We start from the raw sequence: 52730 nt of genomic DNA on the forward strand, positions 1-52730 counted from the left end.
GCATCACCACCATCATCGGCCGGATCGTGGACGAGATCCGGCTGGCCAACAGGCTCCAGCCGTGGACGTCCGCACCGACCGCGGCTCCGAACTGACCAGCTGACCAGCTGACCACTGGGAAGGAACCCTCGATTCTTATGACTGCGCCCAACCGTCTGCGTCCGCGCCGCTCCTGCCTCGCGGTGCCCGGCAGCAACCCGCGCTTCCTGGAGAAGGCCCAGGGCCTGCCGGCCGACCAGGTCTTCCTCGACCTGGAGGACGCCTGCGCCCCGCTGGTCAAGGAGAGCGCCCGCCACAACATCGTCGACGCGCTGAACAACGGCGACTGGGGCGCCAAGACCCGCGTCGTCCGGGTCAACGACTGGACGACGCACTGGACCTACCGCGACGTGATCACCGTGGTCGAGGGCGCCGGCCCCAACCTCGACTGCATCATGCTGCCCAAGGTCCAGGACGCCGAGCAGGTCAAGGCGCTCGACCTGCTGCTCACCCAGATCGAGAAGACCATGGGCTTCGAGGTCGGCAGGATCGGCATCGAGGCGCAGATCGAGAACGCCAAGGGCCTGATCAACGTCGACGCCATCGCCGAGGCCTCGCCCCGGCTGGAGACCATCATCTTCGGCCCCGCCGACTTCATGGCCTCCATCAACATGAAGTCGCTGGTCGTCGGCGAGCAGCCGCCCGGCTACGGCGCCGACGCCTACCACTACATCCTGATGCGCATCCTGATGGCCGCCCGCGCCAACGACCTCCAGGCGATCGACGGCCCCTACCTCCAGATCCGCAACCAGGAGGGCTACCGCGAGGTCGCCCGCCGCTCGGCCGCCCTCGGCTTCGACGGCAAGTGGGTGCTCCACCCGGACCAGGTCGCCGCCGCGAACGAGATCTACTCGCCCTCGCAGGAGGACTACGACCACGCCGAGCTGATCCTCGACGCGTACGACTACTGCACCTCCGAGGCGGGCGGCGCCAAGGGCTCCGCGATGCTCGGCGACGAGATGATCGACGAGGCCAGCCGCAAGATGGCGCTGGTCGTGGCCGGCAAGGGCCGGGCCGCGGGCCTCCAGCGCACCACCAAGTTCGAGATCCCGGAGAGCTGAGCCATGCAGTTCGGACGCACCTACGAGGAGTTCGAGGTCGGCGCGGTCTACAAGCACTGGCCCGGCAAGACCGTCACCGAGTACGACGACCATCTCTTCTGCCTGCTCACCATGAACCACCACCCGCTCCACATGGACAGCAACTACGCGGAGCGGACGACCGACTTCGGCCGGAACGTCGTGGTGGGCAACTACGTCTACTCGCTGCTGCTCGGCATGTCCGTCCCGGACGTGTCCGGCAAGGCGATCGCCAACCTGGAGATCGAGTCGCTGCGCCACGTCGCGCCCACCTTCCACGGCGACACGGTCTACGGCGAGACCACCGTCCTCGACAAGTGGCCGTCCAAGTCCAAGGACGACCGCGGCATCGTGTACGTCGAGACCAAGGGCTACAAGCAGGACGGCACGGTCGTCTGCCTCTTCCGCCGCAAGGTCATGGTGCCGACCGCGACGTACACCGAGGCCCGCGGCGGCGAGCAGCCCGGCCGCCCGACCCCGCTCGCCTGAGCCCGCTCTCCCCTATATAGACCCCGGACGGGGAGGCCGCCGTCATCGGCCGACCCCCACCCGGTTCGGGGGCCCTGCTGCCGCAGCCACGCCGGCGGGGCCCCCGGAAATCCCCCCCCGCCCTCTTCAGACATTCCGGAGCCGCACGATGGGACGCCTCGCACAGACCGACGGCCTCACCGAGATCCAGCGGGACATCCTCGCCACCGTGCGGGATTTCGTCGACAAGGAGATCATTCCGGTCGCGACCGGGCTGGAGCACCGGGACGAGTACCCGACCGCCATCGTCGAGGGGATGAAGCAGCTCGGCCTGTTCGGCCTCACCATCCCCGAGGAGTACGGCGGCCTCGGCGAGTCGCTGCTCACCTACGCCCTGGTGGTCGAGGAGATCGCCCGCGGCTGGATGTCGGTCTCCGGCATCGTGAACACCCACTTCATCGTGGCGCACATGATCAACGCCCACGGCACGCAGGAGCAGAAGGAGTACTTCCTGCCGAGGATGGCGGCCGGCGAGATCCGCGGCGCCTTCTCGATGTCCGAGCCGGGCCTGGGCTCCGACGTCTCGGCCATCTCCACCAAGGGCGTCCGGGACGGGGGCTCCTACGTCCTCAACGGCCAGAAGATGTGGCTCACCAACGGCGGCACCTCCACCCTGGTGGCGGTCCTGTGCCGGACGGACGAGGGCGGTAGCAGCCCGTACCGGAACATGACCACCTTCCTGATCGAGAAGGAGGCCGGTTTCGGGCCGAACCCCGCGGTCCCCGGCCTGACGGTGCCCGGCAAGATCGAGAAGATGGGCTACAAGGGCGTCGACACCACCGAGCTGGTGCTGCAGGACGTCCGGATCCCGGCCGACCGCGTCCTCGGCGGCGTTCCGGGCAGGGGCTTCTACCAGATGATGGACGGCGTCGAGGTCGGCCGCGTCAACGTCGCCGCCCGCGGCTGCGGCGTCGCCCGCCGCGCCTTCGAGCTCGGCATCTCCTACGCCCAGCAGCGCTCCACCTTCGGCAAGAAGATCGCCGAGCACCAGGCGATCCAGTTCAAGCTCGCCGAGATGGCCACCAAGGTCGAGGCCGCCCACCAGATGATGGTGATGGCCGCCCGCAAGAAGGACGGCGGCGAGCGCAACGACCTCGAAGCCGGCATGGCCAAGTACCTCGCCTCCGAGTACTGCAAGGAGGTCGTCGAGGACGCCTTCCGCATCCACGGCGGCTACGGCTTCTCCAAGGAGTACGAGATCGAGCGCCTCTACCGGGAGGCCCCGATGCTGCTCATCGGTGAAGGTACTGCGGAGATCCAGAAGATGATCGTCGGGCGCCGGCTCCTGGAGGAGTACCGGATCGCCGACTGACCCCGGGCCGCTGCCCGGCGGAGCACCCCGCCGGGCAGCACCCTCGAACCGCCGGTCGACGGGCGTGCGGGCCCGTCCCGGCGCGGGGCCGTGCCCCGTCACGGGCCCGGGCCTGGTCCGCCCGGGTCCGGCACGGCCCTCCGGAAGCGGCCGCAGGGCGTACAGCTGCGACGACGCGCCCTGCGGCCGCTTCCGCACACCCGCTTGCGGCCGCTACGGCCGTTTCGTCCGGCGGGTTCTGTCGGCGCACCCGTTGAGACAAGAGTCACCAGCGCTGTCCGGTCCCTTGGGAACCGGACCGGGTCGAGCTACGGTCGTAGCAGTGGACGCGCACACGCGCCGCCACCGGACACATGAACGAGCAGGCGGGTTGCCCACCCACCGTGTGCTCCCGATAGCATCCACCGGGACAGCAAGCCGTCCCTCTATTACCGATCCCGCGGTGGCCCCCGTCCAGCGGCCATGATCCCCCGCGACAAAGGTCTTCGATGCCCATCAGCCCGTCCCCTCACACCTCCGTCACGGACCGCGATGCCCTCGCCGCCCCGACGGCCGGTCGGCGACCCCGCGTGACCATCGCGCGCGGAGCCACCCCCTGGTTCGTCCCCACTCTCGCCACGGCCGCCGTGACCGCCGCCCTCACCCGGCGCAACGGCACGTGGGCCCTGGCGTCGGTACCGGCCTGTGCGCTCAGCGCGGGCATGCTGTGGTTCTTCCGCGACCCCGAGCGTGAGATCGGCACGGGCAGAGTGATCTCCCCCGCCGACGGCGTGGTGCAGAGCATCGACGCCTGGCCGGACGGCCGCACCCGGGTCGCGATCTTCATGAGCCCGCTGAACGTCCACGTCAACCGCGCGCCCCTGCCGGGCACGGTGACGTCGGTCGAGCACGTCGCGGGCGGCTTCGTCCCCGCGTTCAACAAGGACAGCGACCAGAACGAGCGGGTCGTCTGGCACTTCGACACCGAGCTCGGCGACATCGAGATGGTCCAGATCGCGGGGGCCGTCGCCCGCCGCATCGTGCCGTACGTGGACGCCGGCACCAAGGTCGAGCAGGGCGACCGGATCGGCCTCATCCGGTTCGGGTCCCGGGTCGACACCTACCTGCCGGCCGGCGTCGAGGTCGGCGTCGAGGTCGGCCAGAAGACCACAGCCGGGGTGACGCGCCTTGACCGTGACTGATCCTGAGACAATCGTCGGCCTGGACGACGAGGAGACGGCCCTGCGCCGCCGCCGCTGGGCACGGGACCGCGAGCTGCGGGCCCCGCGCTCCCCCCAGCACCTGTCCACGGCCGACTTCCTGACCCTGGGGAACGCCGTCTGCGGCTTCCTGGCGATCTACTCGATCACCACCGGGGTCCTCGTCCCGCACATCACCAACCCGGACGCCGCTCCGGACCGGCACAGCGCCGCCACCGCGGTCACGCTGCTGCTGATCGGCTCGATGTGCGACCTCTTCGACGGCCTGGTGGCGCGCAAGCTGCGCTCCTCCGCCCTCGGGGCGGAACTGGACAACCTCGCGGACCTGATCAGCTTCGGCATCGCGCCGGCCTACTTCGTCGCGGTCTGGGGCATGGTCTCCCCCGGTTCCAACAGCAAGCTGTCGGCGCTGATCGCGCTGACCGTACTGCTCGCCGTGGTGCTGCGGCTCGCCCGCTTCTCGGCGGTCAAGATGCGGCCCGGGGTGTTCCAGGGCATGCCCTGCCCGATGGGCGCGATGACGGTGATCGCCATCGTGCTGCTCGACCCGCCGTTCCTGCCCGGCCTGCTGGCCATCTTCGGCGCCGCGTACCTGATGGTCAGCCGGATCGAGTACCCCAAGCCCCAGGGGCTGCTGGCCACCGCCACGCTCTGCTGGGTGGTCGTCGCGATCGGCTGCCTGGCCGCCTGGGCGACCGGGCTGCCCGGCGGTGACAACCTGATGCACGTCGGCGCGTTCGCCCAGATCACGCTCGCCGCGATGGCGCCGCTGCTGGTCATCCGCCGCAAGGTGGGGCAGAAGGTCGGCGACGTCCGCGCCCGGCGCGCGGAGTCGCGGCTCGGCTGAGCCCCTCCCGGCACACGGGGAAGGGCCCGGAACCTGCTGGTTCCGGGCCCTTCCCCGTTTTCGTCCGTCCGTGCCGCCGCCGGGCTCAGGCGCCGCCGGTGTGCACGCTGAACGCCGAGCGGCGGGCCGCCCGGGCCACGCCCGGGTCCGGGTGCACGCTCGAGACCGCCGTCAGCACCGAGGCCGCCCGCGGGTGCCCGGACTGGCGGGCCCGGGCGAACAGCCGCACCGGGTCCCCGGCCGCGGCGCCCTCGACGTGGCCCACCAGCAGCTCGGTCTCGCCGTGGTCCAGCACCGCGGCCGCGGTGTCCACCCAGAGCCAGGCCGCGTCCTCCGCGCCCAGCACGTCCGCCGGGGAGACCCCCTCGTCCGCGCGCTCCGCCAGCCAGAGCAGCGCGTACGGGCGCAGCACCGGCTCGTCCACCGCTGCGCGCACCGCCTGCTCGGCCGGCCCGCCGGCCACCCGCAGCGCCTCGAAGGCCAGCCCGCGCACCAGCGCGTCGTCGCCCTGGGCGGCCTCCAGCAGCTCGCCCACCGCCCGGTCGGCCGGACGGGCCGCGACCCAGGCGCGGAACTCGGCGCGGGCCGGGCCCGGCGAGTAGTCCGCGCAGGCGTTCAGCAGCTCGAAGGCGCTCTGCTCGATGTGCCCGGCCGCGGTCTGCGCGACGGTGCAGATCTCCTCCAGCTTCGCCCGCACCGCCCAGTGGCCGAGCGGCGACAGCTCCGCGGCGTCGTTCCTGCGCTCCAGGGCGCCGACGGCCGCCAGGCCGTCCAGCATCCAGTCCAGGACCGCGGCCACGTCCGACGGCGCGGCCGGGGTGTCGATCTGCGGCGCCCGGCAGGTGCCGCGGACGGCGGAGACGGCCGAGGCGGCGTGCGGCACCGGCGAGAGCCCTGGCCCGCCGAGGCCGGCGCCGACCCGGCGCTCGTCCAGGCCGCGGCGCAGCAGCTCCAGCAGCTCGCTCTCGGCGACCGGGCCGTCCACCAGGTGCAGGAAGGAGAGCAGCTGCGGGGCCTGGTCCACGGCCTGGCCGGCCAGCACCGCGAACACACCGCGCAGCGCCGCGGGCGGCACCGGGGCGAGCAGCGTCCAGGCGTCGAACAGGGCCGACCAGCCGCGCACCACGGCCTCGTCGTCGTGCTCCCAGGCGTGCAGGCGCCAGCCTGGGCCGGCTCCGCCGTCCCGGGCCTCCACCAGGCCCACCAGCAGCGCCTGTCCCCAGGCCTTGGCGGCGGCGCCGACCGTCATGGCCAGCGCCCGGCCGGCCGCTCGGGCGTCCTCGGGGAGCAGCTCGCCGCGCTTGTCGACCTCGGCCAGCTCGCCGGCCCAGCGGGCGACGCGGACGGCGTCCACCAGCATCCGGCGGGCCAGCGGGGCGAGCTCGGCGGGTGCCGGGAAGCCCTCCGGCACGGGAACCCTGCCCCGCCCGGGGGCCGGAGCCGGCCCTCGCCTCCGGGGCACTCCGTTACGGGGGACTCCCGCCCCGCCCGGCCTGCCACCGGCGGGCCGTTGGGCCGTTCCGGGGAGACGGGTCACCGTCGCACCGGTACCGATCGTCGGCGGGAGCGGGGCATCACGGTCGCGCGGGTTCCGAGACGTCACGTCGAGCAGTCTTCCCCTTGTACCGGCCTTCTGTCACATCCGGTTGTCCGTACGACCGGGCGAGCGCCGGTGGCACCTCCGCAAGATCGGGCAACCACGGCAAACCGCCTGGCCAAAAACGTGTGACCTGCCCATGCCATACAGGTCCGGCCGGTTGCCGGGAATGCTCGGACGGTCACCGTGCGTACGGGTGGGGGGTAAGGGTCCGGGACAATATGTGCCCCTGACAATCGGGATATTCGTACGGGGGCGATCCGCGTCCCTGGAGCTCCTCGGGAGTGTCCAGCCCGAATCCGGACGGATGGCGGGCGGCGCCGGGGGGTGCCCGTCGCCGGGGCCCCGGCCGGACCGGCCGTCCGCGCGCCCCCGAAGGAAAGGGGGGAAACGTTCATTCGCGGACGGTTTTCGTGCCCGGTATACGCGGATGGCTTCGCGGCCGGCTTTCGCGGGCGGTCCACGGACGGAAAGCCACCGGGAAAGCACGGCACGGCCCCGCGCGGACCGGCCGGAAATGCCCGCACGGGGAGGGGGGCCGCCACCGGCGGTGCGCCGCTACAACAGCGGCGTGAGCCAGCGCCGGAGGAGTTCGGCGTAGCGGTCGGGGGCGGAGTTCCACAGGGTCGCGTGGTCGGCGCCCGGGAAGGCCTGGAGGCTCACCACGTCCCGGCGGGCGGCGGCCAGTTTCTCGGCGGTGCCGAAGGGCGCGATCCGGTCCTCCCGCCCGGCCAGCAGCAGGGTCGGCACCCGCAGGTCGGTGCCCTCCGCGATGCGGCCGAAGTCGGCGAGGTCCACGCCGGTGCGGCCCTCGGCGGCGAGGGCGCCGAGTTCGGCGGCGACGCCCGGGAAGCCGGCCCGGGCGGCGTCCCGGCGGGCGGAGGCCGACAGGTCGAGCACGGGCGAGTCGAGGACCAGGCCGCGGACGGCGGGCGCCCAGACGGAGCGGGCCACGGTCTGCAGGACGGCGGTCGCGCCGACGGACCAGCCGTACAGGATCACCTTGCCCGCGCCGCTGTCGAGCGCCAGTCGTACCGCCGCCTCGACGTCGCGCCACTCGGTCTCGCCGAAGTGGCTGAGCCCGTCCGGGGAGGCGGGGGCGCCGTGGTCGCCGCGGTAGGTGACGACCAGGGCGGGCAGGCCGAGCCGGTCGAGGACCGGGAGCACCGGGAGGGCCTGTTCGCGGTCGGCTCCGGGGCCGTGCACCAGGACGACCCAGGTCCCGCGCGTGCCGTCCAGCTGCCAGGCCGGCATCGGGCCCAGCTCGCCGTCGGCGGCGGTCTCGGCGAAGGCGAGGCCGAGCGCCTCGGTCGGGTTGCCGCGGTGGACCCGGGGGGTGAAGCGGACCTCGGTGCCGGGGGTGAGGGTGCCGCGGTCGGCGCGCACCAGGCGGCGGGTGACGCCCTGCTCGTCGCCGCCCAGGACCTCCTCGACCACCGCGTGCCCGCCGTCCGCCCACTCGACCGCCCAGCGGCCGGGCCGCAGGCTCTCGGGGGCCCGGGTGAAGGTGACCCGGCCGGGGGCCAGGCCGCGGACCAGCACCGGCCCGGACTCCTGGACGGCGGCCTCCGGACGGACCATCCGCTCGGAGGCCCGGCGGCCCACCACCAGCGCGGCGGCCCCGACCGCGGCGGCCGCCACGACGGCGGCGGTTCCCCAACGCATCTCGCTCCCCGCTCTGTTGCTCACGGATCCGTTGTGCACGGACCGGACGGTGTTCGAGCACCAGTCCACCGGCGCCCGGCCCGCCCGGCCACCGGACTGGGCCGTCCGGGTCACCCGGGCGGCTACCCGGCGGCGCCGGGGGGATGCCGGGGCGGTGCCGAGAGGATGCCCGGCACGGTGCTGAGGGAGCGCCAGGAGCGGTGGGCGGGAGTGCCGGCGCCGCCGGCGCCCGCGTGTGACCAACCCCTCCGTGACCTCGGTTGACTCCCGGTTCGGGCCCGTGATGGGATCCTGGGGCCAAACGGAGGCATGGAGAGGAAGCCGGTGGAAGTCCGGCGCGGTCCCGCCACTGTCACCGGGGAGCACGCTCGGAACATCGCCACGGCGGCCGTCGACGGCCGCTGGAAGGCTCCGGGTGTGCGTTCGACCCGGAAGCCAGGAGACTCTCGCCCCCGTCACGTCGAGCCAGGGCGCGGACCCTGAGTGAGGACACGCACGCGATGCAGGCTGCCCCGCCCCGCCGGACTCCGAGCTGCCGTCCGCCGTGCGGCCGATGACCGCGCGCACGCCCTCCCCCGCCCCGCACCCGCTGGCCCGCGCCGCCGCGTTCGCGCTCGGCGCCGTCGCGGGCCACGCCGCCGACGCCCGCTTCGCCGACCCCCGACGGGGCCACCCGGTGGCCGTCTTCGGCAGCGCCGCGACCCGCCTGGAGCAGCGGCTGTGGCGCGACGACCGCGCCGCCGGGGCCGGGTACACCGCGCTGTGCGTGGGCGCGGTCGCGGCGGGCGCGCTCGCCCTGGACCGCACGGTGGGCCGCCGCCCCCTGGGCCGGGCCGCGCTGGCCGCGGCCGCGACCTGGACGGTGCTCGGCGGCACCTCGCTGACCCGGGAGGCGCGTGCCGTCGGCCGCTCGCTGGCCGCCGGGGACCTCGCGGCCGCCCGGGACCGCCTGCCGCACCTGTGCGGGCGGGACCCGAGCGCGCTGGACGGGCCGCAGATCGCCCGGGCGGTGGTCGAGTCGGTCGCCGAGAACACCGCCGACGCCGTCGTGAACGCGCTGGTCTGGGGCGCCCTGGCCGGCACCCCCGGCCTGCTGGCCTTCCGCGCCGTGAACACCCTGGACGCCATGGTGGGCCACCGCTCGCCCCGCTACGCCCGGTTCGGCTGGGCCTCGGCCCGGCTGGACGACCTGGCGGGCTGGCCGGGCGCCCGGCTGACGGCGCTGCTGACGGTGGCCGCCGCGCCCGAGCCCCGGACGGCCTGGCGGGTCTGGCGGCGCGACGGCTCCGCGCACCCGAGCCCGAACGCCGGCCAGGCCGAGGCGGCCTTCGCCGGCGCGGTGGGCGTCCGGCTGGGCGGGCGGCTGCGGTACGGCGACCGGGTGGAGGACCGGCCCGTGCTGGGCGCGGAGCTGCGGCCGGTGACGGTGGACGACATCGAGCGGGCCTGCGCGCTCTCCCGGCGGGTGGGCGCGCTGGCGCTGGGTACGACGGTCGCGGGGCACGTCCTGCTGCGGGCACTGCTGGGGAAGAGGGGACGGGCATGAGCAACGCGCTGCTGGTCGCGGGGACGACCTCGGACGCGGGCAAGAGCGTGGTGACGGCCGGCATCTGCCGCTGGCTCGCCCGCCGGGGCGTGCGGGTCGCGCCGTTCAAGGCACAGAACATGTCGCTCAACTCCTTCGTCACCGCCGACGGCGCGGAGATCGGCCGCGCCCAGGCGATGCAGGCGCAGGCGGCCCGGGTGGAGCCGGAGGCCGCGATGAACCCGGTGCTGCTGAAGCCGGGCGCGGACGGCCGCAGCCAGGTGGTGCTGCTCGGCCGCCCGGTGGCCGAGGTGGGCGCGCTGGACTACCGCGAGCGCAAGCCCGTCCTGCTGGAGCGCGCCCTGGAGTGCCTGGCGGACCTGCGCCGCCGCTACGACGTGGTGGTCTGCGAGGGCGCGGGCTCGCCCGCCGAGATCAACCTGCGCGACCGCGACATCGCCAACATGGGCCTGGCCACGGCCGCCGCCCTGCCGGTGGTGGTGGTCGGGGACATCGACCGCGGCGGGGTCTTCGCGGCGATGTACGGGACGCTGGCGCTGCTGTCCGCCGAGGACCAGCGGCACGTGGCGGGCTGGTTCGTCAACAAGTTCCGCGGCGACGCACGGCTGCTGGCGCCCGGCCTGGAGATGCTGCACGGGCTGACCGGCCGTCCGGTGCTGGGCACCCTGCCGATGCTGCCCGGGCTCTGGCTGGACGCCGAGGACTCGCTGGACCTGTCCACGGTGGTGGACCGGGCGGACGGGCCCGGGCCGCTCGGCGCGGACGTGCTGCGGGTGGCCGTGGTGCGCTTCCCCCGCCTGTCCAACTTCACCGACGTGGACGCGCTCGCCCAGGAGCCGGGCGTGCTGGTGCGCTGGGCGACCAGGCCCGAGGAGCTGGCCGACGCCGACCTGGTGGTGCTGCCCGGCACCCGGGCCACCGTCGCCGACCTCGCCTGGCTGCGCGAGCGCGGCCTGGCGCCGGCGCTCGCGGCGCGGGCCGCGGCCGGGCTGCCGGTCCTCGGCGTCTGCGGCGGCTACCAGATGCTCGCGCACTCGATCGTGGACGAGGTCGAGTCGAAGGCGGGCGCCGTCGAGGGCCTCGGGCTGCTGCCGACGCACGTGCGGTTCGGCGCCGGGAAGGTGCTGGCGCGGCCGGTCGGCGAGGCGTACGGGCAGCGGGTCGAGGGCTACGAGATCCACCACGGGGTGGTCGCGGTCGAGGGCGGGGAGCCGTTCGTCTCCGACGGCCGCGGGCAGGGCCTGGACGGCTGCCGGGTCGGCTCGGTCTGGGGCACCACCTGGCACGGCGTGCTGGAGAACGACGGGTTCCGCCGCGAACTCCTGCGCGAGGTCGCCGGGTTGTCGGGCCGGGCGTTCGTCCCCGCGCCGGACACCTCCTTCGCCGCCGCGCGCGAGGCCCGGCTGGACCGGCTGGGCGACCTGATCGAGGAGCACGCCGACACCGACGCGCTGTGGAAGCTGATCGAGGGCGGGGTGCCGGCGGCCGGACCGCTGCCGTTCGTCCCGCCCGGGGCCCCTGGGAGTGACGCATGATCCGGGTACGACAGGAGTGGGGTACGGCATGAGTGACGTCCGCTATCCGTTCACCGCGATCGTCGGCATGGCCGACCTGCGGCTCGGGCTGCTGCTGAACGCGGTCTCCCCGGCCGTGGGCGGCGTGCTGGTGCGCGGCGAGAAGGGCACCGCGAAGTCGACCATGGTGCGCGCGCTGGCCGGCCTGCTGCCGTCCATCGCCACCGTGGAGGGCTGCCGCTTCGCCTGCGACCCGGCCGCACCCGACCCGCAGTGCCCGGACGGGCCGCACGCCTGCCCGTCCTCCTCCGAACGGCCGTCCCAGCTGGTCGAGCTGCCGGTCGGCGTGGCCGAGGACCGGATCGTCGGCTCGCTCGACCTCGAACGCGCGCTGGCCGAGGGCGTCAAGGCGTACGAGCCCGGGCTGCTGGCCAGGGCGCACCGCGGCGTGCTCTACATCGACGAGGTGAACCTGCTCCAGGACCACGTGGTGGACCTGCTCCTGGACGCCGCCGCGATGGGCCGCTCGTACGTCGAGCGCGAGGGCGTGTCGGTGCGGCACGCGGCCCGGTTCCTGCTGGTCGGCACCATGAACCCGGAGGAGGGCGAGCTGCGGCCGCAGCTGCTGGACCGGTTCGGCCTGACCGTCGAGATCGCCGCCACCCGCGACCCGGCCGAGCGCGCCGAGGTGGTCCGCCGCCGGCTCGCCTACGACGCCGACCCGGCCGCGTTCGCGGCCCGGTTCGCCGCCGAGGAGCGGGCGCTCGCCGAACGGATCACCACCGCACGGAAGTTGCTGCCCGAGGTCACGCTGACGGATGTGGCGCTGCGTCAGATCACCGCGGTGTGCGCGGCGTTCGAGGTGGACGGACTGCGCGCGGACATCGTGATGGCCCGCACCGCCGTCGCGCTGGCCGCCTGGGACGGCCGCACCGAGGTGCTGGAGGAGGACGTCCGCCAGGCCGCCCGGCTGGCACTGCCGCACCGGCGCCGGCGCAACCCCTTCGACGCCCCCGGGCTGGACGAGGAGCAGCTGGACCGCACGCTGGAGGAGCACGCGCAGCCGCAGGACCCGGAGCCCGAGGGCGACGGCCCCGGCCCGGACGGCGACGGCGGACCGGACGGCGACGGGCCGGGCGGCGGCCCCGGCGGCGGCGCGCCCGAGCCCTCCGACGCCGGCGGCCCCGAGGCGTCCGCCGCCGAGCCCGCCGCTCCGGGGGACGACTCCCCCGAGGGCGCCGGGGAGCCCGAGCAGCCGCCCGTCCCCGCCCAGCACCCGGCGCCCGCGCGGGAGTCGGCGCCGGTCGCGGCCGGGGAGCCGTACCGCACCCGGCTGTTCACCGTGCGGGGCACCGGGCACGGCGCCCAGGGCCGCCGCTCCCCCGCCGAGACCGCCGGCGGGCACACCGTCCGGGCCCGCCGCCCGCAGGGCGCGCTCGGCCGGCTGCACCTGACCGCGACCCTCCAGGCGGCCGCGCCGCACCAGGCCGCGCGCGGGCGCAGCGGGCGCGCGCTGGTGGTGCGCAAGGACGACTTCCGCGAACAGGTGCGCCAGGGGCGGGAGTCCAACCTGGTGCTGTTCGTCGTCGACGCCTCCGGTTCGATGGCCGCCCGCCAGCGGATGACCGCCGTCAAGGGCGCGGTGCTGTCGCTGCTGATGGACGCCTACCAGCGCCGCGACAAGATCGGGATGATCACCTTCCGCGGGGCGGACGCCGAGCTGGCGCTGCCGCCCACCTCCTCGGTGGAGGTCGGCGCGGCCCGGCTGGAGACGCTGCCCACCGGCGGGCGCACCCCGCTGGCGGCCGGCCTGCTGCGCGCCCACGAGGTGCTGCGGGTCGAGCGGCTGCGCGACCCGAGCCGGCGCCCGCTGCTGGTCGTGGTGACCGACGGCCGGGCCACCGGCGGTCGGGACGCGCTCGCCCGCTCGCGGCAGGCGGCCGCGCTGTTCGCGGCGCAGGGCACGGCGAGCGTGGTGCTGGACTGCGAGTCGGGCCCCGTCCGCCTCGGCCTGGCCCGCACCCTGGCCGGGGCGCTGGGCGGCACCGCCGTCAGCCTGGACGAGCTGCGCGCCGAGGGCGTGGCCTCGCTCGTCCGCGAGAACCGTTCCGCGCACCGCGCGGCCACCACGATGCGAAAGGCGGCCTGAGCCGACATGCCCAAGGGTGTCCCCGAGAGCGTCCCCGACGACGGTCTGACGACCCGTCAGCGCCGTACCCAGCCGATCACCGCGGTGCACACCGGCCCGGGCAAGGGCAAGTCCACGGCGGCCTTCGGCATGGCGCTGCGGGCCTGGAACCAGGGCTGGTCGGTCGGGGTGTTCCAGTTCGTGAAGTCCGCCAAGTGGAAGGTCGGCGAGGAGAACGCGCTGCGCGTGCTCGGCGCCTCCGGCGAGGGCGGCACCGTCGACTGGCACAAGATGGGCTCCGGCTGGTCGTGGATCCAGCGCTCCGCCGAGCAGGAGATGTCCAGCGAGGAGGCGGCCAGGGAGGGCTGGGAGCAGGTCAAGCGCGACCTCGCGGCCGAGACCTACCGCTTCTACGTGCTGGACGAGTTCACCTACCCGATGCACTGGGGGTGGATCGACCCGGCCGAGGTGGTGGCCGTGCTCGGGGAGCGCCCGGGCAGCCAGCACGTCGTCATCACCGGCCGGTACGCGCCCGAGGCGCTGACCGCGGCCGCCGACCTGGTCACCGAGATGACCAAGGTCAAGCACCCCATGGACGCCGGCCGCAAGGGCCAGCGCGGCATCGAGTGGTAGTCCGTTGAGCACCGGCCCCGTGAACGTCCCCCGCCTCGTCGTCGCCGCCCCCTCCTCGGGCGCCGGCAAGACCACCGTCGCCACCGGCCTGATCGCGGCGCTCGCCGCCCGCGGGCTGGCGGTGTCGCCGCACAAGGTCGGCCCCGACTACATCGACCCGGGCTACCACGCGCTCGCCGCCGGGCGCCCGGGCCGCAACCTGGACGCCTTCCTGTGCGGACCGGAGCGGATCGCGCCGCTGTTCCTGCACGGCGCGGCGGGGGCGGACGTCGCGGTGGTCGAGGGCGTCATGGGGCTGTTCGACGGGGCCTCCGGACGCGGGGAGCTGGCCTCCACGGCGCACGTCGCCAAGCTGCTGCGGGCGCCGGTGGTGCTGGTGGTCGACGGCTCCTCGCAGTCCCGCTCGGTGGCCGCGCTCGTGCACGGCTTCGCCTCCTGGGACCCTCAGGTGCGGCTCGCCGGGGTGGTCCTCAACCGGGTCGCCTCCGACCGGCACGAGCACCTGCTGCGCGAGGCCCTGGAGGAGGGCTCGGGCGTGCCGGTGCTGGGCGCGCTGCGCCGCTCGGCGGCGGTCGCCACCCCCTCCCGCCACCTCGGGCTGATCCCGGCGGTGGAGCGCTCGGCGGAGGCGCTGCGGGCCGTCGCCGACATGGGGGACCTGGTGGCCTCCTCCGTCGACCTGGACGCCCTGCTGGAACTCGCCCGTACCGCACCGGAGTTGGATGCCGAGCCGTGGGCCCCTTCGGCCGAGGTCACCCCGGTGGCCGGCCGGCCCAGGATCGCGGTGGCCGGCGGCCCGGCCTTCTCCTTCTCGTACGCCGAGAACGCCGAACTGCTGGGCGCCGCAGGCGCGGAGGTCGTCCCCTTCGACCCGCTGCACGCCTCCGCGCTGCCCGCGGGGACGGCCGGCCTGGTGGTCGGCGGCGGCTTCCCTGAGCTGTACGTGCGCGAGCTGAGCGGCAACGCCCCGCTGCGCGCCGCCGTCGCCGCGTTCGCCGCCGCGGGCGGGCCGATCGCCGCCGAGTGCGCCGGACTGCTGTACCTGGGGCGGGAGTTGGACGGACTGCCGATGTGCGGGGTGCTGGCCACCGAAGCCCGGATGACCGAACGCCTCACCCTCGGCTACCGGGAGGCCGTCGCCCTGCACGACTCCCCGCTCGCCCCGGCCGGCACCCGGGTGCGCGGCCACGAGTTCCACCGCACGGTCTGCGAACCCGGCGCGGGCGAACTCCCCGCCTGGGGCTGGCGCCTGCCGACCGGGCCGCGCACCGAGGGCTTCGCGGGCGGCAACGTGCACGCCTCCTACCTGCACCTGCACTGGGCGGGCACCCCGGGGCTGGCCTCCTCCTTCGCCGCCGCCGCGGCGGCCTTCGCGGCGGGCCCCCGGGCGCACTGACCCGCCCGGCCGGCGGCGGAGGGCGGCGCGACACCGGCGGGGGCTCCGTCCGGGCCTTAGGGCGTGTCTGACAATTCTCGCCGGGTGCGCGGCGTCGGGGCACGCCCTAGGCTGCGCGCATGCATGTGATCGTCCTCAACGGCGGCTCCAGCTCCGGCACGTCGAGCATCGCGCGGAACCTCCAGGAGCTGTTGCCGGAGCCCTGGCTGCACCTCGGCACGGACACCATGGTCGAGGCGCTGCCGCCGTGGCTGCGCGAGGGCGGCGAGGGCATCGGCGGGCTGACGGGCGGGGACGGGATAGTCGAGGTCGGCCCGGTCTTCGCCGCGCTGGACGCCGCCTGGTCGGTCGGGGTGGCGGCGATGGCCCGGGCCGGGGCGCGGATCGTGGTGGACGAGGTGTTCCTCGGCGGCGCCGCGTCGCAGGCCCGCTGGCGGGCGGCCCTGGAGGGCCTGGACGTGCTCTGGGTCGGGGTGCGCTGCGACCCCGCGGTGGCCGCGGCCCGGGAGGCGGCGCGCGGCGACCGGGTGGCCGGGATGGCCGCCGCCCAGGCCGAGGCGGTGCACCGGGGCGTCGCGTACGACCTGGTGGTGGACAGCTCGCGTGCGTCCGCGGCGGACTGCGCCCCGGCGGTGGCCGCGCGGGCGGCCGCCGCCGGCTGACATCCGGGCCGGCGGACCGCCGACCCCGCCCGGGCCCCGCCCGACCCCGGTCAGCCCGGCCGGCCGAAGGTGCCGTTGAGTGGGTCGGCGCGGTGGCAGGCCGCGCAGCGCAGGCGGGTCTAGATCGCCACCGCGCCCATGAAGACGTCCTCGCGCCCGTCGGCCGGGGAGGCGGAGGAGGCGGGCCCCCCGCAGTCCAGGCAGACCCGGTGCGGGCGGGCCGCGACGGAGCAGGCGCGGCAGATCAGGTGGGTCGGGTGCTCGGCGTGCACGACGACGGGCTGCGGCCCGCCGTACAGCAGGTGGTCGCACCAGGTGCAGGACTCGTCCTGCTGCGACGCCGGCATCCGGGCCCGGGTCTCCCGCTGCCACTTCGCGGCCTGCTGCAGCCGCACCCGGACGGGCGGGCCCCAGCCGGAGGCGGTCAGCCACTGGGCGCCCTCCGCCCCGGCGCCCCGCAGCTGGTCGCCGACGGCGATGTCCTTGGGGGTCTTCTCTTTCACGCGGCTCTCCTCCGGTGCACTTCCGGAGGGACAACTCTCCTCCGGTGCACTTCCGGAGGGACGACGCGGCCGGGCCGCCGCCGGACACGCCGCCCAGGGGGGCGCGGTGCCGGGCGGCACCGGGCGACGTGCCGGCTCCGGCGCCGGCTCAGAGGATCGGCTCGGTGTCCCCGTGGGCGACGAGCAGCTTGCGCAGCAGCGCGTCGAGCCGGGCGCGCTCCTGCGCGTCGAGCGCGGAGAGGATGCGCTCCTCGTTGCGCACGTGGCCGGCCAGCGCCCCGTCGATCAGCTCCTTGCCGGCCGGGGTGAGGCGGACCAGGACGGCCCGGCGGTCGGTCGGGCAGGGGTTGCGCTCGACGAGGCCCTTGGCGGAGAGCCGGTCGACCCGGTTGGTGATGGCCCCGGAGGTCACCATCGCCGACTTGAGCAGCGCGCGGGCGTTGAGCTCGTACGGCTCGCCCGAGCGGCGCAGGGTGGCCAGCACGTCGAACTCGGAGGAGTCCAGGCCGCAGGCGGTGAAGTACTCGCGCAGGGCGTTGTCGACCCGGACGCTGAGCCGTCGCAGCCGGCCGATCAGGGCCATCGGCGCGGCGTCCAGGTCCGGGCGGGCCCGGGCCCACTGCTCGACGATGTCGTCCACGGTGTCGCGCTGCTGCATGTCCGCCGTCCCTCCGAAGCCGCTGTCCCCGACCGTCCACTCGATGGAGATATCTTAACATTCACATACTTGACGTTCGCAGATCCTCGGCGTAGAAATTATCTCAACGTTCAGATAATCAACGTTCAGGGGGACGTCATGGACCGCAAGCGCGCAGGGATCGCCGCCGCCGCCGCTCTCGCCCCGGCCGCGTGGGGCACCACCTACCTCGTCACCACCCAGCTGCTGCCCGAGGGCCGCCCGCTGCTGCTCGCCGTGCTCCGTGCGCTCCCGGCCGGACTGCTCCTGCTGCTGATCGGCCGCCGACTTCCCAAGGGGCGCTGGTGGGGGCGCGCGGCCGTGCTCGGGATGCTCAACATCGGCTTGTTCTTCCCGCTGATGTTCGCCGGCGCCTACCGCCTGCCCGGCGGCGTCGCCGCCACCATCGGGGCGATCCAGCCGCTGCTCGTCGCCGGGTTCTCGATCGGCGTGCTGCGGGTGCGGCCCGGGCGGCGGGCGGTGGCCGCCGGGCTGGTCGGGGTCGGCGGAGTGGCGCTGCTGGTGCTCAAGAGCGGCGCCCGGCTGGACGGTGTCGGGATCGCCGCGATGGTCGCCGGGACCTCGCTGATGGCCATGGGCACCGTCCTGACCCGCCGCTGGGGCCGCCCCGAGGGCGCCACCCTGCTCGACCTCACCGCCTGGCAGCTGCTGGCCAGCTCGGTGTTCCTGGTGCCGCTCGCCGCCCTGGTCGAGGGCGCGCCGCCGGCCCTGAGCGCCGCCAACCTGGCCGGCTTCGCCTACCTCGGCCTGTTCGGCACCGCACTGGCCTACTCGCTCTGGTTCCGCGGCATCGAGCAGCTGGGCGCCGGGCCGGCCTCCTTCCTGGGCCTGATCAACCCGGTCGTCGCCACCGTCGGCGGCCTGCTCGTCCTCGGCCAGACCCTCACCCCCTGGCAGGTCCTCGGCCTGCTCCTCGCCCTCGCCGCCATGCTCGCCGGCCAGGCCCCCGCCCGCCGCACCCCGACCCCGGCCCCGGCACAGGCCCAGGGCCAGGCGCCGGCCGCCGTCCCCACCCCGGCCGAGACCCCCGCCCCTCGCCCCGAACCCGCCGCCACCGCCGCCCGCTGACCCCTCCCGCACACCTTCGAGCCCCGCCGGGCGGACCCGGCGGGGCTCGGAAGTGTGCGCCGCCCGGGGTCAGCCGGTGGCGCGGATGTAGATGTCGGCGGCGCCCGGGAGGCCGCCGGGGATGGTGGCGACGTAGATGCGGCGGGCGGCGGAGGAGCGGGCGGGCAGGCCGGTCGGGCTCGGGCCGGGCACCCAGGTCGGGCTGGGCGCGGCCGTGTCGGGCGCGGGGGCGGCCGGCGCGGCGGACTCGTCCGGCACGGGCTCCGGGTCCTCGCCGTCGTCGTCGGCCTGGTCCGGGGCGAGGGCGGGAGCGGCGGCCGGGACACCGGACGGGTCCTCGGCCTCGGGGCCGCCGGGCTCCGGTGCGGGGCCCTCGGCGGGGGTGGCGGAGGGGGAGGGCGTGGCGGGCGGCGGCAGCGGGGACGCGGGGAGCTCCGGGGCCTCGGCCGGCTCGTCGCCGCCGAGGGCGGCGTGCAGGTCGGCCGGGAGCGGGGCGGCCGGGCCGGGCGCGGGCAGGTCGTAGGCGCTGAGGAAGTCGCCGAGGCCCGGGGCCCGGCCGCCGCCCAGGCGGTAGTGCAGGTAGGCGACCGGGGCGCCGTCCGAGGTGTGGGTGTAGACGGCGCCGACCGGGACGTAGAAGCGGCCGACGCCGGGGTGCTGCGAGGGGTGGAGGCCGGCCAGGCGTTCGGCGCGGTCGCGGTCGGTCTCGCGCCCGGTGCTGCCGGCGGTGAGCGCGTTGACGCCGCGCACCACGAGGGCGGCGGCGACGGACACGCAGAGCACCAGCCCGACGGCGACGGTTCGGCGCAGGACGGGGCGGCCGTGCAGGGCGGGCCAGGAGTCGGCCACCGTGCGCTCGGGTGGGATGGAGTCCACGGTCGGCTTGCTCCCCGTTCGGTCGGACCGCTCGTTCGGGACGTCCGGTCAGCACACCTGGTCGAGGTGCCCGGCCCGGACGTCACACTCTGCTCGACGTGGCACGGTAGCCCAGAGTTCCTCAGCTGGGGTAGGCGGGGGCGACCGCGGCCCCGGTGACCAGCGCCGCGCTGCCCGAGCCGTCCGCCGGGACGCTCCACAGGTCGGCGCCGTAGTCGCCGGGCAGGGCGTACAGCAGGGTGCCGTCGCCGGACCAGAGCGCCTGGTCGTCGATGTTGCGCTGCTCGGCGGTGGCGGTCTCGGCCATGGTGGCGAGGTCGAGCACGTACAGTCGCCACGGGGCGTCGGCGGGCAGGCCGGGGACGCGCTTCTTGTACGCGACGCGGGTGCCGTCCGGCGAGAGCGAGGGGCACTCGACGTTGTCGTGCAGCGTGGTGAGGGTGCGGGCGGCGAGGTCGCCGCGGACGAGGTGGGTCCGACCGGCGCTGGCGAGGGTGGCGTAGAAGGTGGTGTCGTCGGCGAAGGTGACGCCCCAGATGTTGATGTCGTGCGCCTGGTACGGGCGGCCGTCCAGGACGACCGCGAAGTCCTCCAGGTTCTCCCGCAGGTTCCAGTCCCGGACGTCCACGATCGAGGTGCGGGTGGAGAAGTCGCTGCCCGCGTACGAGTCGCCGCTGACGAAGACCGTCCAGGCGGCGAGGTGCCCGGACGGCGAGACCCGGGAGCGGGTGGGGATGCCGGCCGCCGGGAAGGAGCGCAGCTCGCGCAGGTGGTCGTCCAGGACGACGGCGCGGTAGGTGTCCTCCAGGGCGCCGTGCCGGGCCTGGAGGCAGATGCCGGTGCCGGCGGCGGCGTGGAAGCGCAGGCACTGGACGCCGGAGGCGGTGCGCGGGCCGTTGGGGCGGTCGGCGGCGACGGCGGTGACCTCGTCCCGGTGCGGGCCCCAGGCCATGTTGCGGAAGAGCAGCTGCCGTCCGCCGCCCTGCGCCCGGAGCGACACCGGCCCGGACTCGACCGAGGGGCCGCCGGGCTGGGCCTGGTCCCGGCGGGCGGTGCGGTCGGCGGCCTGGAGCACGGCGCCGGTGCCGACCGCGCCGAGCAGCACGACGGCGACCAGCAGGATGATCACCCTGGTCCGGTTGCGCAGGTTCATCGGGTCTCCTCCGGGGTCGTCCGGTCGACGGGTTCCGCGGCGGCTCCGGACGGGGCCCGGGTGGCCGCGGACGGGGCGCCGGCGGCCACGTGCGGGGCGCCCGCGGACGGGCGCAGCACCGCCGCCGCACCGAGCACGCACAGCGCCAGCGCGCCCGCCGACCAGCCCAGCGCCGCCGGGCCGCCGACCGCTCCCCACAGCGCGCCGAACAGCAGCGAGCAGGCGAACCGGGCCAGCGCCTGCCCGGTTCCGACCAGGGCGAGGCCCGCGCCGCGCTGCTCGGCGGGTACGGCGTCGGCGGCCGCCGCGGCGAGCACGCCGTCGGTGGCCGCGTAGAAGGCACCGTGCAGCAGGAGCACCCCGAGCACCGCCGGCAGCCCGCGCAGCGGCGAGAGCAGCAGCCCGTACGCGAGCAGCAGCACCCCGTGCCCGGCGAGGAAGAGCCGGTGGCGGCCGATCCGGTCGGCGAGCGCCCCGAGCGGGACGGCGAGCAGCAGGAAGGCCGTGGCGGTGCCCAGCGGCAGCAGCGGGAACAGGCCCACGGGCAGGTCCAACCGGCGCTGGACGAGCAGGTAGAGGAACGAGTCGCTGACGGTGGTGAGGCCGAGCAGGACGGCGCAGAGCGTGAGCCGGCGCAGCCCCGGCAGCCGCAGCAGCGCGAGGCTCGCGCGCGGCGAGGGGGCGGCGGCCGACGGGGCGTCGCCCTGCTGCCGGTTCGGTACGAACAGCAGCAGGACCAGCACGCCGAGCGCCGCGACGCACGAGCTGACCGTGAACACCGCGTCGTAGCCGTGCCGTTCCCCGCCGTCGGCGAGCAGCGGGCCGCCGGCCAGCCGCAGCACCAGGAAGGCGGTGAGCGGGCCGAGCAGGGCCCCGGCGGTGTCCATCGCCCGGTGCACCCCGAACGCCCGGCCGCGGTGGGCGGGTTCGGCGGCGAGCGAGATCATCGCGTCCCGGGGTGCGGTGCGCAGGCCCTTGCCGGTGCGGTCGACGGCGATCACGGCGCCGATCAGCGGCACGGTGTGGACGAGCAGCAGCAGCGGCCGGCACAGCGCGGACAGCCCGTAGCCGACGGCGGCGACGGCCTTGTGGCGGGCGGCGCCGTCGCGGCCGCGGCGGTCCGAGAGGTGGCCGCCGACCAGCCGGACCAGGGCGCTGAAGCCGTTCTGGATGCCGTCGAGCAGGCCGAAGCCGAGCGGGGACAGCCCCAGGCCGGTGAGCAGGTAGAGCGGGAGGACGGCGGTGACCATCTCGGAGGAGACGTCGGTGACCAGGCTGACCGTGCCCAGGGCGAGGACCGCTCCGGGCACGGCCGCCCGCCGCCCCGGCCCGGCGGCCGGACCGGCGGGTGCGGGGGCGGAAGCGGGGCCCGGGGCGGCGGCGGGGGCCGGCCCGACGGGCGCCTTCGAGCTGCGGGAGTCCGCGACGTACACGGGCGTCAGTTCCAGATTCCGGTGATGTCGGCGGCGTCCGCGGAGTGGCCCGCGTGGGCGTTGACCCCGGCGAGGTCCTCCAGGGTGTGCAGCACGTCGTAGTGGTTGTAGCCGGTGGCGGTGGCGCTGCCGGGCGCGACGTGGGCCCCGTAGACCAGGGTGGGGATGCGGTTGCCGGACAGCTTGTCGTCCTCGTCGAAGGTGAGCAGGAGCAGGCTGTTGTGGCTCTTCGCCCACTGCGCGTACCCGTCGAGGTTGGCCTGGAGCCAGGAGTCGCCGGTGTCGACGGAGCAGTCGTGCATGTCGTCGCAGAGGTCCGGGACGACGAAGGAGACCTTCGGCAGGGTGCTGTAGTCGCTCGGGAACGCGTCCATGCCGTACGCGCTGGAGGTGGGCACGTTGCCGAAGCCGAACCACGGGTTGTGCTTCTGCGCGTAGCCGCCGCTGCGGCAGTCGGTGGCGCCGGGGGCGGGCAGGCCCTCGTTGTAGCTGGCCCAGGACTGGCCGGCGCCGATCAGCTCGGACGCGAGGTTGGGCTGCTGCAGGGCGCCGACGTCCACGCAGCCGTCGTCGACGATGCCCTGGGAGCTGCCGGAGAACAGCATGTAGTAGTCGGGCTGGCTGGGGTGGGTGAGGGCGTGGGACTGGGTGAGCGTCGCGCCGCCGGCCACCAGGGTGCCGTTGACGTACGGGGCCTCGGAGCTGCCGATCACCTGGCCGTAGGCGTGGTTCTCCATGACGACGACGACCACGTGGTCCGGCGCGGGCAGCCCGGCGGCGGTGTCGGCGGCCGCGTCGCCGCCGGCGGCCCAGAGGCCGAGCGGGCCGGCGGCCAGGCCGAGGCCGGCGGCCAGCGCGGTGAGCGGGCGGCGGGGGCCACGGCGGCGGCTGGGGCTGCTGGGGCTGCCGGGGCGGCGGCGAGGGGCGCGGAGTCGTGCGAAGGCCATGACGTCCTCCGGATGTCGGGGCTTCCTGGCGGGAGCGCCCAGAACAGTAGGAGCGCGGCAGTGTCGTGTACCGCACAACTCAGGTGAAGAACAGGCGAACAGCTGCCGCGCCGGCCCCGGACGCGCGGCGCCCCGGCCCCGGACGCGCGGCGTCGGACGTCACACCCGCCCCGATTGACCCGTTCCGGCCGGGCGTGGTGGGATCACCGGAGCTTGGGACGAAAGGGTGCGGCACGTGAGCGGACTGGTCGCCGTCGCCCCCCGCACCCTGGTGGTCGGGATCGGCGCGAGCAGCGGCGCCGGGCGCACCGAGGTGCTGCGGCTGCTGACGGACACCCTCCGGGAGGCCGGGCTGGCCCGCTCCGCGGTGGCCCGGCTGGCCACCGTGACCGGCCGGGCGGACCACCCGGCGGTGCGCTGGGCGGCCGGGCGCCTCACCGGCGTGCCGGTGGACGAGCATCCGCCCGAGGCGCTGGCGGGCGTGCCGGTGCCCAACCCCTCCCCCGTGGTCGGGGCGGCCGTCGGCACCGCGAGCGTGGCCGAGGCGGCGGCGCTGGCGAGCGCGCCGGGCGGCCGGCTCGTGGTCGCCAAGCGGAAGTCGGCCCGGGCCACGGTGGCGGTCGCCCGGGCGGCGGCGGTCCCCGGACGGCTCGCCCTGCTCGACCTCGGCCCGCGCGACCTCGGCCCGAGCGGCGCCGATCGGCTCCCCTCCGGCCCCGCTCGGGTACGGGCGGAGCTGCGGAGCGCCTCGGCGGTGGTGGGCACGCCCGCGGCCGTCCGGGCGGTGGCCGGCGTGCTGCGGCCGGGCACCCGGCGGATCGCGGTGCCGGGCCCCGGCCCCGCGCCGTCGCCCGACCGCACCGCGACGGCCGTCGCGCTCGCCTCCCACGGCCACGCCGTCGTGCTCCTCACCCTCGGCGACGACGCCCCGGGGCCCGCGGCACCGCCACCGCCACCCGGGCCGTACGAGCTGTACCGCGTCCGCCTCCGGCCCTGACCAGCCCTGCCACCACCCCTGCCACCAGCCGGCACCACCCGGTACGAACCGCACCACCCGGACCACCCGGACCACCAGCGAGGAGCCCCCGTGACCACCCCCGAACCCGACCTGCGCCACCACGGCGACGCCGAGGTGCGCGCCGACGGGCTCGGCCTGGTCGACCTCGCCGTCAACGTCCGCACCGGCACTCCCCCCGCCTGGCTGCGCGAGCGCCTCGCCGCCACCCTCGGCGACCTCGCCGCCTACCCCGACCAGAGCGCCGCGCGCGCCGCGGTGGCCGCCCGGCACGCCCGCCCGGTCGGGGAGGTGCTGCTCACCTCGGGGGCCGCGGAGGCCTTCGTCCTGCTGGCCAGGGTACTGACGCCCCGTCACATCGCTGTCGTGCACCCGCAGTTCACCGAGCCGGAGGCCGCGCTCCGGGACGCCGGGCACCGGGTGCACCGGGTGCTGCTCTCCCCCGGGGACGGCTTCCGGTTGGGCGCCGTCCCGGAGGAGGCGGACCTGGTCGTCCTCGGCAACCCGACCAACCCGACCTCCGTGCTGCACCCCGCCGGGGCCGTCGCCGCGCTGGCCCGGCCGGGGCGCACCCTGGTGGTGGACGAGGCGTTCATGGACACCGTCCCCGGCGAGCGGGAGTCCCTGGCCTCCGTCCGGGACCTGCCCGGCCGGGTCGTCGTGCTGCGCAGCCTCACCAAGACCTGGGGCCTGGCCGGGCTGCGGATCGGCTACGTGCTCGGGCCCGCCCCGCTGATCGCCGAGCTCGGCGCCGCCCAGCCGCTCTGGCCGGTCTCCACCCCGGCCCTGGCCGCGGCCGAGGCGTGCAGCGGCCCGGCCGCGCTCGCCGAGGCGGACCGGGCGGCGGCCGAACTGGCCCTGTGGCGGGCGCACCTGGTGAAGGGCCTGGCCGCCTTCCGCTCGGTCCGGCTGTACGGCGAACCGGCCGCCTCGTTCGTCCTGGTGCGGCTGCCGGAGGCGGCGGCGGTCCGGCAGCGGCTGCGCGAGCACGGCTTCGCCGTCCGGCGCGGGGACACCTTCCCCGGCCTGGGCGAGGAGTGGCTGCGGATCGCCGTCCGGGACGAGGCCACCACCGACCGCTTCCTCGACGCGCTCGCGGCCGTGCTCGACCCGGCCTGACCCCCCGCGCAGACCGGGGCCGCGCCCGCCCCGGGACGAAGCGGCCCCTGCCCGGCAGGCGCCGGAGCAGCAGGATCCGGGCTCAGTCCAGCACGAGCCGGTCCCCGGTCCGCACCGTGCCGGGCACCAGCACCCGCGCGTACACCCCCGCGCAGGGCAGCGCCGGCATGCCCTCCAGCGGCACCACCCGGTTCCGCTCCGCCGGGACGCGCAGCGCCTCGGGGCGGCGCGGCAGCGGCCCGTGCCGCAGGGTGGGGACGGCGCACCGCGGGGTGGGGGCGAGGATCCGCAGCCGCAGCGTCGGCCCGATCGCCAACTCCCGCCCCACCCAGGCGTTCTCGACGAACCCGTCGCCCTCGGTGCGCACCACCAGGTTGGGCCGGTAGCGCTCGGCCTCGCAGCCGGTGGCGCGCAGCGTCGAGGTGGTGACCAGGTGCAGCGGCGCGAAGTCGAAGAAGCCGCCGTCCGGTGCGGCGCGGCCCAACTCCTGGACGGTGAAGGCGGTTTCGGCCGCGATGCCGCGGGCCGGCACCTCCTCCGGCACGGCGCGCTCGACGGTCGCGCCGGGCGGGCGCTCGCCGATCAGCGCGACCTCGCGGCCGAGCGCCCCGGACAGCTCCCGCTCGTCCGCGCCGCGCCCGTCCGGGCCGGTGACCGCCACGCCGCCGTCCGGCGTGGTCCTGGCCGCGTAGCCGAGCAGTCCGGCCCACAGCCGGGGGAGCTTGGCGCTGGCCACCCGGCCGGTGGCCAGGTCGAGCAGGGCCCGCCCGCGGTCCCCGGCCAGCCCCCGGACGGTCACCTCGGCCCGGTCCAGTTCCTCGCCGAGCAGGCCCTTCACCGGGTAGCGCCGCAGCCGTTCGACGGTGCCGTCCACCCGCCCGCCCTCCGTCGCCCCGCTCACCGTTCCTCCTCCTCGGCCCACTCGCGCAGGGCCGCGAAGTGCAGCTCCCGCAGGCCGGTCCGCGGGTCCACCCACAGGGCCAGTCCCGGTCCGGGGTGGTGCGCCTCGATCCAGGCGATGTCCTGCGGGCCCAGCTCGTCGTCCACCCAGGCGAACGGGCGCCCGGCCGCCCAGGCGACCACGTCCCTGGTCTTCCAGTGCAACCCGTCCGGATCCGTGCCGAACAGGTCGGACCAGCGGATGTACGGGAGCTCTGGCAGCCCGATGACCGGGCCGACGAAGGTGTTCGCCTCGTCCATCCAGGTGGTCGCCCACACCAGGTCGTACGGCAGCCCCAGCAGCTGCGCACCGTGCCGCGGGTTCAGCCGCACCGTGAGCGGCTCCACCTGCTCGGGCGGGAGCGGCGCGTGGCGCGCCACCCACGACGCGGGCAGCATCCGGTGCGTCCGGTACCCCGCGGGGCCGCCCTGCCCGGCCGCGGCGTAGGGGTTGAGCGGTCCGTCCACGTCGAGGAGGAGCAGCGGCCGCCCGATCACGCGGCCGCCGCCCACTCCCGCAGCCTGGCGAAGTCGTCGGCGAGCAGGCCGATCCCGGGGTCGACGTGCAGGGCGAGCGCCGGCCCGGGGTGGTGGGCGGCGATCCACTCCTCGTCCTGGGGGCCGAACTCGTCGTCCACCCAGACGAACGGGCGCCCGGCCGCCCAGGCGACCACGTCCCTGGTCTTCCAGTGCAGCCCGTCCGGATCCGTGCCGAACAGGTCGGACCAGCGGATGTACGGGAGCTCGGGCAGCCCGATGACCGGGCCGATGAAGGTGTTGGCGTCCCCCATCCACCCGGTGGCCCACACCAGTTCGTACGGCAGCCCCAGCAGCTCCGCGCCGTGCGCGGGGTTGAGCCGGACCCGCAGCGGCTTGACCCGTGTGGCGGGGGGCTTGGCGTGCCGGGCGCGCGTCGCCTGCCGGGCCCGGGCCGCGGCCAGGTGCTCCTGCTTGGCCACCCACCAGGCAGGGCGCAGCCGGTGGGTGGCGTAGCCCTCGGGCCTCCGCTTCGGCGCGGCGTAGGGGTTGAGCGGTCCGTCCACGTCGAGGAGGAGCAGGGGCTGCTGGGTCATGCCATGAATTCTCGGCCGGGGGGAGGTGCTTGACCAGCGGGTTGCAGGTCACGATCGGGCGCCGCACCAGGGGCTCCGGGCACGACCGGCAGGCCCGCACCGGGGGCTGCGGGTCTCGCGGGCGCAGCGGGCCTCACGGGCGCTCCCACAGGTTGCGGGCGGCGAGCAGCGGGAGCACGCCCTCGCCGAACCAGTACGCCTCCTCCAGGTGCGGCATCCCGCTCAGCACGAACTCGTCGATGCCCAGCCCGTGGTACTCGCAGACCAGGTCCGCGACCTCCCGGTGGCTGCCGACCAGCGCGGTGCCCGCCCCGCCGCGCAGCAGTCCGATGCCGGCCCACAGGCCGGGGTGCACCTCCAGCCGCCGGGCCGAGCCGCCGTGCAGCGCGAGCATCCGCCGCTGCCCCTCCGACTCGCTCTCGGCCAGGGCCCGTTGGGTCTCCCGCACCCGGTCCGGGTCCATCGCGGCGAGCAGCCGCTCGGTCTCCGCCCAGGCCTGCGCGGCGGTGTCCCGGGTGATCACGTGCAGCCGGATGCCGAAGCGGACGCTCCGGCCGCGGGCGGCGGCCAGTTCGCGGATCCAGCGGATCTTCTCCCGGACCTGGGCGGGCGGTTCGCCCCAGGTCAGGTAGACGTCCGCGGCCCGGGCGGCGACCTCGCCGGCGGCCGGGGAGGAGCCGCCGAAGTACACCGTCGGCACCGGGTCGGGCAGCCGGTTCAGCCGGGCCCCCTCGACGCGCAGGTGCGGCCCGTGGTGGTCGACCGTCTCCCCCGCCCACAGCCGCCGGGTGATGTCCAGGAACTCGCCGGTCCGCGCGTACCGGGCGTCCTTGTCCAGGAAGTCCCCGTAGGCGCGCTGCTCGGCGGACTCCCCGCCGGTCACCACGTTGAGCAGCAGCCGCCCGCCGGACTGCCGCTGGTAGGTCGCGGCCATCTGCGCGGCGAGCGTCGGGCTGATCTGCCCGGGGCGGAACGCCACCAGGTACTTCAGCCGTTCGGTCACCTGGGTGAGCATCGCGGTGGTCAGCCAGGCGTCCTCGCACCAGGCGCCGGTCGGCGTGAGCACCCCCTCGAAGCCCAGCTGCTCGGCGCTGCGGGCGATCTGGCCGAGGTAGCCGATGCTCGGCGGGCGGTCCGAGCCGGCCGTGCCGGGTGTGGAGCCGTGCCCGCCGCCGACGATCAGCCGGCTGTCGCCGTTGGTGGGGAGGAACCAGTGGAAGGTGAGAGCCATGGACGGACACGCTCCTGGGGCCGGTGCTGCCTGTGGTCGGTGGACGGAACCCTCCGACGGCGACATCCGGCGGCCCAGACCCGGCCCAGGTCCACGTGCAGTCGGCGCACGAGGCGGGGGCGGTCCGGAGCGGTCACGGACCGATTCTCCGGGACGGCCCCCGCCCGTTCAAGACCCGCCCGCCCGTTCAAGACCCGCCCGGGCGTGAAGCCGGGCCCGGCTTCACGGCCGACCCGGCTTCACGGCCGGGCCCGACCCCGTGTCCTGCCCGGTCGGCGTCCGTCCGCTCCGGGCGCCCCCTCGCCTACCGCGCCACCCAGGGGGTCCAGCTGCCGTCGGTGTCCCGGGCCCGGCTCCAGTTCCGGCCGTCGGCGCCGGGCACGTCGATGCGGAAGGCGCCGCCCGCGGTCTGCGCGGTGATCTCGACCTTGCCGGCCATGTTGCCGCCGAGGGAGGTCCAGTCGGTCATCCTGGTGGAGTTGGCGATCGTCGAGCGCGTGAACACCGCGTGGTTGGTGCCGACCACCAGGATCAGCCGGGTGCCGTCCCGGGAGGTGAAGAAGGTCGATCCGCTGCCGTAGGGGCCGCCGCAGTAGAACTTGCCGCCGAACTGCGGGTCGCCGCAGGTCGTGACGGTCGAGGCGTTCCCGCTCCCGGAGCCGCCCGGATCGGCGGCGAGGCTCCGGACCGTGCCCGGCGTGCCCGCCCCGGAGGCCGGGTGGCCGGTGGCGGCCGAGGCGGGGGCCGCGGCCAGGGTGAGGCCCGCGAGGACGACGGTGGACACGAGGGCCACCTTGGACTTCTTCATGCGCGCTCCTGACTGGACGGTTCGGGCCGGAGGCCGACCGGTCGGCGGGGACGCGCCCCGGCGGCCGCTCCGCTGGCCCTCACCGGTAGCAACGGCGGCCCCGGGCGGCCGAGTTCAACCGTCCGCCGACGGATTTCCGGCCGCCGGACGAACGACCGCCGGGCCTCCCCCACGGATGGCGGGGAGGCCCGGCGGGATGCTCGGGAGCGCGGCGGATCAGACCTGGCCGGCCTTCTCCAGGGCCTCGCAGCAGGTGTTGATCAGGAGCCGGGTGACGACGTAGGGGTCGACGTTGGCGTTCGGACGGCGGTCCTCGATGTAGCCCTTCTTCTCCACCTCGACCTGCCACGGGATGCGCACGGAGGCACCGCGGTCGGAGACGCCGTAGCTGTAGACGTTCCACGGGGCGGTCTCGTGCTTGCCGGTGAGGCGGGACTGGATGTCGTCACCGTACTGGTTGACGTGCTCCAGCACCTTCTCCTCGGAGGCGCCGAGCGACTCGCAGGCGGTGATGATGGCGTCGTAGCCCTCGCGCATCGCCTTGGTGGAGAAGTTGGTGTGGGCACCCGCGCCGTTCCAGTCGCCCCTGGCCGGCTTGGCGTCCAGGGTGGCGTCGATGCCGAACTCCTCGGCGGTGCGGTACAGCAGGTAGCGGGCGATCCACATGTCGTCCGAGACGGTCAGGGCGTCGACCGGGCCGATCTGGAACTCCCACTGGCCGGGCATGACCTCGGCGTTGATGCCGCAGATCGCCAGGCCGGCGTCCAGGCAGCGGTCCAGGTGCAGCTCGACGATCTCGCGGCCGAAGACCTCCTCGGCACCCACGCCGCAGTAGTAGCCGCCCTGCGGGGCCGGGAAGCCGCCCTCCGGGAAGCCGAGCGGGCGGGAGCCCTTGAAGAAGGTGTACTCCTGCTCGATGCCGAAGATCGACTCCTGGTCGGCGTACCGCTCGGCGACCGTGCGCAGCAGGGCGCGGGTGTTGGAGACGTGCGGGGTGCCGTCCGTCTCCAGGACCTCGCAGAGGACCAGGATGTGGTCGCCGCCGCGGATCGGGTCCGGCACCACGCGCACCGGGTCCAGCACGCGGTCCGAGGCGTGGCCCTCGGCCTGGCTGGTGGAGGAACCGTCGAAGCCCCAGGTCGGGATCTTGTCGGCGTTGGGCAGGACGCGAGTCTTGGAACGGAGCTTCGCGGTCGGCTTGGTGCCGTCGATCCATATGTACTCGGCCTTGATTGCCACGGCGGGTCCCTCGCATTGCTGGTGGTGGGTGCCCGCGTAGCGTTGCAAGCCGCCGTTTCCCGGTTGTTCCTCTCGTGTAACGCCCATGTGAACCAACCGTCCGCATCGGCACGGTCACGGTGCGGGAGTGCCGGGGGCGGCACTGCGGCCGTTCCGGGTGCCGTCGGTGACGGCACCCGGTCCGGCCAGTGACGATCCGCGGGTCAGTGCCGGCGCGCGTGCGCGGCGCGCCGGCGCCGGGTGGCCCACAGCGCCGCGGCCCCGCCCGCGACCAGGGCGGCGGCCCCCGCGGCCAGCGGGCCGGTCGCGCTGCTGCCGCCGGTGGCGGCCAGCTTCTCCGCCTTCTCCGCCTTCTCCGCCTTCTCCGGCTTCTCCACCGCGGGCTGCGCGGCGCGCGAGGCGGTGGTGTCCGCGACCGGCTGGGCGGCGGGCGCACTGGTGGGCGCGGCGCTCGGGGCGGCCGGGCCGGTCGGGGCGGGCGACGGCGCGGAGGGCTTCTCGCAGCTCACCGAGGCGACGGTGACCTTCCCGGCGACCTTGGCGACGTTCAGGTTGAGCGGGTTCACCTCCACCTGCACCTCCAGGGCGGAGGCGGCGGCGGTGGTCGTGGTGACGGTCTTCTTGGAGAACTCCACCGAGACGCTGCCGATCAGCGGCACGTCCACCGTGGTCGGCCCGTACAGGCCGATGGTGACCGGCTTGCCGAGCACGCTGAGCCTGACCGGCGCGACGACGTCGGCGGTCGGCTGCCCGTCGACCGGGCAGGTCGCCTCGGCGCTCATCGCCTCCAGGCCGAGCAGCGCGGTGGCGGGCAGCCCGGGGGCGTGCACGTCGGCGTTGACCAGCTTGACGGAGGCGCTGGCGCCCTTGGCGTCGACGCGGGTCACGGACTTGCCGATGTCCGCCTTGACCAGTTCGACCGGCCCGGTCTGGTCGACGCCGGCCACCGTGGCCGTCAGGATCGACCCGTCGCGCTGGGCCGGCGACTCCACCTTGTTCAGCGCGATGTTCACCGGGACGTCCACCGCCTTGTTCAACAGGCTGACGTCCAGGTTGAGTTCGGCGGTGACGGCGCGCGCCTTGCCGGGCGCCCCGGCGGTCGGCGCGGCGGTCGGAGCGGCGGCGCCCGCGGCGTGGACGGGCGCGGCGGTGAGCAGTGAACCCGCCACCACGGCGGTGGCCGCGGCGGCGGAAAGGATTCGGCGAGAAGACATGGCGGTACCCCCACACAGATGAAACGATGAGCCGCCAGTCTTCTCGAACAATCCGTCACATGAGTAACACAGAAAGTCATTTCACCCGTTGGAGTGAGATTGGCGTTCTGTGCTGACCCAGGTCTGCTACGGGGCTCGACGGCCGTCGTCCAGCCCTAGGGCAGGCGCCAGTCCACCGGCTGCGCCCCCTGGCGCACCAGCAGCTCGTTGGCCCGGCTGAACGGTCGCGAGCCGAAGAAGCCGCGGTCGGCCGACATCGGGCTGGGGTGGACCGACTCCACCGATGGGACGCTGCCCAGCAGCGGGCGCAGGTTGCGGGCGTCGCTGCCCCACAGGATCGCGACCAGCGGGCCGCCGCGCGCCACCAGCGCCCGGATCGCCTGCTCGGTGACCGCCTCCCAGCCCTTGCCCCGGTGCCCGCCGCTCTTGCGCGGCTGGACGGTGAGCACCCGGTTGAGCAGCAGCACCCCCTGCTTCGTCCACGGGGTGAGGTCCCCGTTGGACGGCTGCGGCAGGCCGAGGTCGGTGCCGTACTCCCGGTAGATGTTGACCAGGCTCGCCGGGATCGGCCGCACCTCCGGCGCCACCGAGAAGCTGAGCCCGACGGCGTGGCCGGGGGTCGGGTACGGGTCCTGACCGACGATGAGCACCCGCACGTCGGCGAAGGGCTGCTGGAAGGCGCGCAGAACGTTCGGGCCGGAGGGCAGGTAGGTGCGGCCGGCGGCCAGTTCGTTGCGCAGGAAGTCGCCCATCGCGGCGACCCGTCCGGCGACGGGCTCCAGGGCGGCGGCCCAGCCGGGCTCGACGATCTCGTTCAGTGGACGCGGTGCCATGGTGGCCACCCTATCGGCCTACACCGACAGGGCTTTCCGTGGACGATCATGCGGTCGCAGCCGGTCGCGAGCGGCCGCGACGCCCCACCGGCCGCCCCGGCGCCCCCGCACGCCCCGGCGCCACCGCCCGACCGACCGCCCCCGCGCCGTCCCCGCGCCGCGCCCGCGCTTCCCGCCCCCGGCGCCACTACCCCACCGGCCGCCCCCGCAGCACCACCAGCAGCGGGTCGGCGAGCACCCGGACGTCCGCCCGCGGGTCCTGCGCGTACACCACGAAGTCCGCCGACGCGCCCTCCTCCAGCCCCGGCCGCCCCAGCCACGCGCGCGCTCCCCAACTCGCCGCCGACAGCGCCTCGGCCGGGCCCAGCCCCGCCTTCACCAGCTCCGCCACCTCCTGCGCGACCAGCCCGTGCGCCAGCGAGCCGCCCGCGTCCGTACCGACGAACACCGGGATGCCCGCGTCGTGCGCGGCGCCCACCGTGGCGTAGCGGCGCTCGTGCAGCCGCCGCATGTGCGCCGACCAGGCCGGGAACTTGGCCTCGCCGCCGGCCGCGAGGGCCGGGAAGGTGGCGATGTTGACGAGGGTCGGCACGATCGCCACCCCGCGCTCGGCGAAGGCCGGGATCAGCTCCTCGGTCAGCCCGGTGGCGTGCTCGACGCAGTCGATCCCGGCCGCCAGCAGGTCCGGCAGCGACTCGGCGGCGAAGCAGTGCGCGGTGACCCTGGCGCCCTCCTCGTGCGCCGCCGCGATCGCCTCGGCCAGCGCGTCGCCGGGCCAGCAGGCGGCGAGGTCGCCGCGCTCGCGGTCGATCCAGTCGCCGACCAGCTTCACCCAGCCGTCGCCGCGCCGGGCCTCGGCCCGGACGTAGGCGGCGAGGTCGCCGGGCTCGATCTCGTGCGCGTAGTTGCGGATGTAGCGGCGGGTGCGGGCGATGTGCCGCCCGGCCCGGATGATCCGGGGCAGGTCCTCGCGCTCGTCGATCCACCGGGTGTCGGCGGCCGAGCCGGCGTCGCGGATCAGCAGGGTGCCGGCGTCCCGGTCGGTGAGCGCCTGCTTCTCGCTGGTCTCGGCGTCCACCGCGCCGTGCGCGTCCAGGCCGACGTGGCAGTGGGCGTCCACCAGGCCGGGCAGCACCCAGCCGGTCACCGTCCGGACGTCCCCGGCGGTCGGCGGGCGGGTGAAGCTCACCCGGCCGTCCACCACCCAGAGTTCGTCCCGGACGTCCTCCGGACCGACCAGCACCCGACCCCGTACGTGCAGCACCCCGCCATCAGTCATGGCCGCACTCTACCGACGGGGGTTGCCGGTGAGCAGTCACGATGGGGCAGACTCGTTCCCGGCACCCCACCCCCGCGAAAGGCGTTACCGACGTGAGTCCCTTCCTCGACCTGCCCCCGCTCAGCGCCGCCGAGTTCGCGGCGATCGAGGACAGGGTCGCCGCGCTGCTGCACACCGAGGCCGACGTGATCGTCACCCAGGGCGAGGCGCTGCTCCCCCTGGAGGCCGCGATCCGCGGCGCCGCGCACCCCGGCTCGACCGCCCTCAACGTCGTCACCGGCCCGTACGGGCAGACCTTCGGCAACTGGCTGCGCTCCTGCGGGGCGAAGGTCGTCGACCTGGCCGTGCCCTTCGACAGCGCGGTGAGCGCCGAGCAGGTGGCCGGGGCGCTGGCGGCCCACCCGGAGATCGACTTCGTCTCCCTGGTGCACGCCGAGGCCGCCACCGGCAACACCAACCCGGTCGCCGGGATCGGCGCCGTGGTCCGCGAGCACGGCGCGCTGCTGATGCTCGACGCGGTGGCCTCCGTCGCCGCCGAGCCGCTGCTCACCGACGCGTGGGGCGTCGACCTGTGCGTCATCGGCGGCCAGAAGGCGATGGGCGGCCCGGCCGGGGTCTCCGCCGTGTCCGTCTCCGAGCGCGCCTGGGAGCGGATCGCCGCCAACCCGGCCGCCCCGCGCCGCTCCTACCTCTCGCTGCTCGACTGGAAGGAGCGCTGGACGGACGCCGGCCGCGCCGTCCTGCCGCACGCCCCCGCCCAGCTGGAGATGCTCGCGCTCGGTGCCTGCCTGGACCGGATCGCCGCCGACGGCCTGCCCGCCGTGATCGCCCGCCACCGCGCCGCCTCCGCCGCCACCCGGGCCGGTGTCCGCGCGCTGGGCACCCTGGCCCCGTACGTCGTCGAGGACGCCCACGCGGCGCCGGTCGCCACCACCCTGCGCACCCCGGACGGCGTCGACGCGACCGCCCTGGCCGCCCGCCTCGACCCGGCCCTGCCCGTCCAGCCGGGCGGCGGCGCGCTGGCCGGCTCGATGCTGCGGGTGAACCACTACGGACGGGCGGCCGCGCCGGACACCGTCCTCGCCTGCCTCGCCGGCCTCGCCGCGGCGACGGACGCCGACCCGGCGCCCGCCCTGGCCGCCGCCGAGGCCGCCTGGAGCGCGGCCGTCGGGGGCTGAAACGGCCCCGAACTCCGTACGGTGGAGGCCCCCGCAGGACGTCCTGCGGGGGCCTGCGCCGCACCGGCCCGCGGCCAAACGCGCCTCAGTGCCCGTTGGTGTCCACCACCTCGACGCCGCGGATGTTCCGCTCGATCTCCTCCGCCGGCAGCGCGATCGCCAGCGCCCAGTAGTAGACGACCAGCGCGAACACCACCACCACGGCGATGTCCCACCACAGCGGCAGGTTCCCCCGCGCGCCCGCGCCGAAGGAGCCCTGCCAGGAGACCACGCCCATGCCGACCAGGTAGACCGGCAGCCACTGCCCGGCCCGGAAGTCCATCCGGGGCGCGTTGGGCAGCCCCTTCGAGCGCGCGTACCAGGAGTACCCGCCGAGCAGCAGGTAGCCGATCACGATGGCCAGGCCCAGCCGCCACAGCGTGTCCCAGCCGGACCAGTAGATGACCAGGCTCGCCACCACGAAGGCCAGCGGCGAGACCACCGCGCCGCCGGGCAGGTGGTACGAGCGCTCCATCCCCGGCAGCCGCTTGCGCAGCACCCCGAAGGCCAGCGGGGCGCCCGCGTACATCAGCACCACCGCCGAGGTGATGAAGCCGACCAGCCGCTGCCAGCTCGGGAACGGCAGGAAGCAGAGCACCCCGGCCACCCAGGCGACCAGCAGGCCGAGCCAGGGCACCGCGCGGCTGTCGGTGGACTGCAGCGCCTGCGGCGCGTAGCCGTTGCGGCTCAGGCCGTAGGTGACCCGGGAGCTGGAGGTGATGTAGACCAGCCCGGTGCCGGCCGGGGAGACGACGGCGTCGATGAACAGCACGGTGGCCAGCCAGCCCAGGCCGATCAGGGTCGCCAGGCCGGCGAACGGCCCGCTGATCCCGGGGTAGTCGAGCGTGCCCCAGCCGTGGGCGAAGGTCTCCGGCGGCAGCGCGCCGATGAACACCACCTGGAGCATCACGTAGACGACCGTGCCGATCACCACCGAGCCGAGCACGGCGCGCGGGATGTCCCGGCGCGGGTTGCGGCTCTCCCCCGCCCACTGGATGGCCTGCTCGAAGCCGAGCAGCGCGAAGATCACCCCGCTGCTGCTGATCGCGGCGAGCACGCCCTTGGCGCCGTCGGGGGCGAAGCCGTGCACGTCGAAGTTGGAGCCGTGGAACTCGGTGAAGCCGAGGGTGAGGACGGTCAGCACCGGGATGGCGACCTTCCACACGGTCGCGGCGCTGTTGGTGTGCGCCAGCAGCCGCACGCCGAGGAAGTTGACGGCGACGAAGACGCCGAGCAGGAGGGCTGCGACGACGAAGCCCCAGCCGGTCAGCGTCAGGTTCCGGTTCAGCAGGCCGTCCGCCCAGCTCCAGTGCTGGGCGTAGTTGATCATCGCCTGCACCTCGATCGGCGCGATGGTCGCCGCCTGGAGCCAGGTGAACCAGCCGAAGGACATCCCGGCGAACCCGCCGAAGGCGTAGTGCGGGTAGCGCGCCGTCCCGCCCGCCACCGGGAACAGCCCGCCCAGCTCGGCGTGCACCAGCGCCAGCAGCACGATCGCCACCGCGCCGATGCCCCACGACAGCAGCGCCGCCGGCCCGGCGGCCACCGCCGCCTTCTGCGCCCCGAACAGCCAGCCGGAGCCGATGATCGCCCCGACCGAGGCCCAGAGCAGGCCGACGACGCCGACCTCGCGCCGCAGCGCGGTGTGCCCCGAGCCGGACGGGCTGGAGGAGGGGTGGGCCACGGCCGATCGCCTCTCGACGCAGGAGGAATTCCTCCGACAGTGCCGCAGCCCCGCCCCCGCCCCGCCCCGCAACACCCGCCGGCCCGCCCCCCTCACCCGAACAGGCGCCCCACCCGCCCTGAACCGGCCACCAGGTCGGACGTCCGGGTGACTCAAGCCCCGGCCGAACGAGTCGGCCGGGGGCAAGACCCGCCCTAGTCCTCGTCCTCGTCGTGGGAGTCGTCATCCTCGCTGTCGGCGTCGTTCGGCTTCACGGCCCACAGTCGGTTGCCGATCTCCAGCGCGCACTCGTGCATCTCTGCCCATTGCTCGCTGCCTCCGAACAGGTCATGGGTGGAGACCTGCTCGCCGAGCTTGAGCAGCATGTCCAGCTGGCTCAGGGCATCGCTCAACGACTCCGCGAACGCGCGCCGTGCGCCGGCCATCTGCTGGAGGACGGGCAGGCCCGAGTCCTCCGCCGGCTCCGCCGTCGAGAGGGCCGGGCGCCATGGCACCTCCGGGTCCGACAACTTGCTGAAGACCGACGGCGCGGTCATCTTCAGCGCCCGCTGCTCGTCCGACGCCCAGACGACGTCCCAAGCGGTGAGGAGCACCTCGGCGCCGTCCTCGTCCCGCGCGATCCGGTCCGGCGCCGCCAGGTCCACCCGGACGTGCTGGTACGTATCGGTGTCCGCCGACAGCCCCAGCTCCTTCCGGAGATCGGAGTTGAGCGGCAGCTTTCCGGCCTGGAAGCGCTGGGCCGCCAGGGCCAGCGTCCACAGGCCCAGTTCGTTGCCTTCCTCGGCCAGTCCTCCGATCACCACGTTCACATCGGCGCGGAACGGCACCTTGCCCGGCCCTGGTACCTTCGCGACGGCCGAACCGACGTTGCGGGTGAGGAGCTTGTCGGCGATCAGCGCGATACCGCCCGCGACGGCCAGCGTGCACCGGGCGTCCCGGTCCCCCTTCAGGGCCGGTTCGACCAGGCTCGTGAAGTCCTCGGTCTGAACCGGGAGCCAGCCGTCGGCCAGAACGTCCTTGCAGAGCACCCCACCGTTGCTCCAGGCGTTCCGGGCCTGCTTGGTGGCCGACTTCTTGCCAGTGCGCCACGGTACGTCCACCACCGGGCCGAGCAGCCCCGCGTACCCCTTGGTAGACATCCGGCGATCGCCCTTGATCTCCTTGGCCCGGTTGTGGAGCGCGGTGTAGAGCCCCGGCCGGGTGAAGGTGTGCAACAGGCGCACAGCGCGCCACAGCGCCGTGCCGGGGATCGCAGCGTCCCCGTAGACGAGCGGGGTCTCCTGCTCGTCCACGCGCCCGACCGCCAGGTCGTACACGCGCTTGAGACCTTCCTCCTCCCCCCATTCGACGCCCTTGGTCTGGGCGACCAGCTTGAGCGCCCGGGTGGCCACCTCAAGGTTCTGGGCGGCGTCATCCCATGCCTTGAACTCGACGTGCACCGAGGCCAGGATCGAACGCATGGCGTCGTCGAACGTCTCCGCGGCGGACAGCACGCCGTTGGCGTCCGCCCGGACACCGACGGCGATGTGGGCCGGAACCAGGAAAGTCTGCGCTATCTGCACGGCACGCGACGAGGGCTGCTCGCCCGCCCACTCCTTGGCGAACTCCGCCCGTAGTGCCTTCCGGTAGGCCTCCCGCCCCAGTGCCATCAACTGCGTCTGGGACTTGACCGGCTCGGAAGCCGGCTGCTTGGCCTCGCTGAACAGCGCCTGCACCGCGCGGTCCGCGACCGCGTCGGCCGACGTGCCCGGCCCCGCGAGCACCTTCCACGCACTGGCGAGCCGGGTGATGCCGTCCCGCGCCAGCAATGCGGAGATCGGTTCGGTCCCGTCCTCGAACTCGAAGATCACGGGATGCACGATCAGGGCCCTGGTCACCTGGCGGGCCAGGATCGATTCCTCGTAGGAATTGAGCCCGATGGTCGCGTAGATCGTCTGCCAGACGTGGTCCTTCAGGTGGTTCGCGTTCCGGTAGCGGTAGCGCAGGATCGACTGCGGCTGGTCCCCCGCCGCCATACCGATCACCTTGGGGTCGGGGACCCCGTAGTCCTCCTGGCCGGTGCGCGGCTGGATACCCGGGAACAGCTCGCTCAGCCAGATCCGGGAGTGCACCGAGCGCAGTGTCGCGCCGTCGACGTGCTCCTCCAACAGCAGGCTCGCGCCAGAGTCCGTGGGCCTCAGCTGCAGCGCCACCAACTCCGGTGCCGCGCAGGCCCTGGCTAGTACGTGCCAGGAGTCCTCCGGGAGCACGGCCTCTCGGCTCGCGAGACCGGCCCGCACCAGTTTCCTCCGGTCGTCCACGCCGGACGGCTCCGGCAGGGGGCGGGAGACCTGGGACACGACGATCTCTTCTTTGCCCCAGGCGATCGTGATGGGGCCGGCGGACTCGGACGTTGACGTCATCACACTCTGTCCTTCGTGAGGGATGTGGAACACTGGGGCTGCGGTCCTGCCCCGAGTCATTCGGGTCTCCAGGTCCTGCCGGCTGGGCCCGGGGGTCACACCCGGGCCCAGCCCCTTTTCGTGTAGTGGCTGGTCAGCGGGCTAGAGCTGGTGCAGGTCGGCGTCGGCACGCAGCGCGAGGGCCGACCACCCCCACATGAACCGCCGCTCCTCGCGCTTGGCCACGTCCTGGTAGGCCGCGTAGGCCACCAGGTCCGCGGCCTGGAGGAGGTCGTGCTCCCGCGCCGGAGTGAACCGGAGCTCGCGGATCCGGAGGTCCGCAGGGGGAATCCGGCGGAGCCCGGTGCGCAGAGTGGCGTCCGTGCCGTTGCCGTCGACGATCACGACCCCGTACTCCCCGGCGGCGGCGAGCCGGGCGTTGATCTTCGCCATGAACGCCTCGAAGAGCGCGGGCCGGCCGTGCTTGTACGCCTCGGTGAAGCGGTAGACGACGCTGACGGTAACGTCCGGCATCGCGCCGACGGCCATCAGCCCGTGCCGGACAACTTCGCGGCAGCGGTCGAGGTGGGTGGCGTGGTGGGAGTCGCGTGCCTGGAACGCGGCCCGGCCCCGCCCGGCCACCAGCTCGTTCGCATGCAGCGGAGCGTCCTTCGGGATACGCAGCCCGACCTCGGACGCCAGTCCGGCGCGAAAGCCCGCCCAGGCACCCATCACGGAGCCGAGCCTGGACTGCGGGACTTCTATGCCCGCGAAGAAGGGGACGGTGCGACTGTCTCCCGAGTCGTCCACGAAGATGAGGCGCACGGGCGCCGACGCATCGACGGTAGCGGTCATGGCGACCACTCCTCCGGACAGCACATTCGACTCCCCGGCGCCATCGCCGGACCGTTCACCTGGGCCCCGGAGGCCGGAGCAGGAGCGTGGGGTGCCGCACCTCTCAACCACGCACGAGGCCGTCCGCCAGCCAGTGCGGTTGCCGCTCAACGGGAGATCAAGCCTATGAAGGCACACGCCACGCCAACAACAGCCCGCAACCTTGTCACTCGGGGCGACACAGGGGAGCAGGCCTCCAGGATTTCTCCTGGCCCCATACATCAGCGGCTTCACACCACGATGGCAACTGACTGTAGTAGATCAGGCCTAGGCGATCAAAACTCAAATGATGACCGCCCAGAATGACTTGACGGATCGTCGCCCGCGTCCGCCTCGCCATCTCCCGCCCAAACACTGCCGCGAACCGCCCCGCACCGCCGCGCGACAGTTCCCGCGGCGTTCACCCGGCGGGCACGTGGAACTCACCGGGGGCGGGCAGGCTCGCGGCAGGGCGGGAAGTTGGCTATACAACTCCACGCCGGACCCCAGCCGCAGTGCCGCCGAGGAGACGACCGATGACCGAGCTGCCGCCGTACTGGCTGCGCGACAACTGCCCCTGCGCCGAGTGCCGGGACCCGCGCAACGGGCAGAAGCTGTTCCGGATCGACGACCTGCCCGAGGGCCTGGCGGTGGCCGGGAGCGAGCGCGCCGACGGGCACCTGGAGGTGCTCTGGTCGGACGGGCACCGCTCCCGCTACCCGCTGGAGTGGCTCGACCGGGCGGACGGGGGCGACGGGCGCACCGAGCGGGGCAAGCGGCTGTGGACGGCGGCGGACTTCCCGGCCGGCCCGCCGGAGGCGTCCTGGGAGGCCTACCTGGCCGACCCGGCCGAGCGGGCCGCGGTGCTGGCCGCCGTCCGGGACGACGGCTTCGCCGTGCTGCGCGGGGTGCCGGCCGTCGAGCGGCAGGTGCTGCGGGTGGCGGAGAGCTTCGGGTACGTGCGGGTCACCAACTACGGCGAGCTGTTCGACGTCCGGATCGAGCCGGACCCGAACAACCTCGCCTTCACCAGCGCCGCCATCGCCCCGCACACCGACAACCCCTACCGGGACCCGGTGCCCACCCTCCAGCTGCTGCACTGCCTGGAGAACTCGGCCACCGGCGGCGACTCCGGGCTGGTGGACGGGTTCAAGGCCGCGGCGCTGCTGCGCGAGGAGGCTCCGGAGGCGTTCGCGGTGCTCGCCCGCACGCCCGTCCCGTTCGTCTTCCGCGACCGCCGCACCGAGCTGCGCGCGGAGCGTCCGCTGATCGGGCTCGACCCGACCGGCCTGATCCGCGAGGTCCGCTTCAACAACCGCTCGACCGGCACCCTGCGCGGCCTCGGCCCGGCCGAGCTGGACGCCTTCTACGCCGCCTACCGCCGCTTCGCCGCGATCACCCTGCGCCCCGGGCTCCGGCTCGCCTTCCGGCTGGACCCCGGCGACTGCCTGGTCTTCGACAACACCCGCCTGCTGCACGCCCGGACGGCCTTCCGGCAGGACGGCCACCGCCACCTCCAGGGCTGCTACGCCGACCTCGACTCCCTGCACAGCACCCTCGCCGTGCTGCGCCGCCGCGCCGCGGCCCTGGACACGATCGCCGCGCTGTTCGCCGGCGAGGGCGCCGGGGAGTACCTGGGCGAGGAGGTCACCATGGCCGAGCACATGCTCCAGGCCGCCGCTGCCGCCGAGGCCGCCGGGGCGCCGGACCACCTGGTCGCCGCCGCCCTGCTGCACGACGTCGGCCACTTCCGGGGCGCCCTGCACGGACGGGACCTGATGGCGGGCCGGGACAACCGGCACAGCGACTCCGGCGCCGACTGGCTGGCCCGCTGGTTCGGCCCGGAGGTCACCGAGCCGGTCCGGCTGCACGTGGCCGCCAAGCGCTACCTGTGCGCGGTCGAGCCCGGGTACCGGGAGCGGCTCTCCGCGGCCTCCGAGTACACCCTGGGCGTCCAGGGCGGCCCGATGGACGGCCGCCAGGCCGCCGCCTTCGCCGAACTCCCGGGCGCGCTGGACGCGGTGGCGGTGCGGCGCTGGGACGAGCAGGCGAAGGTGGCCGGCGCCCCGACACCCGGCTTCGCGCACTACCGCCCGCTGCTCGCCGCCCTCATGCGCTGAGCGAGCGCCCCCGGCGAAGCCCGCCCGGCGTCCGGGACGGCCTCAGTCCGTCTCCCGCGCGTGCCGCGAAAGCGCCGACGCGGCCAGGGAGTTGTGCACACTGAACGCCACCGTCCCGGGCAGGTAGCGGTCCTGGGACCACTCCACCGGCGTGCCCGTCGGGTCGGTCGTGCGGCGCCGCTCGCGCAGCAGCGGCCCGCCCCGGCGGCAGCCGAGCAGCCGGGCGTCCTCGGCGTTGGCCGGGACGACGTCGATGGTGTGGTCGGCGTCGGTGAACAGGATGCCGTGCTCGCGCAGCACTTCGGTGTGCGAGACCACGTCCGGCGGCAGCTCGGCGACGATCTCGCCGACCCGCGGCGGGTAGACGGTGCGCTCGACCATCACCGGCGTGCCGGACAGCGTCCGCAGCCGGACGATGACGTACACCTCGGCGCCCGGCTCCAGCCGCAGCTGCTCACGCTCGGCGGCGTCGGCCGGGCGGCGCACCAGCGAGTCGAGGATGCCGCCGGGCTCCTCGCCCATCGAGTACGCCCAGTGGGTGAAGCTGAGCAGTTCGGAGAAGCTCTGCACCCGGGCGCCCCCGAGCACCACCCGGCGGGTGCCGCGGCGGGAGGTGACCAGTCCGTCGGAGCGCAGCACCGCGAGCGCCTGGCGCACGGTGCCGCGGGAGACGCCGTACTGCTCGGCCAGCGCGCCCTCGGCGGGCAGCCGGCCAGCCTCGCCGTACGCGCCGGTGGTGATCGCCTCGCGCAGGTCGGCGGCCACCTTCCGGTAGAGCGCGCCGGGCCGTTCGGCCGCGGGCCGCGCGTCGGCGCAGTGGTCCCCGGCTGCCGGGCGCCCCTCGGTCCCGGGGCGCTGGGGCTCAGTTGCCACGTCAGTCAATGTCCCTCCTGGGGCGGTGTCCTGCGCAGCCGAACCGGCGCGGACAGCCCGACCTTATCCCGCTGCGCCTCCGAAGCATCGCACCGAACGGTTCACGCTCCGATGGCCGGATTCCACCGTTCCCGCACCCGACCCCGGTTCTGGGCCGTCCGTTCACCTTCCCGTCACCGGGCTCCGGCGTACTTACTGCTGTCAGCGAAGTTGGCTAGTCAACTCGGACGACGTCGATCGATCGCTCACCCGGCCGGTCCGTCGCCCTTCGCGAGACCCAAGCCCGCGGAACCCCCCCGCGAACGCCCCTCGCAGTACGCCCCCTTCAACAGGAGACTTCCCCGTGACCGTGCACCGCGCCCGCACCGCCGCCCTCGCGGCCGTACTGACCGCCGCTGCGCTCTCCCTCACCGCCTGCGGATCCGCCGGTTCGAGCGCCAAGTCCGGCGACGCCGCCCCGGGCGGGGCCAAGGACGCCAAGACGGCCACCTCGGCCGCCGACTTCGGCGGCATGGACGGCCTGGTCGCCGCCGCCAAGAAGGAGGGCAAGCTGCACGTCATCACGCTGCCCCGGGACTGGGCGAACTACGGCAAGATCATCGACAGCTTCAAGGCCAAGTACGGGATCGAGGTCGAGGAGGAGAACCCGGACGGCTCCAGCCAGGACGAGATCAACGCGATCAACTCCCGCAAGGGCCAGGACCGCGCCCCCGACGTGGTCGACCTGGGCAGCGCCTTCGCCCTCCAGGCGGTCAAGGACGGCATCCTCGCCCCCTACAAGGTCGCCACCTTCGACAAGGTGCCGGACACCATGAAGGACGCGAACGGCGCCGCGGTCAACGACTACGGCGGCTACGTCTCCATCGGCTGCGACGCCAAGAAGATCGCCAACTGCCCGAAGACCTTCGCCGACCTGCTCAAGCCGGAGTACAAGGGCCAGGTCGCCCTCAACGGCAACCCGACCAAGTCCGGCTCCGCCTTCGGCGGCGTCTACGCGGCCGCGCTCGCCAACGGCGGCTCGCTGGACAACATCCAGCCCGGCATCGACTTCTTCGGCAAGCTGAAGCAGTCCGGCAACTTCAACCCGGTCGAGTCGACCCCGGCCACCGTCGAGAAGGGCGAGACCCCGATCTCGATCGACTGGTCCTACCTGAACGCCGGCTACACCGACGAGTTCAAGGACAAGGGCGTCGACTGGAAGGTCTCCATCCCGACCGACGGCTCCTACGCCCAGTTCTACAACCAGGCCGTCAACAAGTGGGCCCCGCACCCGGCGGCCGCCCGCCTGTGGCAGGAGTACCTGTTCAGCGCCGAGGGCCAGAACCTCTTCCTCGGCGGCTACGCCACGCCGTCCACCTTCGAGGCCCTGAAGACGGAGGGCACCCTGGACACCACCGCCGCCGCCAAGCTGCCCACCGTCGAGAAGCCGTTCACCACCTTCCCGACCGTCGACCAGATCAACGCGGCCAAGAAGGTCGTCACCGAGAACTGGACCAAGGCCGTCGCGGGCTGACGCCCGGGCCACGTACCGCACTTCGGGCTGAGAAAAGGCACTCATGACCACGGCTCCCACCCCGGTGCCGACCACCCCCGCCGCCACCTCCCCCGGTGGCGGCGCGGGGGCGTCCGCCACCGCCACGACCACCTCCCCCACCACCACCGCCACGGCCGCCCCCGGCCCGCGGCGCCGGCCGCTCGCCCGCCTCGGCGGCGCGTCCTGGCTGGCGGCCGTCCCGCTGCTGCTGTTCTTCCTGGTCGGCTTCGGGCTCCCCTGCGTCGCCATCGTGATCGGCGCGTTCACCACCTCCGGCGACGCGGAGGGCGGGGCCGGCCAGTTCACCTTCGACAACCTGACGGCCTCCGTCCAGGGCGGCTACCGGACGGCCATGCTGAGCAGCCTCAAGCTCTCCGCGCTGACCGCCCTGCTCGCCACCGCGCTCGGCCTGCCGCTCGCCCAGGCCGTCGTCACCTCCCGGCACGGCTGGCTGCGCCAGGCGGTGCTCACCGCCTCCGGCGTGCTCGCCAACTTCGGCGGCCTGCCGCTCGCCTTCGCGTTCGTCGCCACCCTCGGCAACGCCGGCGAGGTCACCAAGCTGCTGCACCTGACCGACCACGGCTGGTCGCTGTACTCCTTCACCGGCCTGACGATCGTCTACCTGTACTTCCTCGTCCCGCTGATGGTGCTCACCATCACCCCGGCCCTGGACGGCCTGCGGACCCAGTGGCGCGAGGCGGCCCAGAACAACCGGGCCACCGGCCTCCAGTACTGGCTGCACGTCGCCCTGCCGATCCTGGCGCCCTCCCTGCTCGGCGGCTTCGTACTGCTCTTCGGCAGCGCCTTCGCCGCCTACGCGACGGCCGCCGCCATGGTCGGCGCGACCGTCCCGCTGGTCAGCCGCTCGATCGCGGACGCGCTCTCCGGCAACGTGCTGGTCGGCCAGGGCAACCTCGCCCTCGCCCTCAGCCTCAACATGATCGTGGTGGCCGTCCTGGTGATGGCCGTGTACCTCCCCCTCCAGCGCCGGAGCGCCCGATGGCTCAGCTGACCACCCCCGCCCGCCCCGGCCGACGCACCGTGCGCTGGTGGCGCGGCGCCGTGCTGCTGCTCGCCGGCGTGTACTTCGTCGTCCCGCTCGCGGCCTCCTTCTGGTTCTCGATCGACGAGCCCCAGGGCGTCTCCTTCGCCGCCTACACCGGGCTGCTCTCCGCCCCCGGCTTCCTGGACAGCCTCTGGCTGACCCTCGGGCTCGCCGTCGTCACCGTCGTGGTGCTGCTGCTCCTGCTCGTCCCGGCGCTGGTCGCCGTACGGCTCGGCTCGCCGAGGCTGCGGCCGGTCATCGACGTGCTCTGCACCCTGCCGCTGGTCGTCCCGCCGGTCGCCCTGACCGCCGGCCTCATCGGCGTGCTGCGCTGGGGCCCGGACTACCTGATGGACACCCCGTTCTTCCAGACCTTCGTGTTCGTCCAGAACCCGGACTTCCCGCTGGTGCTGGTCGTCGCCTACGTGCTGATGGCCCTGCCGCTCGCCTACCGCGCCCTGGACGCCGGCCTGCGCTCGATGGACGTGCGCACCCTGGTCGAGGCCGCCCGCAACTGCGGCGCGAGCTGGCCGCGCGCGGTGTTCACGGTCGTCCTGCCCAACCTGCGCGGCGCCCTGCTGAACGCCTCCTTCCTCACCCTTGCGCTGGTCCTCGGCGAGTTCACCACCGCCTCGATCCTCGGCTTCCAGCCCTTCCCGGTCTGGATCTACTCGGTCGGCAACAGCCAGGCCCACATGTCGGTCGCGGTCTCCATCCTGAGCCTGCTGCTCACCTGGCTGCTGCTGCTCCTGCTGGCCACCGCCGGGCGCGAGCGCCGCGCCAAGACCGCCACCTCCTGAACCCCCCGGAGTCACCAGTCATGACCACGGCCACCGCCACCGCCGCCACCACCGGCGCCCCGCTCCCCGCCGGCAGCGCCACCGTCGAGTTCCGCTCCCTGCGCCGCGCGTTCGGCGCCACCACCGCCCTCGACGGCCTGGACCTGAGCGTCCGGCCGGGCGAGCTGCTCGCCCTGCTCGGCCCGTCCGGCTGCGGCAAGACCACCGCGCTGCGCATCCTGGCCGGCTTCGAGCAGCACGACTCGGGCGAGGTGCTGGTCGACGGCCGGGACATCACCGCGATCCCCGCCCACAAGCGCGACGCGGGCATGGTGTTCCAGTCCTACAGCCTCTTCCCGCACCTGACCGCACTGGACAACGTCGCCTTCGGGCTGCGGATGCGCGGCACCGGCAAGGCCGAGCGCCGCAGGCGGGCCCAGGAGCTGCTGGAGCTCGTCGGGCTGCCGCACCGGGCCGACCACTACCCGCACCAGATGTCCGGCGGCCAGCAGCAGCGCATCGCGCTCGCCCGCGCGCTCGCCCTCCAGCCGCGCGTGCTGCTGCTGGACGAGCCGCTGTCCGCGCTGGACGCCAAGGTCCGCCTCCAGCTGCGCGAGGAGATCCGCCGCCTCCAGCAGGAACTGGGCATCACCACCCTGTTCGTCACCCACGACCAGGAGGAGGCGCTGTCGATGGCCGACCGGGTCGCCGTGCTGCGGGCCGGGCGGCTGGAGCAGTGCGCCACCCCGTCCGAGCTGTACGGCCGGCCGGCCACCGCGTTCGTCGCCGAGTTCGTCGGCACCATGAGCCGCATCCCGTGCACCCGCACCCCGGACGGCGTCGAGGTGCTCGGCCGCCGGCACGCGGTCGACGGCGAGGTCCCGGCGGACGGCGAGCTCCAGGTGCTCGTGCGGCCGGAGAACGTCGCCCTGGCCCCGGCCGAGGACGGCCCCGCACTGGTGGTCAACGCCTCCTTCCTGGGCGCCGTCACCCGGCTGACCGTCCGCCTGGACGACGGCACCGAGGTCAAGGCCGACCTGCCCACCGAGGCCGCCACCGCGCTGCCGGCCGGTGCCCGGGCCGCGCTCACCCTGCCGCAGCGCCCGGTCCTGGTGGACCGCCGCCCCGCCTGAGGGGCTCGCCGCCACCGCTCACGCGGGAAGCGTCCGGGCGGCGTCCGAGCGACACCCGAGAAGCGCCGACGAAGCGCCGACGAAGCGCCGAAGAAACGCCGAAGAACCACCGAAGGTACCGCCATGCCTGACACCGCCATGTCCGCGCCCCGTCCGTTCCCCGCCGCCGTCCTGTTCGACATGGACGGCACCCTGGTCGACACCGAGCAGCTGTGGTGGCAGACCGCCGCCGAGCTCGCCGAGGAGCTGCACCGCCCGCTCACCGAGCAGGACGCCCCCGAGGTGCTCGGCCAGGCCGTCGAGCACACCGCCGCCCACCTGCGCGCGGTCAGCGGCACCGCCCTCGACGAGGCCGAGCTCGCCGCCCGGCTGGGCGACTCCTTCGCCGCCAGGGTCGCCGCGGAGACGGTGCCGCGCCCCGGCGCGCTCGCCCTGCTCGCCGCGCTGCGCGACGCCGGGGTGCCGACCGCGCTGGTCTCCGCCTCCCCGCGCCGGGTGGTGGAGCTGGTGCTGGCCGCCATCGGCCGGGACTGGTTCGCCGTCACCCTGGCCGCCGAGGACACCGAGCGCACCAAGCCCGCACCCGACCCGTACCTCGCGGCCGCCGAGCGGCTCGGCCTGGCCCCGGCCGCCTGCCTCGCCGTCGAGGACACCCCGACCGGGGTCGCCTCGGCGGCCGCGGCCGGCTGCGCGGTGCTCGCCGTGCCGTCCACCCCGGCGCCGATGCCCGGCGGCGAGCGGATCACCCTGCTCGCCAGCCTGGAGCAGGCCGACCTCGCCCTGCTCGGGAAGCTCGCGGGCCCGGGCGCGGTTCGACCCTGACATGCCCTATCTCCTGCTCGCCCTGGCCATCGTCAGCGAGGTCTGCGCCACCAGCTGCCTCAAGCTCACCGAGGGGTTCACCCGGCTCTGGCCGAGCCTCGGCGTCGGTGTCGGCTACGCGCTCTCCTTCGTCCTGCTCGGCCGCGCCCTGAAGCACATACCGGTCTCGGTGGCCTACGCGGTCTGGTCCGGGGCCGGCACCGCGGCGGTCGCCGGGATCGGGGTGGTGGCCTTCGGCGAGTCGCTCGGCAGGCTCCAGTGGCTGGGGATCGCGCTGGTGATCTTCGGGGTGGTCGTGCTCAACCTCAGGGGCGGCCACTCCTGAGCGGTCCGCACCGGTTCTGACGGACCGTCAATTTCCAAGGGAAGCAGTCAACTCCCTTTCCGGGGCGGGAAGTCGGACGCGCCGACACCCCGCCCCGGACGCTTCGCTACGGTGTCCCCCATGACGGACCCCCGGCCACACCACTACCGCTTCGTCCACCGCGAGCTCGCCCGCCAGGTCCTGGAGTTCGGCCCGCGCGTGGCCACCCCGACCCCGGACGGCGGCAGCCTGCTGCCCGTCGTCACCCAGATCTGGGACGACCTCGGCCGCACCCTGCCGCCCGAGGACCGCCTGCCCGACCACGGCCTCGACTGCCGCCACCTGTCGGTCGACGGCCACCACATGCTGCTGGTCACCCTGCCCACCCCGGTCGGCGCCACCGAGGCCCACTTCGTCGCCGCCGTCCAGCCCCGGGGTTCCAGGGCCGTCCGCTACGTGACCCTGGAGCACGCGTTCGACCCCCTCGACGGCACACCCGGCACCGTCCTCGGCGAGTGGACCACCGGGAGCCACCTCAACCACGGCCCGGGGCCGTCCCCCGTCGCCGAGCTGTTCGTCACGGCCGTGGTGCGGCTCGTCACCCCCAGGAAGCGCGGCTTCTGGCGCCGCTGACCGCACATCGTACGTGTACGCCTCAAGCCCGGGCCGCCGACGTCAAGAACACGTCGACGGCCCGTAAAGGTCCCGCAAACATCCTCCCCGGGGCCCGCCTGCGGCGATCACCGGTGCGACGGCGGGGGCTATGCTCGCCCGGTCCGACAAACGACGCAACGGGGGGCGAAAGTGTCCGACTTCAAAGTCAGTACCGAATTCCTCGCCAAGCTGGCCCAGGACCTCAAGGGCTGCGGGGACGAACTGGAGCAGGGGCTCAAGGCCTTCGAGGCCGCCCGCCACACCGGGACCGGCTTCGACTTCCTGGACGAGGCCTGCGGGCACTTCAAGGACAAGTGGCAGTTCGGCCTGAAGAAGGTCCGCGAGTGCGTCAAGGTCCTGGACGAGGGCCTGGAGCAGGTGCAGAAGAACTACGACGGCACCGAGCAGAGCATCGTCAAGGTCCTGACTCCGGCGGGCCAGTCGTGAGCGCCCCGACGCCGCCGGCGCCCGACTGGTCCGGCCTCGGCTTCAACCCCACCCCCGGCGACGCCGCCGCCGTGACCGCGCTCAGCAACGGCCTGCGCCGGGTGGGCCAGCACCTGAGCGGCGTGCACACCACGCTCTCCCAGCTGTCGGCCGACCAGGGCGAGTGGACGGGCGAGGCGGCCAAGAAGTTCGCCGCCCAGTTCGGCAAGCTGCCCGGCTACCTCCAGGACGCCTCCGACTCGATCACCGCCGCCTACACGGCGCTCGACGTCTGGTACCAGGCGCTCACCGAACACCAGCCCAAGGCCGCCGAGTTGGCCGCCGCCGCGCTCACCGCCAAGAAGAACAAGGAGGAGGCGGACCGCGCCCACAGCGCCGCGGCCGCCGCCCCCGACCTCCGACTGGCCGGGCAGCACTTCCCCGACGACGCCAGCCTCGCCGCCGCCGAACAGCGCTACAACAAGGCGAAGAGCCACCTGGACTCGGCCGCCGAGCTGCTCACCAGCGCCACCAACGAGCTGGCCGGCCTCCAGAAGCAGGCCCACGAACTCGCCGGGACGCACAAGGCGGACGCCCACAAGACCGCCGAGGCCGTCCGCAAGGCGGCCGACAGCAAGGCCCCGCCGGAGCCCGGCTGGCTCAGCAAGGTCGGCGACTGGTTCAAGAACCACGGCGCGGACCTGCTGACCGTCGCGGCCGGCGTCTGCGGCGTCGCGGCGATCTTCTTCCCCGCCTTCGCGCTGCCGGCACTGCTGCTGAGCGCCGCCGCGGCGGGCGCGCACGCGACCCAGTACGCGGCCAAGGGCCAGCTGTGGCCGCCGCAGAAGAACATCGGCAACTGGCTGACCCTGGGCGGCGACGTCCTCGGCGCGATCCCCGGCGTGGGCGTCGCCGCCAAGGGCGTGACCGCCGTCCGCGAGGCCCGCGCCGCCGGTGCGGGCGTGCGCGGCGCCGTCTCCGCCGGATCCACCGAGGTCCGCACCGCCGCCCGGGCGATCGACCCGGCCAACCCGGTCTTCACCACGGCGATCGAGAAGCCGGCCATCAAGCTCGGCGTCTCCAAGGCCACCGCGATGAACATCTCCGACGGCGTCCAGGCCGCCACCACCGCCGGGCTCAACGCCCCGACTGCGTACGCGCTCACCCAGGACAACCCGAGCGACAACCTCACCAGTGCCGTCAACTACACCACCGGCGGCAACAGCGTGCTCGGCTCGGCGGGCATGGCGGCCGGCGGCGGCAAGGCCAACGTCATCATCGGCAGCGTCTCCACCGTCGGCAACCTGCTCGGCATGGGCGGATGGGCGGCCGGCTATGGCCGTTGACGCGCCGGGGGCCACCGCCCCACCGCTCTGGCTCGACCTGCCGGCGGGCTTCACCGCCGTCGACCTCGACGAGGACCCGGGCGACCGGATGGCCCGGGCCGCGGAACAGCTGGACGCGCTCTTCCCCGACGCCGGTGCGGAGCAGAAGCTCGCCGCCGTGATCGCCTCCGAGACCGCGCTCCAGGCCCAGCTGCGGGAGGGCGCCGTCCATGTCTCCGGCTGCCTGGTCCGGGCCTCGGACGGCGGCCCGATCCACGGCGTGCTCGCCGTCTTCCTCCGCCCGCAGGACCTCGGCGAGCCGGGCAGCTACCCGGCGCGGGTCGCCGCGGAGCTGGCCCGGGCCTGGCCGGACGCCGACGTCGGCGTGGTGGAGCTGCCGCTCGGCCGCGCCGCCCTGGCCGCCCGCGAGCTGACCGTCCCGGTGCCCGGCGCGGTCTGGGGCGTGCCGGAGCCGACCGTCCGCACGGTGCGCCAGCTCGAACTGCTGGTCCCGCACCCGTGGAGTCCGTACGTGGTCGCCGCCGTCTTCACCACCGAGGACGTCGACCACTGGGACGAGTGGCTGCCGCTCGTCGCCGCCGCGTACCGGGGCATCTCCTTCTACCCCCCGCTCGCCGGGACGCACGACGCCCTGCCGCCCGAGCGGCAGGACAACATCCGGAAGGCCTTCGGATGACGGTCGACCAGTCCGTTCGGCCCGGAGCGGAGCCCCGGCGGGGCTCCGCCCGGCTGACCACCGCCCTGGCGCTCGCCGCGCCGCTGGCCGTGGTCGCCCTCACCGCCTCCTACGCCTCCTACGGCTGGCCCGCCGGCCTGGGCGTCCTGGCCGTCGCCACCGCCGTCTTGTCGGCGGGCCTCGGCCGCCTGGCCGGCGGCCTGCGCGGTTGCCTCGCGGCCTTGGCCGTCCCGTTCCTGCTGGTCCTCGCGGCGTCGGCGACCAAGGACCTCCGCGACGACCTGGTGCTGTCCTCCGGCTCCGCGGTGACCGCCCATGTCGTGGAGAAGGACCGTCCCGCCGGGTCACGCGACCAGTCCTGGGACTACGCCCTGGCGGCTCCCGACGGCACCCCCGTCCCGGGCGGTCGCCTGAACCAGCGCAAGCCGGAGCTGCGGATCGGCGCCGAGGTCACCGTCCGCTACGCCTCCGACGGCACCGCCAGGCCCAAGCGCCCTGAGCAGATCGACCTGGGCGACGACGCCTTCTGGGCCGGCACCGTCCTGCTCGGCGCCGGTCTCGCGGTGGTCGCCGTCGGCATCTCCGCCCGGCCCACCAGTCCCCTGCGCGGCCGCCTCACCGCCGCCGCCCGGGCGATCCGTACCCGTGCCGCCGACCTCGGCACCGTCCGCACCGCCCTCGTGTGGGGCTCCCTGTCCGTCGGCTGGCTGGCGCTCTTCGCGCTCGCTCGGCACACCTTCGGCAGCCCGCTCACCTCAGCCCTCTGCCTCGGCTACCTGCTCGCCCTGTTCGCCTGCGCCTACCCGATCCTGGAGAAGCCCACCGCAGGACCTGCCACCGCACTGCTCGCCACCGGCACCGCCTCCCTCCTCCTGACGATCCCCCTCTGATCGGCCCGCCGCCGGGCGCAGACGCCTGGGACGCGACGACCACCGTCCTCGGCGGAGCCGTCCTCGGCACCGTCGAGGCCACCACCGTCGACCTCGCCGTCGAGGCCCTCGGACCCCGCCTGCGCGCGCGAGAGGAACGGGAAGGTGAACGGGGATTCCGCTCGGTCGGTGGGAGACCGGCTCGGGGCCGTCGAACGGTCGGCCCCTCGGGACGCCCGGCAGAAGGCCTTTCCCGCGCAGCGCTCACGAGGGAGTGCCTCCGGGATCCGCGACGGCCGGCCGGCGAGCTCTGACAGGCCGCCCCCGGCCGGGGGGCCCGCGCCCGGGGGCGCCGGCCCCCCCGGGGGGGGGCGGGCGGGCCGCCCCCCCCGGCCGGCCGGGGCGCGCTACAGCCCAGGCCC

The 52730-nt window shown here is 74.7% G+C and carries 49 protein-coding genes and 1 riboswitch (1 of these 50 cut by a window edge); of the genes, 28 read left to right on the forward strand and 21 right to left on the reverse strand.

What is annotated here, in order from left to right:
• From ACH5AR_RS12940 to ACH5AR_RS12965, 6 genes are all read left to right on the forward strand, one after another.
• A protein-coding gene (locus tag ACH5AR_RS12940) for a protein meaA (RefSeq protein WP_396301429.1) crosses the window boundary here: on the forward strand, positions 1–95 show its final stretch. Its footprint begins 1936 nt before the window's first position; only the last 95 of its 2031 coding nucleotides appear in the window; its start codon lies beyond the left edge, outside the window; it ends in the stop codon at positions 93–95.
• A 42-nt stretch (positions 96–137) separates the two neighbouring features.
• Positions 138–1100 (forward strand): HpcH/HpaI aldolase/citrate lyase family protein, encoded by a 963-nt coding sequence (locus ACH5AR_RS12945; protein WP_396301430.1) that lies wholly within the window; start codon positions 138–140, stop codon positions 1098–1100.
• A gap of 3 nt (positions 1101–1103) precedes the next feature.
• On the forward strand, positions 1104–1607 hold the full coding sequence (locus ACH5AR_RS12950; RefSeq protein ID WP_396301431.1) for a MaoC family dehydratase: 504 nt from the start codon (positions 1104–1106) through the stop codon (positions 1605–1607).
• Positions 1608–1755: 148 nt separating this feature from the next.
• Entirely contained in the window at positions 1756–2958 is a 1203-nt protein-coding gene (locus ACH5AR_RS12955; RefSeq protein ID WP_396301432.1) for an acyl-CoA dehydrogenase family protein, read from the forward strand.
• A 488-nt stretch (positions 2959–3446) separates the two neighbouring features.
• Positions 3447–4139: a phosphatidylserine decarboxylase gene (locus ACH5AR_RS12960; RefSeq protein ID WP_396301433.1), complete on the forward strand. Its 693-nt coding sequence runs from the start codon at positions 3447–3449 to the stop codon at positions 4137–4139.
• Positions 4126–5004 carry a CDP-alcohol phosphatidyltransferase family protein gene (locus ACH5AR_RS12965; protein WP_396301434.1) on the forward strand — a complete coding sequence of 293 codons (879 nt, stop codon included), beginning with the start codon at positions 4126–4128 and terminating at the stop codon, positions 5002–5004. The genes ACH5AR_RS12960 and ACH5AR_RS12965 overlap by 14 nt, the downstream gene beginning before the upstream one ends.
• An 85-nt stretch (positions 5005–5089) precedes the next feature.
• On the opposite strand, the gene ACH5AR_RS12970 is transcribed toward ACH5AR_RS12965, so the two are convergent.
• On the reverse strand, positions 5090–6415 hold the full coding sequence (locus ACH5AR_RS12970; protein WP_396301435.1) for a hypothetical protein: 1326 nt from the start codon (positions 6413–6415) through the stop codon (positions 5090–5092).
• 744 nt (positions 6416–7159) lie between these two features.
• Complete coding sequence (locus tag ACH5AR_RS12975; protein ID WP_396301436.1) at positions 7160–8266, reverse strand: alpha/beta hydrolase; 1107 nt, start codon at positions 8264–8266, stop codon at positions 7160–7162.
• Positions 8267–8579: 313 nt separating this feature from the next.
• A riboswitch (cobalamin riboswitch) is annotated at positions 8580–8712 on the forward strand.
• Positions 8713–8819: 107 nt separating this feature from the next.
• Between ACH5AR_RS12975 and ACH5AR_RS12980 the strand changes: the two genes are divergently transcribed.
• From ACH5AR_RS12980 to cpt, 6 genes are all read left to right on the forward strand, one after another.
• A complete protein-coding gene (locus ACH5AR_RS12980) occupies positions 8820–9812 on the forward strand; it encodes a cobalamin biosynthesis protein (RefSeq protein ID WP_396301437.1) in 993 nt (330 codons plus the stop codon).
• Entirely contained in the window at positions 9809–11347 is a 1539-nt protein-coding gene (locus ACH5AR_RS12985; RefSeq protein ID WP_396301438.1) for a cobyric acid synthase, read from the forward strand. The genes ACH5AR_RS12980 and ACH5AR_RS12985 overlap by 4 nt, the downstream gene beginning before the upstream one ends.
• A gap of 28 nt (positions 11348–11375) precedes the next feature.
• The gene (locus ACH5AR_RS12990) at positions 11376–13475 is read left to right on the forward strand and encodes a putative cobaltochelatase (protein WP_396301439.1); all 2100 of its coding nucleotides are present in this window, start codon (positions 11376–11378) and stop codon (positions 13473–13475) included.
• Between the two features lie 6 nt (positions 13476–13481).
• Positions 13482–14087: a cob(I)yrinic acid a,c-diamide adenosyltransferase gene (gene cobO, locus ACH5AR_RS12995; protein WP_396301440.1), complete on the forward strand. Its 606-nt coding sequence runs from the start codon at positions 13482–13484 to the stop codon at positions 14085–14087.
• Between the two features lie 19 nt (positions 14088–14106).
• Positions 14107–15483, forward strand: a complete 1377-nt coding sequence (locus ACH5AR_RS13000; RefSeq protein ID WP_396301441.1) for a cobyrinate a,c-diamide synthase — start codon at positions 14107–14109, stop codon at positions 15481–15483.
• 125 nt (positions 15484–15608) lie between these two features.
• The gene (cpt, locus tag ACH5AR_RS13005; protein ID WP_396301662.1) at positions 15609–16145 is read left to right on the forward strand and encodes a chloramphenicol phosphotransferase CPT; all 537 of its coding nucleotides are present in this window, start codon (positions 15609–15611) and stop codon (positions 16143–16145) included.
• Between the two features lie 119 nt (positions 16146–16264).
• On the opposite strand, the gene ACH5AR_RS13010 is transcribed toward cpt, so the two are convergent.
• Positions 16265–16648, reverse strand: a complete 384-nt coding sequence (locus ACH5AR_RS13010) for a hypothetical protein (protein ID WP_396301442.1) — start codon at positions 16646–16648, stop codon at positions 16265–16267.
• Positions 16649–16796: 148 nt separating this feature from the next.
• Positions 16797–17306 carry a MarR family winged helix-turn-helix transcriptional regulator gene (locus ACH5AR_RS13015; RefSeq protein ID WP_396301443.1) on the reverse strand — a complete coding sequence of 170 codons (510 nt, stop codon included), beginning with the start codon at positions 17304–17306 and terminating at the stop codon, positions 16797–16799.
• 138 nt (positions 17307–17444) lie between these two features.
• On the opposite strand from ACH5AR_RS13015, the gene ACH5AR_RS13020 reads away from it, so the two are divergent.
• Complete coding sequence (locus tag ACH5AR_RS13020) at positions 17445–18413, forward strand: EamA family transporter (RefSeq protein ID WP_396301444.1); 969 nt, start codon at positions 17445–17447, stop codon at positions 18411–18413.
• A 69-nt stretch (positions 18414–18482) separates the two neighbouring features.
• On the opposite strand, the gene ACH5AR_RS13025 is transcribed toward ACH5AR_RS13020, so the two are convergent.
• The 4 genes from ACH5AR_RS13025 to ACH5AR_RS13040 form a co-directional block, all read right to left on the reverse strand.
• Complete coding sequence (locus ACH5AR_RS13025) at positions 18483–19289, reverse strand: hypothetical protein (protein ID WP_396301445.1); 807 nt, start codon at positions 19287–19289, stop codon at positions 18483–18485.
• 121 nt (positions 19290–19410) lie between these two features.
• On the reverse strand, positions 19411–20442 hold the full coding sequence (locus ACH5AR_RS13030; protein WP_396301446.1) for a TolB family protein: 1032 nt from the start codon (positions 20440–20442) through the stop codon (positions 19411–19413).
• The gene (locus ACH5AR_RS13035; RefSeq protein WP_396301447.1) at positions 20439–21875 is read right to left on the reverse strand and encodes an MFS transporter; all 1437 of its coding nucleotides are present in this window, start codon (positions 21873–21875) and stop codon (positions 20439–20441) included. The genes ACH5AR_RS13030 and ACH5AR_RS13035 overlap by 4 nt, the downstream gene beginning before the upstream one ends.
• 5 nt (positions 21876–21880) lie before the next feature.
• Positions 21881–22822, reverse strand: coding sequence for an alkaline phosphatase family protein (locus tag ACH5AR_RS13040; protein WP_396301448.1), 942 nt, complete (start codon positions 22820–22822; stop codon positions 21881–21883).
• Positions 22823–23057: 235 nt separating this feature from the next.
• Between ACH5AR_RS13040 and ACH5AR_RS13045 the strand changes: the two genes are divergently transcribed.
• Together ACH5AR_RS13045 and cobC are read left to right on the forward strand one after the other, a co-directional pair.
• Positions 23058–23819: a cobalamin biosynthesis protein gene (locus tag ACH5AR_RS13045; RefSeq protein WP_396301449.1), complete on the forward strand. Its 762-nt coding sequence runs from the start codon at positions 23058–23060 to the stop codon at positions 23817–23819.
• Between the two features lie 18 nt (positions 23820–23837).
• Positions 23838–24956 (forward strand): Rv2231c family pyridoxal phosphate-dependent protein CobC, encoded by a 1119-nt coding sequence (cobC, locus tag ACH5AR_RS13050; RefSeq protein WP_396301663.1) that lies wholly within the window; start codon positions 23838–23840, stop codon positions 24954–24956.
• Between the two features lie 82 nt (positions 24957–25038).
• Here the strand turns inward: cobC and ACH5AR_RS13055 are convergent, their stop codons facing one another.
• From ACH5AR_RS13055 to ACH5AR_RS13095, 9 genes are all read right to left on the reverse strand, one after another.
• Positions 25039–25857, reverse strand: a complete 819-nt coding sequence (locus ACH5AR_RS13055; protein WP_396301450.1) for an MOSC domain-containing protein — start codon at positions 25855–25857, stop codon at positions 25039–25041.
• The gene (locus ACH5AR_RS13060) at positions 25854–26393 is read right to left on the reverse strand and encodes a hypothetical protein (RefSeq protein ID WP_396301664.1); all 540 of its coding nucleotides are present in this window, start codon (positions 26391–26393) and stop codon (positions 25854–25856) included. The genes ACH5AR_RS13055 and ACH5AR_RS13060 overlap by 4 nt, the downstream gene beginning before the upstream one ends.
• Complete coding sequence (locus ACH5AR_RS13065; RefSeq protein WP_396301451.1) at positions 26390–26968, reverse strand: hypothetical protein; 579 nt, start codon at positions 26966–26968, stop codon at positions 26390–26392. The genes ACH5AR_RS13060 and ACH5AR_RS13065 overlap by 4 nt, the downstream gene beginning before the upstream one ends.
• A gap of 133 nt (positions 26969–27101) precedes the next feature.
• Positions 27102–28199, reverse strand: a complete 1098-nt coding sequence (locus ACH5AR_RS13070; protein ID WP_396301452.1) for an LLM class flavin-dependent oxidoreductase — start codon at positions 28197–28199, stop codon at positions 27102–27104.
• A 304-nt stretch (positions 28200–28503) separates the two neighbouring features.
• Complete coding sequence (locus ACH5AR_RS13075) at positions 28504–29007, reverse strand: hypothetical protein (protein ID WP_396301453.1); 504 nt, start codon at positions 29005–29007, stop codon at positions 28504–28506.
• Between the two features lie 216 nt (positions 29008–29223).
• The gene (gene glnII / locus ACH5AR_RS13080; RefSeq protein ID WP_396301454.1) at positions 29224–30246 is read right to left on the reverse strand and encodes a glutamine synthetase; all 1023 of its coding nucleotides are present in this window, start codon (positions 30244–30246) and stop codon (positions 29224–29226) included.
• A 203-nt stretch (positions 30247–30449) separates the two neighbouring features.
• Positions 30450–31460 (reverse strand): SCO1860 family LAETG-anchored protein, encoded by a 1011-nt coding sequence (locus ACH5AR_RS13085; protein ID WP_396301455.1) that lies wholly within the window; start codon positions 31458–31460, stop codon positions 30450–30452.
• 155 nt (positions 31461–31615) lie between these two features.
• On the reverse strand, positions 31616–32293 hold the full coding sequence (locus ACH5AR_RS13090) for a uracil-DNA glycosylase (RefSeq protein WP_396301456.1): 678 nt from the start codon (positions 32291–32293) through the stop codon (positions 31616–31618).
• Positions 32294–32480: 187 nt separating this feature from the next.
• Positions 32481–33572, reverse strand: a complete 1092-nt coding sequence (locus ACH5AR_RS13095) for an amidohydrolase family protein (protein WP_396301457.1) — start codon at positions 33570–33572, stop codon at positions 32481–32483.
• A 41-nt stretch (positions 33573–33613) separates the two neighbouring features.
• Between ACH5AR_RS13095 and ACH5AR_RS13100 the strand changes: the two genes are divergently transcribed.
• Positions 33614–34750, forward strand: coding sequence for a pyridoxal-phosphate-dependent aminotransferase family protein (locus ACH5AR_RS13100; RefSeq protein WP_396301458.1), 1137 nt, complete (start codon positions 33614–33616; stop codon positions 34748–34750).
• Between the two features lie 85 nt (positions 34751–34835).
• On the opposite strand, the gene ACH5AR_RS13105 is transcribed toward ACH5AR_RS13100, so the two are convergent.
• The 3 genes from ACH5AR_RS13105 to ACH5AR_RS13115 form a co-directional block, all read right to left on the reverse strand.
• Positions 34836–36473: an APC family permease gene (locus ACH5AR_RS13105; protein WP_396301459.1), complete on the reverse strand. Its 1638-nt coding sequence runs from the start codon at positions 36471–36473 to the stop codon at positions 34836–34838.
• Positions 36474–36667: 194 nt separating this feature from the next.
• Positions 36668–38875 carry a hypothetical protein gene (locus ACH5AR_RS13110; RefSeq protein ID WP_396301460.1) on the reverse strand — a complete coding sequence of 736 codons (2208 nt, stop codon included), beginning with the start codon at positions 38873–38875 and terminating at the stop codon, positions 36668–36670.
• Between the two features lie 141 nt (positions 38876–39016).
• A complete protein-coding gene (locus tag ACH5AR_RS13115) occupies positions 39017–39709 on the reverse strand; it encodes a DUF3800 domain-containing protein (protein WP_396301461.1) in 693 nt (230 codons plus the stop codon).
• Between the two features lie 554 nt (positions 39710–40263).
• Between ACH5AR_RS13115 and ACH5AR_RS13120 the strand changes: the two genes are divergently transcribed.
• Positions 40264–41847 carry a TauD/TfdA family dioxygenase gene (locus ACH5AR_RS13120; protein WP_396301462.1) on the forward strand — a complete coding sequence of 528 codons (1584 nt, stop codon included), beginning with the start codon at positions 40264–40266 and terminating at the stop codon, positions 41845–41847.
• Positions 41848–41889: 42 nt separating this feature from the next.
• Here ACH5AR_RS13120 and ACH5AR_RS13125 read toward each other — a convergent pair whose 3' ends face one another.
• Positions 41890–42720, reverse strand: coding sequence for a GntR family transcriptional regulator (locus ACH5AR_RS13125; RefSeq protein WP_396301463.1), 831 nt, complete (start codon positions 42718–42720; stop codon positions 41890–41892).
• Between the two features lie 343 nt (positions 42721–43063).
• Here ACH5AR_RS13125 and ACH5AR_RS13130 point away from each other — a divergent pair, with 343 nt between their 5' ends.
• From ACH5AR_RS13130 to ACH5AR_RS13180, 11 genes are all read left to right on the forward strand, one after another.
• On the forward strand, positions 43064–44233 hold the full coding sequence (locus tag ACH5AR_RS13130) for an ABC transporter substrate-binding protein (RefSeq protein ID WP_396301464.1): 1170 nt from the start codon (positions 43064–43066) through the stop codon (positions 44231–44233).
• Positions 44234–44276: 43 nt separating this feature from the next.
• Positions 44277–45266, forward strand: coding sequence for an ABC transporter permease (locus ACH5AR_RS13135; protein WP_396301465.1), 990 nt, complete (start codon positions 44277–44279; stop codon positions 45264–45266).
• Positions 45254–46099 carry an ABC transporter permease gene (locus ACH5AR_RS13140; protein WP_396301466.1) on the forward strand — a complete coding sequence of 282 codons (846 nt, stop codon included), beginning with the start codon at positions 45254–45256 and terminating at the stop codon, positions 46097–46099. Before ACH5AR_RS13135 ends, ACH5AR_RS13140 begins: the two co-directional genes overlap by 13 nt.
• Before the next feature lie 20 nt (positions 46100–46119).
• Positions 46120–47211, forward strand: coding sequence for an ABC transporter ATP-binding protein (locus ACH5AR_RS13145; protein WP_396301467.1), 1092 nt, complete (start codon positions 46120–46122; stop codon positions 47209–47211).
• A gap of 123 nt (positions 47212–47334) precedes the next feature.
• Complete coding sequence (locus ACH5AR_RS13150; RefSeq protein ID WP_396301468.1) at positions 47335–48033, forward strand: HAD family hydrolase; 699 nt, start codon at positions 47335–47337, stop codon at positions 48031–48033.
• 1 nt (position 48034) lies between these two features.
• On the forward strand, positions 48035–48358 hold the full coding sequence (locus ACH5AR_RS13155; protein ID WP_396301469.1) for a DMT family transporter: 324 nt from the start codon (positions 48035–48037) through the stop codon (positions 48356–48358).
• 120 nt (positions 48359–48478) lie between these two features.
• Positions 48479–48970, forward strand: a complete 492-nt coding sequence (locus tag ACH5AR_RS13160) for a hypothetical protein (protein WP_396301470.1) — start codon at positions 48479–48481, stop codon at positions 48968–48970.
• 171 nt (positions 48971–49141) lie between these two features.
• Positions 49142–49438: a hypothetical protein gene (locus tag ACH5AR_RS13165; RefSeq protein ID WP_396301471.1), complete on the forward strand. Its 297-nt coding sequence runs from the start codon at positions 49142–49144 to the stop codon at positions 49436–49438.
• Positions 49435–50763, forward strand: coding sequence for a putative T7SS-secreted protein (locus ACH5AR_RS13170; protein ID WP_396301472.1), 1329 nt, complete (start codon positions 49435–49437; stop codon positions 50761–50763). The genes ACH5AR_RS13165 and ACH5AR_RS13170 overlap by 4 nt, the downstream gene beginning before the upstream one ends.
• Entirely contained in the window at positions 50753–51439 is a 687-nt protein-coding gene (locus tag ACH5AR_RS13175; protein WP_396301473.1) for a hypothetical protein, read from the forward strand. The genes ACH5AR_RS13170 and ACH5AR_RS13175 overlap by 11 nt, the downstream gene beginning before the upstream one ends.
• A complete protein-coding gene (locus tag ACH5AR_RS13180; protein ID WP_396301474.1) occupies positions 51436–52329 on the forward strand; it encodes a DUF3592 domain-containing protein in 894 nt (297 codons plus the stop codon). Before ACH5AR_RS13175 ends, ACH5AR_RS13180 begins: the two co-directional genes overlap by 4 nt.
• Positions 52330–52730 lie beyond the last annotated feature (401 nt).

This window comes from Kitasatospora sp. NPDC018619 (assembly GCF_044391605.1).
Lineage (GTDB): Bacteria > Actinomycetota > Actinomycetes > Streptomycetales > Streptomycetaceae > Kitasatospora.

Coding starts and splice junctions, on each gene's coding strand:
- ACH5AR_RS12945 (WP_396301430.1), top strand. CDS start 138: ATGACTGCGCCCAACCGTCTGCGTCCGCGCCGCTCCTGCCTCGCGGTG.
- ACH5AR_RS12950 (WP_396301431.1), top strand. CDS start 1,104: ATGCAGTTCGGACGCACCTACGAGGAGTTCGAGGTCGGCGCGGTCTAC.
- ACH5AR_RS12955 (WP_396301432.1), top strand. CDS start 1,756: ATGGGACGCCTCGCACAGACCGACGGCCTCACCGAGATCCAGCGGGAC.
- ACH5AR_RS12960 (WP_396301433.1), top strand. CDS start 3,447: ATGCCCATCAGCCCGTCCCCTCACACCTCCGTCACGGACCGCGATGCC.
- ACH5AR_RS12975 (WP_396301436.1), bottom strand. CDS start 8,266: ATGCGTTGGGGAACCGCCGCCGTCGTGGCGGCCGCCGCGGTCGGGGCC.
- ACH5AR_RS12980 (WP_396301437.1), top strand. CDS start 8,820: ATGACCGCGCGCACGCCCTCCCCCGCCCCGCACCCGCTGGCCCGCGCC.
- ACH5AR_RS12985 (WP_396301438.1), top strand. CDS start 9,809: ATGAGCAACGCGCTGCTGGTCGCGGGGACGACCTCGGACGCGGGCAAG.
- ACH5AR_RS12990 (WP_396301439.1), top strand. CDS start 11,376: ATGAGTGACGTCCGCTATCCGTTCACCGCGATCGTCGGCATGGCCGAC.
- cobO (WP_396301440.1), top strand. CDS start 13,482: ATGCCCAAGGGTGTCCCCGAGAGCGTCCCCGACGACGGTCTGACGACC.
- ACH5AR_RS13015 (WP_396301443.1), bottom strand. CDS start 17,306: ATGCAGCAGCGCGACACCGTGGACGACATCGTCGAGCAGTGGGCCCGG.
- ACH5AR_RS13020 (WP_396301444.1), top strand. CDS start 17,445: ATGGACCGCAAGCGCGCAGGGATCGCCGCCGCCGCCGCTCTCGCCCCG.
- ACH5AR_RS13030 (WP_396301446.1), bottom strand. CDS start 20,442: ATGAACCTGCGCAACCGGACCAGGGTGATCATCCTGCTGGTCGCCGTC.
- ACH5AR_RS13040 (WP_396301448.1), bottom strand. CDS start 22,822: ATGGCCTTCGCACGACTCCGCGCCCCTCGCCGCCGCCCCGGCAGCCCC.
- ACH5AR_RS13065 (WP_396301451.1), bottom strand. CDS start 26,968: ATGACCCAGCAGCCCCTGCTCCTCCTCGACGTGGACGGACCGCTCAAC.
- ACH5AR_RS13070 (WP_396301452.1), bottom strand. CDS start 28,199: ATGGCTCTCACCTTCCACTGGTTCCTCCCCACCAACGGCGACAGCCGG.
- ACH5AR_RS13075 (WP_396301453.1), bottom strand. CDS start 29,007: ATGAAGAAGTCCAAGGTGGCCCTCGTGTCCACCGTCGTCCTCGCGGGC.
- ACH5AR_RS13085 (WP_396301455.1), bottom strand. CDS start 31,460: ATGTCTTCTCGCCGAATCCTTTCCGCCGCCGCGGCCACCGCCGTGGTG.
- ACH5AR_RS13090 (WP_396301456.1), bottom strand. CDS start 32,293: ATGGCACCGCGTCCACTGAACGAGATCGTCGAGCCCGGCTGGGCCGCC.
- ACH5AR_RS13095 (WP_396301457.1), bottom strand. CDS start 33,572: ATGACTGATGGCGGGGTGCTGCACGTACGGGGTCGGGTGCTGGTCGGT.
- ACH5AR_RS13100 (WP_396301458.1), top strand. CDS start 33,614: ATGGGGCAGACTCGTTCCCGGCACCCCACCCCCGCGAAAGGCGTTACC.
- ACH5AR_RS13110 (WP_396301460.1), bottom strand. CDS start 38,875: ATGACGTCAACGTCCGAGTCCGCCGGCCCCATCACGATCGCCTGGGGC.
- ACH5AR_RS13115 (WP_396301461.1), bottom strand. CDS start 39,709: ATGACCGCTACCGTCGATGCGTCGGCGCCCGTGCGCCTCATCTTCGTG.
- ACH5AR_RS13120 (WP_396301462.1), top strand. CDS start 40,264: ATGACCGAGCTGCCGCCGTACTGGCTGCGCGACAACTGCCCCTGCGCC.
- ACH5AR_RS13135 (WP_396301465.1), top strand. CDS start 44,277: ATGACCACGGCTCCCACCCCGGTGCCGACCACCCCCGCCGCCACCTCC.
- ACH5AR_RS13140 (WP_396301466.1), top strand. CDS start 45,254: ATGGCTCAGCTGACCACCCCCGCCCGCCCCGGCCGACGCACCGTGCGC.
- ACH5AR_RS13145 (WP_396301467.1), top strand. CDS start 46,120: ATGACCACGGCCACCGCCACCGCCGCCACCACCGGCGCCCCGCTCCCC.
- ACH5AR_RS13150 (WP_396301468.1), top strand. CDS start 47,335: ATGCCTGACACCGCCATGTCCGCGCCCCGTCCGTTCCCCGCCGCCGTC.
- ACH5AR_RS13155 (WP_396301469.1), top strand. CDS start 48,035: ATGCCCTATCTCCTGCTCGCCCTGGCCATCGTCAGCGAGGTCTGCGCC.
- ACH5AR_RS13160 (WP_396301470.1), top strand. CDS start 48,479: ATGACGGACCCCCGGCCACACCACTACCGCTTCGTCCACCGCGAGCTC.
- ACH5AR_RS13175 (WP_396301473.1), top strand. CDS start 50,753: ATGGCCGTTGACGCGCCGGGGGCCACCGCCCCACCGCTCTGGCTCGAC.
- ACH5AR_RS13180 (WP_396301474.1), top strand. CDS start 51,436: ATGACGGTCGACCAGTCCGTTCGGCCCGGAGCGGAGCCCCGGCGGGGC.